The sequence below is a fragment of the Streptomyces sp. NPDC088254 genome (assembly GCF_044740925.1).
Classification (GTDB): Bacteria; Actinomycetota; Actinomycetes; order Streptomycetales; family Streptomycetaceae; genus Streptomyces.
In genome coordinates this window covers 281,699-339,369 of sequence record NZ_JBIURQ010000003.1, presented here as the reverse complement: position 1 = coordinate 339,369, position 57,671 = coordinate 281,699, and the positions used below count along the sequence as shown (strand labels likewise).

The window sequence follows — 57,671 nt, the reverse complement described above, 5'->3', positions numbered from 1 at the left end:
GCGTGGCCGCCGACCTCGCTGCCGTGCTGTTCCAGCGTGGTGAGCTTCGCGGCGTCGATCTTCGTCTTGACCTCGGACTGGGCCACCGCGTCGTCGACGGCGGGCTGGAGGTTCTTGAGGTACAGGAGCGCGTCGGCCTCTTCGACCTGGACTCGCTGCCGGGTGCTGAGCTCCAGGTCGTGCGGTTCCTGGCCGGGCCCGGTGAGGCTGCTGACGTGGACGTGGCCGCCGCCTATGCGCTCGGCGAGGAAGGCCATCGGGTAGAACGACGCGACGACGTCGAACTTGTCCGTGTTGCCCGCCGCGGCGCTCTGGCCGGAGCAGGCGGTGAGGGTGGTGAGGCCGAGGGCGGTGACCGCCGCGACCGCGGTGCCCGGTATGAGGCGTCGTACGTTCATGACAGTCATTTTCAACAATGATGGAAACCGTTGTCAACAAGCGATTCGTCACGGTCTGAGCAGTGGACCGATTTGATTGAGGGGCAGGCACCGCCGGTACGCTGAAGCATTCGCTGGAAGCATCTCGCTTCGCCCGCCCGTCTCCCGACCACCACCCCTCATCGAGGCGCTACGCGCCGCACCCGTCAGTATTCGTCGTCGTTATGAAGAGAGCACCGTGGCCGCCGACAAGATCGACACCATCGTCAGCCTGAGCAAGCGCCGTGGCTTCGTATTCCCTTGTAGTGAGATCTACGGCGGCCAGCGCGCCGCCTGGGACTACGGACCGCTGGGTGTCGAGCTCAAGGAGAACCTGAAGCGCCAGTGGTGGCGCTACATGGTGACGTCGCGCGAGGACGTGGTCGGCCTCGACTCGTCCGTCATCCTGGCCCCCGAGGTCTGGGTCGCGTCGGGCCACGTCGCCACCTTCACCGACCCCCTCACCGAGTGCACCTCCTGCCACAAGCGGTTCCGCGCGGACCACCTGGAGGAGGCCTACGAGGCCAAGCACAACCGCCTCCCGGAGAACGGACTGGCGGACCTGAACTGCCCCAACTGCGGCAACAAGGGCACCTTCACCGAGCCCAAGCAGTTCTCGGGCCTGCTCTCCACCCACCTCGGCCCCACGCAGGACTCCGGCTCCGTCGCCTACCTGCGCCCCGAGACCGCCCAGGGCATCTTCACCAACTTCGCCCAGGTGCAGACCACTTCGCGCCGCAAGCCGCCGTTCGGCATCGCGCAGATGGGCAAGTCCTTCCGCAACGAGATCACGCCCGGCAACTTCATCTTCCGCACCCGCGAGTTCGAGCAGATGGAGATGGAGTTCTTCGTCAAGCCGGGCGAGGACGAGCAGTGGCAGGAGTACTGGATGGAGCAGCGCTGGAACTGGTACACCGGTCTGGGCCTGCGCGAGGAGAACATGCGGTGGTACGAGCACCCGAAGGAGAAGCTCTCCCACTACTCCAAGCGCACCGCTGACATCGAGTACCGCTTCCAGTTCGGCGGCAACGAGTGGGGCGAGCTCGAGGGCGTCGCCAACCGCACCGACTACGACCTCGGCGCCCACTCGAAGGCCTCCGGCCAGGACCTCTCCTACTTCGACCAGGAGGCCCAGGAGCGCTGGACGCCGTACGTCATCGAGCCGGCGGCCGGCGTCGGCCGCGCGATGCTGGCGTTCCTGCTGGACGCCTACGTCGAGGACGAGGCCCCCAACGCCAAGGGCAAGCTGGAGAAGCGCACGGTGCTGCGCCTGGACCACCGCCTCGCCCCGGTGAAGGTCGCGGTGCTCCCGCTCTCCCGCAACCCGGAGCTGTCCCCGAAGGCCAAGGGCCTCGCCCAGGCGCTGCGCCAGAACTGGAACATCGAGTTCGACGACGCCGGCGCGATCGGCCGCCGCTACCGCCGCCAGGACGAGATCGGCACGCCGTACTGCGTCACCGTCGACTTCGACACCCTCGAGGACAACGCGGTGACGGTGCGCGAGCGTGACTCCATGAAGCAGGAGCGCGTGTCGCTGGACCAGATCGAGGGCTACCTCGCGAGCCGTCTGGTCGGCTGCTGACGCGTATCGCCTCTGACCGGGCTGCGAAGGCCCCGGTTCCGGAACGTTCTGTTTCGGAACCGGGGCCTTCGGTCATTCGGGGCATGTCCGGCGCGGGGCCGAGGTGTCGGCGTGGAGGTTTGATGACAGATGACAAATATTGAAATCTGTCAGCTGTCATGTCAGGCTGGATCCCATGACCCTTGAGACCCGCACCCTCGGAACGACCGGCCCCCGCGTCTTTGCCCTCGGCCTCGGCTGCATGGGCATGTCGGCGCTGTACGGCGACGCGGACCGCACCGAGTCGATCGCCACCGTCCACGCCGCCCTGGAGGCCGGCGTGACCCTGCTCGACACCGGCGACTTCTACGGCATGGGCCACAACGAACTGCTCATCGGCGAGGCCCTGCGCACCGCGCCCGTCGCTCGCCGTGAACAGGCTCTGATCAGCGTGAAGTTCGGCGCGCTGCGCGGCCCGGACGGCGCCTGGTCCGGCTACGACGGCCGCCCGGCCGCCGTGCGCAACTTCGCCGCCTACTCCCTCCAGCGCCTCGGCGTCGACCACATCGACGTCTACCGCATCGCCCGCCTGGACCCGGACGTCCCCATCGAGGAGACCGTCGGCGCCATCGCCGAACTCGTCGAGAAGGGGTACGTCCGCCACATCGGCCTGAGCGAGGTCGGCGCCGAGACGATCCGCAGGGCCGCCGCCACCGCCCCGATCGCCGACCTCCAGATCGAGTACGGCCTGATCACCCGCGGCATCGAACGGGAGATCCTCCCCACCCTCCGCGAGCTCGGCATCTCCGTCACCGCTTACGGAGTGCTGTCCCGGGGTCTGATCTCCGGGCATTTCTCGGCCGACCGGCAGCTCGCCGCGAACGACTTCCGCGCCCACGCGCCCCGCTTCCAGGGCGACAACCTCCGGCACAACCTGACCCTGGTGGAGTCGCTGCGGAAGATCGCCGAGCAGAAGGGCGTCTCCGTCGCCCAGATCGCCATCGCCTGGGTCCTGGCCCAGGGCGAGGACATCGTCCCGCTGATCGGCGCCCGCACCCGGGAGCGGCTGACGGAGTCGCTGGGCGCGCTGGACGTCGTCCTCGACGCGGACGACCTCGCGGCGATCGAGGCGGCCGTGCCGGCCGACGCGGCCGCCGGCGAGCGGTACGCGCCGGCCGCGATGGCGCACCTCGACAGCGAACGCTGATCCGCGCTCCCGGTACGGTCGGAGCATGGCACCGCAGACCTCCGAGACCCTGACCGCCGAGCGCATCCTCGAAGCCACCGAGGAGGTGCTGCGCCGCCACGGCCCGGCCAAGGCCACCGTGGTGGACGTGGCCCGCGCGCTCGGCGTCAGCCACGGCAGCGTCTACCGCCACTTCCGCACCAAGGCGGCGCTGCGCGAGGCGGTGACCAAGCGCTGGCTGGACCGCGCCTCGCAGGACCTCGCCGGCATCGCCGCCGACGAGGGGCGCGACCCGCAGACCCGGCTGCGCGTCTGGCTGGCGACCCTCTTCGAGGCCAAGCGCCGCAAGGCGGGGGACGATCCCGAACTGTTCGCCACCTACCAGGTGCTGACCGGCGAGGCCGGCGCGGTGGTCGGCGAGCACCTGGCCGAGCTGACCGGACAGCTCACCCGGATCATCGAGGCGGGCGTCGCCGCCGGCGTCTTCACCGCCACCGACCCCGCGGCCGAGGCCCGCACCGTCTTCCACGCCACCGCCCGCTTCCACGACCCCGGCTACGCCAAGGTCTGGCAACGCCCGGAAGCCGACGCGGACTTCACCGCCCTGGTGGACCTCCTGCTGAGAGCCCTCCGAGCAGCCTGAGCCCCCAGCACCCTCCGCTCACCGCACCCCGCGCGGCAGGCGCAGGCTCAGCAGCCCGGTCAGGACGATCGCGGCAAGCTGGACGGCCAACGTCACCAGCGTCGCGTCCCGCATCCCCCATCCCGGGGCAAGGGAGAGGAACAGCGTGCCCAGCGTGGCCACGCCCAGGGCCAGCGAGGCCTGCTGCGTCGTCACCATGACACCGCTGCCGACGCCCGCGCGGTCCGGCGGCACCTCGGACATCACGATCCGCATCACCACCGGCAACTGCAGCGCCTGCCCCGCACCCGCCACCGCCGTGCCCGGCAGCAGCGCCAGGAACCCCGGCTCCGGCCAGCCCTGCCACACCGCCGCCATGATCAGGCCCACGCCGGCGAACTGCGCCACCGCACCCGCCGTCACCACGCGGGCGCCGAAGCGGGCCACCAGCCGGGGCCCGGCGAGCGAGGCCGCGAAGAACGCCACCGCCATCGGCGCGAGCGACAGCCCGGCCCGCACCGGTCCCAGCCCGGCCCCCTCCTGGAGGGCAACCGCCAGGACGAACATGAACCCGCTGAACCCGATCGCGAGCGGCGCCATGATCATCAGCCCTCGGCGCAGCGTGGTGAGCGCGAACAGGCTCGGCGGCACCAGCGGCGTACGGCCGAGCCGGTCCGCCCGGCGCTCCACCGCGACGAAGGCCGCCGCCGCGAGCGGGGACGCGGCCAGCGACAGCCACGTCCACAGCGGCCAGCCCGCCGCCCGGCCCTCGGTGAGCGGGGCCAGCAACGTCAGCAGGGTCACGGCCAGCAGCACCGTGCCGGGGCCGTCCACCGGCTCCGGCCGCCGCGAGCGGGTCTCCGGGACGCTGCGCACGGCCAGCGCCAGGCCGACGGCCACGACGGGCACGTTCACCAGGAAGACCGAGCGCCAGCCGACGCCGGCGATGTCGGCGGCGACCAGGACGCCGCCCAGGATCTGGCCCGCCACCATCGACAGGCCGGCGGTCGCGCCGTACAGGCTCATCGCCCGGGCCCGGCGCGGGCCCTCGGTGGCCGCCTGGATGGTGGCCAGCACCTGCGGCACCATCGCGGCGGCCGCCGCGCCCTGCGCGACCCGCGCGGCGACCAGCCCCCAGGCGCCGGGCGCGAGTCCGCAGGCCAGCGAGGTCAGACCGAAGGCGGCCATGCCGGCCAGGAAGAGCCGGCGCCGCCCGAACAGGTCGCCGAGCCGCCCGCCGAGGACGAGCAGGACGGCGTACGCCACCCCGTAGCCGGCGACGACGAGTTCGAGGACGGACTCGCTCGCGGAAAGGTCGGCGGCGAGCGAGGGGAGGGCGACGTTGACGATGAAGAAGTCGATGAGGGGCAGTGCCGCGCCCAGCAGGACGGTGAGGAGTCCCAGCGGGCCCAGCGCACGGGAATCCGCGGCCGGGGCCGACCGTGGCGCGGCCGAAGGCGTCGTGGTCAGAGTGTCAGTCACGGGGCCGAGCCTGCTCCCGACCCCCAAAGGGGTACCAGAGTCTCCTTATCCTGGTAGCAGCGCCACCTGGAACCAGGATCCGCGGGGCGGCAGGCTGGAGGCATGACGACGATGGTCCAGGACGCGGCCGGACGCACGGAGGGCGGCGCGGAGATCCGCCGCCACGAGCTCGCGGCCTTCCTGCGCAGCCGCCGCGAGCGGATCACCCCGGAAGAGGTCGGCCTGCCGCGCGGCGCCCGCCGGCGCACGCCCGGTCTGCGGCGCGAGGAGGTGGCCCAGCTCTCCGCGGTCGGGGTCACCTGGTACACGTGGCTCGAACAGGCCCGGGACATCCAGGTCTCCGTACAGGTCCTGGACGCCCTGGCCCGCACCCTGATGCTCGACGCGAGCGAACGCGCCCACCTCTTCCAGCTGGCCGCCGCCACCGATCCGGCGCCCACCGCGGCCTGCGAAGGTGTCAGCGACGCCCTGCGCGAGACGCTGCGCCAGTTCGAACCCCTCCCGGCCTGCGTCCAGAACAGCCGCTACGACATCCTCGCCTACAACCGCACCTACGCCCGTCTCATGGGCGACCTCGACGCGATCCCGCCCGAGGACCGCAACTGCATGCTCCTCGTCCACACCCACCCCGACTGGCGCGCGTCCGTCGTCCGCCTGGAGGAGACGATGCGGCTGATGGCCGCCAAGCTGCGTGCCGCGATGGCCGGCCACCTCACCGAGCCGGCCTGGAAGATGCTGGTCAAGCGGCTCCAGACGGAGTCACCGGAGTTCCGCGAGAACTGGGAGCGCTACGAGGTCGTCAGCGCCCGCAGCCGGACCAAGTACTTCGTCAACCACCACGTGGGCCCGCTCACCCTGCACCACGTCGATCTCTGGCTCCGGCCGGAACAGGGCGCGCGGATGGTGACCTACACGCCGGTGGACGAGGAGTCGAGGAGGCGGCTGGAGCTGCTGCACGAGATCGCCTGCCGCGAGGCGCCCGCCGTGCCGGCGGCGTGAGCGCCGGGCCGGGCCGGTCCGCTCAGCGCGAACCCGGGGCGCCCACCGCCTCCTTGATCTCCTCGGCGTCCAACTGCGCCGCGGCCCGTTCGGCGGTGCCGCGGGCCCAGGGGCCCGTGGTGGCCGCGCCGACGGTGAGGACGGCGAGGCCGCAGGCGGTCAGGACCCACCATCCCGGCGTCGCGGCGGACACGAACGCCTCCCGGTACGAGGAACTCCCGACGCCCGCCGCCAGCAGCGCGCCGACCACCGCGACGCCGAGGGTCTGCCCCAGCTGACGGCTGGTGGAGGCGACGGCGGCGGCGACGCCCGCCTGGGCGCGGGGCATGCCGGACACCGCCGTGTTGGTGATCGGCGCGTTGACGAATCCGAAGCCGATGCCGAACAGGGCGTACCCGAGGAACAGTGTGCCGTCGGAGGTCTCCGCGTCGAACGCGGCGAACAGCACCGCGCTCGCCGTCATCGCCGCCCCGGCGACGAGCAGCGGCAGCCGCGGTCCCGTACTGCCGACGAGCCGCCCGGACAGCGGCGCGCACAGGAACGTGGGCAGCGCCATCGGCAGCATCCACAGACCGGCGTGCAGGGCGTCCAGACCGCGCACGTTCTGCAGGTAGAGCGTTGACAGGAACAGGAAGCCGCCGAGCGCGGCGAAGGCGCTGACCGCTATCACCGTGGCCCCGGTGAAGGGCGCCGACCGGAAGAACCGCAGGTCGATGAGGGGCTCCTCGCGCCGCGGCTCGTAGCGCAGCAGCCCGGCCAGGGCGGCCAGCGCGACCGCCCCGAAGGGCAGGCTGGTGGCGGCCCCGGCCGTCGGCGCCTCGATGATCGCGTACGTCAGCGAGCCGAAGAGGGTGATGACCAGCAACTGGCCGACCGGGTCGGGGCGGCGGGCCTTGGGGGCCCGGGACTCCGGGACGAACCGGAGGGTGAGCAGCAGGGCGGCGAGGCCGACCGGCAGGTTGAGCCAGAAGATGGAGCGCCAGCCGACGGACTCCACCAGCACCCCGCCCACCAGCGGGCCCGCCGCCATCGAGATGCCGACGACAGCGCCCCACGCGCCGATCGCGCGGGCGCGCTCGCGAGGGTCGGTGAAGGTGTTGGTGATGATCGACATGGCGACCGGGTTGAGCATCGACCCGCCGACGGCCTGCACCATCCGCGCCGCGATCAACAGCTCCAGGTTCGGCGCGAGGGAACAGAGCAGGGACCCGGCCGAGAACAGCACCAGGCCCGCCAGGAACACCTTCCGGCGGCCGATCCGGTCCGCGGTCGAACCCGCGAGCATCAGCAGCGCGGCCAGGACCAGTGTGTAGGCGTCGATGGTCCACTGCAGACCGGCGGTGGAGGCGTGCAGGTCGCGCTGCACGGCGGGCAGCGCCACATTGAGGACGGTGTTGTCCAGGCTCACGATCAGCAGGCTCATGCAGCAGATCGCGAGGACGAGCAGACGTCGGCGGTGGCTGAGCTCGGGCATGCATGCATAGTACGCCTAACTAATGAATATCGTCGTCCCGCCATGCGGTGGGTGAGAATGGGGGGATGCCCACGACCGCGCCCACCAAGAACACGACGCTGCAGATCGGCCCGCACACCGTCCGGACCCCCGTCGTGCTGGCCCCGATGGCCGGCATCACCAACGCCCCCTTCCGCACCCTGTGCAGGCACTTCGCCGAAGGCGCGGGCTTCGGGGACGAAGGCTCGGCCGGCGGCGGAGGCTCCACCGGAGACGAGAGCCCCACCGGAGGCGAGGGCTTCGCCGGAGGCGAGGCGAAGGGCGGCGACGGCGGCCTCAAGGGCCTGTTCGTGAGCGAGATGATCACCACCCGCGCGCTGGTCGAACGCAACGAGAAGACCATGCAGCTGATCCACTTCGACGCGACCGAGAAGCCGCGCTCGATCCAGCTGTACGGCGTCGACCCCGCGACCGTCGGCAAGGCCGTCCGCATGATCGCGGAGGAGGGCCTCGCCGACCACATCGACCTCAACTTCGGCTGCCCCGTCCCCAAGGTGACCAGGAAGGGCGGCGGCTCGGCCCTGCCGTACAAGCGCCACCTGCTGCGCGCCATCCTGCGCGAGGCGGTCAGCGGCGCCGGGGACCTCCCGGTGACGATGAAGATGCGCAAGGGCATCGACGACGACCACATCACCTACCTCGACGCCGGCCGCATCGCCGTCGAGGAGGGCGTCACCGCCATCGCCCTGCACGGCCGCACGGCCGCCCAGCACTACGGCGGCACCGCCGACTGGGAGGCCATCGCCCGGCTGAAGGAACACGTCCCGGAGATCCCCGTCCTCGGCAACGGCGACATCTGGTCCGCCGAGGACGCGCTGCGGATGGTGCGGGAGACCGGCTGCGACGGCGTCGTCGTCGGGCGCGGCTGCCTGGGCCGGCCGTGGCTGTTCGCGGACCTCGTCGCCGCCTTCGAGGGCCGGACCGAGGACATCGCGCGCCCCTCCCTGCGCGAGGTCGCCGACGTCATGCTCCGGCACGCCGGCCTGCTCGGCGAGTGGATCGGCGACGAGTCCAAGGGCGTGGTCGACTTCCGCAAGCACGTCGCCTGGTACCTCAAGGGCTTCGCCGTCGGCTCCGAGATGCGGCGGCGGCTCGCGATCACCTCCTCTCTGGCCGAACTGCGCGCCGGACTCGACGAACTGGACCTCGACCAGCCCTGGCCCGCCGGCGCCGACGGGCCCCGCGGCCGGACCTCCGGCAACAACCGGGTGGTGCTGCCGGACGGCTGGCTCAAGGACCCCTACGACTGCGCCGGCGTCGGCGAGGACGCGGAACTGGACACGTCCGGGGGCTGACCGGCCGGGCCGCGGCCGCTCACTTCGTCGGATGCGGCGTCGAGCCGTACGCCGTCAGGAAGCGGTCGCGGAACGAGTCCATCCTCCACACCGGGGCGTCGGGTGCGGGCTTCAGCCCGTCCGTCCACTTCCAGCCGGCGATCTTGTCGAGCACCTTCGGGTCCTTCGCCACGATCGACACCGGCACGTCCCGCACGGACGTGTTCCCGCTGACCCGGGTGATCGGCTGGTGGTCGCCGAGGAAGACCAGCACGGTGTCGTCGGTGCCGTAGCGCTCCAGCCACTGGGTCAGCGCGGTCACCGAGTACTCCACCGACTTGCCGTACGCCACACGCGACTTGCCGGAGTCGTTGATGATCTCGGAGGCCTTCTGGCCCTTCTTCTCGATGCTGTCGAAGACCGAACCGTCGCCGAGGTCCTTCCAGTCGACCATCTCCGGCACCGGGGCCCACGGCTGGTGGCTGGAGGTCAGGATGATCTCCGCCATCAGCGGCTTGGCGCGGTCCTTGCCGTGCTCCAGACGCTGGAACGACTCCAGGGCGTACTGGTCGGGCATGGTCGACCAGCTGAACGCCGGCCCCTGGTACCCCATGCGGAAGGCGTTGTAGACCTTGTCCAGGCCGTAGTACCGCTGCTCCGGCCAGGCCTTCTGCACACCCGGCATGATCCCGACCGTGTCCCAGGCGCCGGTCTTGCCGAACGCCTTGGTCAGGCTCAGATGGTCGCTGTTCATCACCGTGCGGTAGCGCTGCTGGTTGTCGATCCACAGCCCCGACATCGTGGTGGAGTGCCCGAGCCAGCTGCCGCCGCCGAACGTCGAGGACGTCAGCCAGCCGCTCCTGGCGCGGTAACCGGCCTTCGTCAGCGCCTGCTGGCCGGCCTCGAGGGCCCGGTCCACACCGGGTGAGATCTCCGGGTCCGTCAGCGCGACCCGGCCGTAGCTCTCGATGAACGTGAAGATCACGTCCTTGCCGCGCAGGTCGGGCAGCAGTTGCGCGGGGGGCGTGTTCCCGAAGGCGTCGACGCGGGTCTCCTTCTCGAAGGCCGCCTCGTCCCGCAGGGTCTTGCGCACCTCCCTGGCCTTGTCGGTCAGGGCGGTCGCGGCCCGGTCCTGGGCGATCGGCTCGCCCGTGTACTGCAGCCCGAGGGCCGAGCAGGTCATCCACACCGTGCCCGCGGCCAGCGTGGCCCGGGTCGCGGTCTGCCGGTGGTCCGCCAGCAGGTTGCCCAGCCGCACCACGGCCAGCGCCATGGAGGCGAACAGCCCCACGACCAGCAGCACCACGCCGACGGCCGCGCCGACGGCGACCGCCTCGCCCATCGAGTCGGCGACGTAGGACTGGGCGTCGTCCAGCAGGCCCCAGTCCAGGATCGGGTTGAAGGTGCGGCCGAGGTACTCGGCGTAGCCCATGTCCAGCAGGTTCAGCACGGTCAGCGCCCCGAGGATCGCCCCGCCGGCGGCGGCGACCGCCACCCGGGCCTTGCGCGGCAGCGCCAGCAGCAGGGCCGCCGCGATGATCGCCTCGCCGGGCAGCCGCAGGAACTGGTCCGTACGGAGCATCTGGAGCTGGTTCGGCAGCAGCAGGGCGCCGAGCACGAGCACGGCGGACAGGATCGTCGCCGTCCAGCGCAGCGCCCGCGCGGCGCGCGGATGTCGGCTCCGCCAGGAACGCCAGTGCGCGAGACGGGCCCGGAAGGAGGCCGGGTGGGGCTTGCGGGAGGCGTTCTCGGCGTCTTCGGCGCTCGCTGAAGCCTCGGGGGTTTCGGCGGGGTCGGGGGTCCCGGTGGGCTCGTCGCTCGCCGGCGTTTCGGCGTCTTGCAGGTTCTCGGGTTTTCCGGGCTCGGTGTCCTGCGAAGGTTCCCCGGGCTCGGTGTCCTGCGAAGGTTCGGGGTTCCCGGCGTCAGGCGAGGTCTCGGAGGTCCCGGCGGTCTCGGCGTTCTCAGGCTTCTCAGTGGTCCCGGGCTTCTCACTGATCCCGGGATTCTCAGTGGTCGTCTCGGGGTCCTCGGGTTCCTTCGGGTCGGGCAGGTGGCGAGAGCGTGTGGAGGCGGGCACCCGAGAGGTCCTTCCGTACGAAGCCGGGTGGAGCGGCGGACCCGACAGGGGGCCATGGGATCCGCCACCTTTCGTACGGCTTGCTCCAGGCCGGTGTTCACCCCGCACGGCCAGCGGCGGGCAAACACCGTGCAAACGCCCCGCCAAGTCCCTCCGTGCCCCGTCCACCGCCGTGATCAGCGCCGACGGGTCCGCCGCCGAGCATGATTCCCGTGCGCACGCGACTTCGGGGCGTCGTCCGGATGGTGAAATCCGCCCGGCCATGGCAGCGTGATTCTCGCCACCCTTGATAGGTGCAGCGCTCAGATGAGCGGATCATGAGCGGATGCACTTCCTCAAGGGCTGGCACTGAGTGCCACCCTCTGATCGTTCATCGATCGAAATCAAGCGTGGCGCAAGCCGCTCAGATGAGCGTTTTGCGGGACTCGTCGAGAGGCTTGCGTTCAAGAAGTGAAAACATTGGCTGCTCAACGCTTGCCCAGCTTTGACTTTCGATCCCGTGGCGGGCGACCGGTTACGGGCGCATGACGCGCAAGTGGACGTACCCAGAAGCCTTCGATCTGGGTATGTTCCTCGCCGTCAGGGCAGCCACCGCGTCCTCGAGGAGTCGAGACCCGTGTCGGAAAACAAAGATCTCCCGGTAGCCGATCAGGCCGCGACCGTTGAGAGCGTGAAGTTCGTCTACGACTTCACCGAGGGCAACAAGGACCTCAAGGACCTCCTCGGTGGCAAGGGCGCGAACCTCGCCGAGATGACCAACCTGGGCCTGCCGGTCCCGCCCGGGTTCACCATCACCACCGAGGCCTGCAAGGTCTACCTCGACAGCGGCGAAGAGCCGGTGGCACTGCGTGACGAGGTCAGCGCCCACCTCGACGCCCTCGAGGGCAAGATGGGCAAGAAGCTCGGCCAGGCCGACGACCCGCTCCTCGTCTCCGTCCGCTCGGGCGCCAAGTTCTCCATGCCCGGCATGATGGACACCGTCCTGAACATCGGCCTCTCCGACAAGTCGGTCCAGGGCCTGGCCAAGCAGGCCGGCGACGACCGCTTCGCCTGGGACTCCTACCGCCGGCTCATCCAGATGTTCGGCAAGACCGTCCTCGGCGTCGACGGCGAGCTGTTCGAGGACGCGCTGGAGGCGGCGAAGGCGGCCAAGAAGGTCACCGTCGACACCGAGCTGGAGGCGGCCGACCTCAAGAAGCTCGTCACCAAGTTCAAGAAGATCGTCAAGACCGAGGCCGGCCGGGACTTCCCCCAGGACCCTCGCGAGCAGATGGACCTCGCCATCAAGGCCGTCTTCGACTCGTGGAACGGCGACCGCGCCAAGCTGTACCGGCGCCAGGAGCGCATCCCGCACGACCTCGGCACGGCCGTCAACGTCTGCTCCATGGTCTTCGGCAACCTCGGCCCCGACTCCGGCACCGGCGTCGCCTTCACCCGCGACCCCGCCTCCGGCCACCAGGGCGTCTACGGCGACTACCTGCAGAACGCCCAGGGCGAGGACGTCGTCGCCGGCATCCGCAACACGGTCCCGCTCGCGGAGCTGGAGTCGATCGACAAGAAGTCGTACGACCAGCTGATGCAGATCATGGAGACCCTGGAGAACCACTACAAGGATCTCTGCGACATCGAGTTCACCATCGAGCGCGGCCAGCTGTGGATGCTCCAGACCCGCGTCGGCAAGCGCACCGCGGGCGCGGCCTTCCGCATCGCGACGCAGCTCGTGGACCAGGGGCTCATCGACGAGGCGGAGGCGCTCCAGCGTGTCAACGGGGCCCAGCTCGCCCAGCTGATGTTCCCCCGCTTCGACGAGAACGCGAAGATCGCGCAGGTCGGCCGGGGCATCGCCGCCTCACCGGGCGCGGCGGTCGGCAAGGCGGTCTTCGACTCGTACACCGCCGTCAAGTGGTCCCGCTCGGGCGAGAAGGTCATCCTGGTCCGCCGTGAGACCAACCCCGACGACCTCGACGGCATGATCGCGGCGGAGGGCATCCTCACCTCCCGCGGCGGCAAGACCTCCCACGCGGCCGTCGTCGCGCGCGGCATGGGCAAGACCTGTGTCTGCGGCGCGGAGGAGCTCGAGGTCGACACCAAGCGCCGCCGGATGACCGTGCCGGGCGGCCACGTGGTGGAGGAGGGCGACGTCATCTCCATCGACGGCTCCTCCGGCAAGGTCTACCTGGGCGAGGTCCCGGTGGTCCCCTCCCCGGTCGTGGAGTACTTCGAGGGCCGTATGCACGCCGGCGCCCAGGACGCCGACGAACTGGTCGAGGCGGTCCACCGGATCATGGCCTTCGCCGACCGCAAGCGGCGCCTGAGGGTCCGCGCCAACGCCGACAACGCCGAGGACGCGCTGCGCGCCCGCCGCTTCGGCGCCCAGGGCATCGGCCTGTGCCGCACGGAGCACATGTTCCTCGGCGACCGCCGTGAGCTGGTCGAGCGGCTGATCCTGGCCGACACGGAGGCCGAGCGCGAGGAGTCCCTGAAGGCGCTGCTCCCGTTGCAGAAGAAGGACTTCGTCGAGCTCTTCTCGGCGATGGACGGCCTCCCGGTGACGATCCGCCTCCTGGACCCGCCGCTGCACGAGTTCCTCCCCGACATCACCGAGCTGTCGGTCCGCGTGGCCCTGGCGGAGTCCCGTCAGGAGCCCCACGAGAACGAGCTGCGCCTGCTCCAGGCCGTCCACCGTCTGCACGAGCAGAACCCGATGCTGGGTCTGCGCGGCGTACGGCTCGGCCTGGTCATCCCCGGCCTGTTCACGATGCAGGTCCGCGCCATCGCCGAGGCGGCGGCCGAGCGCCGCAACGCCAAGGGCGACCCGCGCGCCGAGATCATGATCCCGCTCGTCGGCACGGTCCAGGAGCTGGAGATCGTGCGGGAGGAGGCCGACCAGGTCATCGCCGAGGTGCAGGAGGCCACGGGCACCGAGCTGAAGCTCGCGATCGGCACGATGATCGAGCTGCCGCGCGCCGCGCTCACGGCGGGTCAGATCGCCGAGGCGGCGGAGTTCTTCTCCTTCGGCACGAACGACCTCACCCAGACGGTGTGGGGCTTCTCCCGCGACGACGTGGAGGCTTCGTTCTTCACGGCCTACCTGGAGAAGGGCATCTTCGGCGTCTCCCCGTTCGAGACGATCGACAAGGACGGCGTGGGCTCGCTGGTCAAGCTGGCGGCGGAGGCGGGCCGTGCGACCCGCCCCGACCTCAAGCTCGGCGTCTGCGGCGAGCACGGCGGCGACCCGGAGTCGGTGCACTTCTTCCACGAGGTCGGTCTGGACTACGTCTCCTGCTCCCCGTTCCGCATCCCGGTGGCCCGCCTGGAAGCGGGCCGGGCGGCCACGCAGTCCACGGGCAGCGATCACCGCTGACCCCGCCGGGGCCCTCAGGATCCTGAGGGCCCCCGCCAGACCCCGGAGCCGCTGCGGTCCCCGACCCTCAGCACCGATCGCGGCGGCTCCGGCACGCAAGAGGAGGGCGACACCCTGTGCGGGGGTGTCGCCCTCTTGTGCATCATCTGCGGCGACTGTCGAGCAGTGCCGCTGACCAGGGCAAATGGTGTTTGCCGGCGTTGGTTGTCGTTGAACCCGCGCGGAGTCGTTGTGCCCTCGGTGTGCCCTCGATACGTCGCCGGGTGCCTGCGTTGCAGAACCTGGAGGGGCCTCGCCAGGTGCTGCAGATGCGGGGCTCGCAGTGCGGCCCCCGCATCCGCGATGAACTGCTTGTAGTGGTCAGCTAGCGCTTGCTCGGCAGCCTCGTACTGAGCCACTGAAAGAGTCGCCGATTGCCCATGGCGAGTGTTTGCGTGCTCCAACCGTTCCGGCTGTCCCAGCGATCAAAGCCGCGAATCCTTGGTCCATCGAGACAGGATGGCACCGGAGAGAGGTCTGTTCGTCTTGATCAGAGCGTGATCCAAAATCGTTCGCGGGCGTTCATGCCCGCCCAACCTCGTAGGGCGTGGACGGCGGTGAACGGCTCCAGGCAGGCATGACCAAAGCCGCTGAACGGGGCGTGAGGCACCTGGGCGGGGCCGTGCCCCGGCACCGCGTGGCGCGCTGGCCCGGGGCGGGCGGGCATCGGGCAGGGGCACGCCACACCGCGCCGAATCGGAACCTGACGCACTGGTCACGCGCGCCGACCGACTTGTGCAGAACGTCAAAGTGCGACCCGCGGGTTTGTACACATACGGCTCATGACGGGGCTCCGGGAGAATCCCCTACTCTGACCTCATACGTCAGGCACTCCGGAACTCACGGGCGACTGACGGCAGTTGGGAAGCCCCCGGACCGTGAAAAACGGCGTGTCAGGATGCCTGCACGGCGGCTGTCCGGCCCCTTACGTCCCACGGTCCGACGCCACGACGCAGCACATCGGTCGCGCCTGCCTGCCCGGAATCATCACCGGACGCCGGCGGGCAGGCCCCGATCCTCGGAAGGCCCGGCAATGACACTGCACATGGACGGCACAGCAGTCCTGATCCTGCTGGTCGCGACGACGGCGGCGGTGGCCGTGTACCGCCTCAGGGACCAGGCTGTGACGGGCGGCGGCCCGCATACACGCGATCTCGTGGGCGCGATCTGCGTCTGGGGGACGGTGGTCGCCGCGTTGGTGGCCCTGTTCGCGTTCTCACCCCCGGCGTCCACGGGCGGCGACTCACAGGCGCCGACGCAGACCGCGTCCTCCACCCCGTGAGCTCCGCGGGCCCGCTCGCCGGGGAACCACTGGCTCGTGCGCGGCGGTGGCACCAGGGGCGGCCGCCCGTCAGCATGTCCGCCGTCCCCCGCGGCGTGTGCGCGTGCGGGGGGCCTCGCGGGCGTCAGGCGTCAGCGGACCGAGCCGGTCGGCAGTCCCGGAGGAGCCGATACGGGCTCTTGTGTTGAGTGGGGCGGGCTTCGGGGGCTGCTACTCGCAGGCCGAGCCGTCGCCGTCGCGGTCGAGGTGGCGGTCGTAGCCGGGGTCGCCCGGGTGCAGCGGGGTGGCGCCGGCGGCCCGGGCCTCGGTGCAGTTGGCGTAGTACACGTCGGCGCCGCCGGAACCTCCGGAGCCCCCGGAGGCGCCCTGGTCGTCGGACGTCGTGTCGTCGTTCGCCGGGGCCGGTGCGGTGACCGTCCTGGTGACCTGCACCTTCACCGTCGCCGTGGCCGTCACGGTCGTAGCGGGGCGTGGCGCCGCCTCGGCCGTCGCCGTGGCCGTCGTGGTGACGGTCACCGTCGGGCGGGGCTCGGCCGAAAGGGGCTTGGCGTCGGAGGCGGCCTTTCCGTCGTCGCCGGCGCCGATGCCGACGCCGACGAACAGGGCCAGCGCCAGGGCCGGCAGGACGAAGCGCTTGCGGGCCCACTTGGGCGGGACGGGAGCAGCGGTGGCGTACGGGTTGGTCATGGTGTCGTCCCCCCAGGGCTGGTGCTTGAAGGGACGACGGTAAGCCGTGATCCATCGAGGTGGAGCAGATGTGGCCTAGTTGTGATGATTGTGTGAACCGGCGGGATGTGCGGGCCCCGTCGGGATCACGAACGGAACGGGCCCCGCACCTCGTAGGTGATGCCGCCCGACGAACTGCCCGAGGTGCCGCGCTGGCTGGAGAAGTAGAGGCGGGTGCCGTCGGGGGAGAAGGCCGGGCCGGTGATCTCCGAGAGGGATTGGCCGTCGACCCGGAGGAAGGGGGCGACGACGTCGTCCGGGGTGATGACGCAGATCTCCATGTTGCCGCCGTCCTCCGCCACGAACAGGTCGCCGGACGCGGTGCCGGTGACGTTGTCCACGCCCGTGAGCGGGGGTGTGCCGCTTGTCACCAGGGAGTCGTCGTAGGCGAGTTCGATGGTCTGGGCGGCGGCGTCGTACTGCCAGACGCGGTTGTCGCCCTTCGTGGTGAACCAGCAGGTGCCGTCGGCGTAGTAGCAGCCCTCGCCGCCGTTGAAGCGCTTGGCGCCGGACACCTGGTTGCGGGTGGCGGTGGCGCCGGTGGGGTCGGGGACCCGGGACCAGCGGACCGGGCCGCTGGTCGCGCTGCCCGCCACCAGCACTTCCAGCGTCCCGGCGGACAGGTCGCCCCAGGTCGTCGGGCGGAAGCGGTAGAAGCAGCCGTCGGGAACGTCCTCCGTCAGGTAGATCACCTGGCGCACTGGGTCGGCGGCCGCCGCCTCGTGTTTGAAGCGGCCCATCGCGTCCCGCCGCACCGCCGCCTTCACACCCCACGGATCGGTCTCGTAGACGTACCCCCGGTCGACCTCCTCGCAGGACAGCCAGGTGTTCCAAGGCGTCTTACCGCCCGCGCAGTTGGTGCGGGTGCCGGACAGCACGCGGTACGCCGAGGTGACCGTCCCCGTCGAGGAGAACCGCACCGCGCTCGCGCCGCCCGACGGGTTGATCTCCGAGTTGGACACATAGATCCAGCCGGTCCCGTCGGCGTAACACGCGCCACCGTCAGGGGCGTTGTGCCAGGTGTACGAGGTGCCGGGCACCGTCTGCCCGGAACGGGCGATCACCCGGCTGGTGAAGCCGGCCGGGAGGCGGATGCCGCTCGCGTCCGGAGCGCCGAGCGCCCCGTACGGTCCGGCGCCGGGCTGGGCGGGCGCGGCGTACGCGGCGCCGCGCCACAGGGTTCCGCCGAGCGCGGCGGAGGTTCCGCCGAGCACGGCCGCACGCAGGAGGGTACGACGTTCCACGTCAGCTCCAGGAGTGTCGACACCGGCCCGCCACCGGCCGGCGGCGGGGTCGTGCGGTGAGAGAGGCTAGGAGCGCAGGGTAGCTATGTCGTGGACATGGCGTAATGGGGAGGTGTCGGGATGCGGGCGCACGGGCGGGCGCGCCTACGCTGGGGGCATCAGCGGAAGGAGATCTTCATGTCTGTCGCCTGGAGCACGCGCGACATCCCCGATCAGTCCGGCCGCACGGCGGTCGTCACCGGCGCCAACAGCGGGATCGGGTACGTCACGGCGCGGGAGCTGGCCCGACGGGGCGCGCACGTGGTGCTGGCCTGCCGCAGCGAGTCACGCGGGCGGGAGGCTGTCGAGCGACTGGCCGTTGAAGTGCCGGGCGCCGACGTCGAGTTGCGGCCGCTCGATCTCGGAGACCTCGCCTCCGTGCGGGAGTTCGCGGCCCGTCTTCCCCAGGCGAGGCTCGAACTGCTCGTCAACAACGCCGGTGTGATGGCGCTGCCCTACAGCACCACCGCCGACGGCTTCGAGACGCAGTTCGGCGTCAACCACCTCGGCCACTTCGCCCTCACCGGGCTGCTCCTGCCCACGCTGCTCGACTCGCCCGGCGCGCGCGTGGTGACCGTCTCCAGCATGGCCCACGTGCTCGGCAACATCGACCCGAACGACCTCAACAGCGAGCGCCGGTACCGCCGTTGGATCGCCTACGGCCGCTCCAAGACCGCCAACCTGCTCTTCACCCACGAACTGGCCCGACGGCTCGACGCGTCCGGCGCCGATGTGACCGCGGCGGCCGCGCACCCCGGGTACGCGGCGACCAACCTCCAGACCGCCGGGGTCCGCGCCGAGGGGCGCCGGCGCGCCGAACGGCTGGTGGAGGCCGGCAACCGCGTCTTCGCCCAGTCCGCCGAGGAGGGCGCTCTGCCCACCCTGTACGCCGCGACCGCGCCCGGCGTGCGCCCCGACTCCTTCACCGGCCCGTCCCGCGCGATGTGGCGCGGGGCGCCCGGCCCGTCATGGCGGGCCCCCTGGACTCTGGAGGACCGGGCGGGCGAACGGCTGTGGACGGAGTCGGAGCGGCTCACGGGGGTGCGGTTCGAGGGGCTCAAGGCGTAGCCCACGCCCCTGTGCCGGACTCAGTTCTGCGCGTACCCCGGGGCGTATTCCTGTGCGTACCGCTCCGCGAAGTCCTCCGGCATGGGCCGGGTGTCCAGGTAGAACCACTCGGCCGTGGGGCCGGGGGCGGCGGCCGGAGCGTCGGCGTGGGCACGGGGCGGCTCGGGGAAGGTCTCCGACCCGTGCCGGGCGGGCCTCCCGGGGGCGGAGGTCGGGCGGCGGGGGAGACGGCCCGCTGCTGTGGAGCCGGCCGGGCGCCGGTCCGTCGCCGGCTTCGCCGGCTGCGCGGTGGCCTCCTCCGTGCTCTGCGGCTTCGCCGGGCCCGGCATCAGCAGTTCCACCCGCAGGCCCTTGCCGCGCTGCTGGGCGGTGTACTCCTCCACCTGGCTGCGGCAGGCGTGGTCGAGGTGGGTCACGCCGGTCAGGTCGAGCCTGATCCTGGGCTTGCCCGACTCGGCAGCGGCCTCCAGGGCCTCGATGACCTGGGGCAGGCGCAGGAACGTCGCGTTCCCCGCCATCACCACCTTCGCGGTGTCGTCCTCCACGTGCTGCCGGATCACCGTCTGCGACATCCGCACCGCCGCCAGCACGATCCCCGCCGCGAGACCGAACAGGACGCCCTCCAGCAGCGCGGTCGCCACGATGACCAGCGTGGTGAGCGTCATCACCGTGAACTCGCCGCGGTCCTGCTTCCACATCTTCGGGAACTCCGCGGGCGCGAACAGCTTCCAGCCGCTGTGGATGAGCACGCCCGCGAGGACCGAGACCGGGATCAGCGCCAGCACCTGGGGGAGCAGCAGGGCGAAGGCGAGCAGCCACAGGCCGTGCAGGGTGCGGGAGAGGCGCGTCTTGGCGCCCGCCTGGACGTTGGCCGAACTGCGGGCCACCACCGCCGTGATGGGCAGCGCGCCGAGAAGCCCGGCGACCGTGTTGCCGGCGCCCTGCGCGATCAGTTCGGGGTTGTAGCGGGTGCGCGGTCCGTCGTGCATACGGTCCACGGCGGCCGCGGTGAACAGCGACTCGGCGGACGCGATCACGGTGAAGGTCAGGATCGCGGTGATGATGCCGGCGTCCGCGAGACCCGCGAACTGCCCTGCGCCGGGCACGTCGACGGCGGCGAGCAGATTGCCCACCTGGAGGGTCTTCACCTCCACGCCGGGCAGCGCGGCGATCGCGATGCCGACGCCCACGGCGACCAGTGCGGCCGGGATCTTGTTGACCGGGGCGGGCGCCTTCTTCCACAGGAAGCTCAGGACGACCGTGGCGATGCCGAGGCCGGCCGCGATCATCGTCTGCGGGTCGCCGAAGGTGTCCGCGAGCAGGCCGGGGATGCCGGCCATGTTCTCGATCGGCGTGCCGGGGGCTTTCGCGTCGGCCGCCGGGTACGCCTGGCTGAACATCAGCGGCAGGCCGATGCCGGCGAGCATGCCCTGGACGACGGCCAGGGAGATCGCCTGGAAGAACCGGCCGAACCTGACCACTCCGAGGACGATCTGCAGCAGCCCGGAGAAGAACACGATCACGCCGAGCATGGCCACGCCGTGCTCCAGCACCGTCTCCGAGACCAGCGCGGCGAGACCGGCGGCCGGGCCGCTGACCTGGAGGGTGCTGCCGCGGGCCATGCCCACCACCAGGCCGCCGATGACACCCGAGATGATGCCCAGCTCGGCGGGGACCCCGGAGGCCACGGCCACGCCGATGCACAGCGGGAGCGCGACCAGGAAGACGACGAGGGACGCGGTGATCTCGGTGGCCAGGTCGCCCTTCGGGGCGGCGGAGGACTCGCCGGCGGCGGACTCCCCGCCGCCGGAGACTTTCCCGCGCACGAAGGCGAACGCCTTCCCGAGGGAGGGTCGTTCGTCGGCGGGCGGCGCGCTCGACGGGCCCGGGGTGAACAGGTCGCTGCGGTCGAAGGGGTCGCTGCCGTCCGGCGCGGGAAAGGCCCGGTCGAAGTCTGCGGCCCGGTCGAAGTCGGCCGCGCGGTCGAAGTCGGCGGCGCGATCGAAGGAGGCCGCCTCGTCGTAGGCGTCAGACGTGCCGTACCCGGCCGACGCTCCGTGGCCGACCGGCGCGCCGTACCCGGCCGGTGGTCCTGCCGGTCGTGGCGGCGCGTCGGGGAACCCGCCGGCCGCCCCGAAGTCGCGCCCCGCGTACGGGGTTTCCGCCTCCGGGGACCCCGCACCACCGCCCCGGCCCCAGCCGTGCCGTGCGTGTGCGCCGCTCATGCCGCGTGCACCCGGAACAGGCCGTCGTCGTCCAGCTCGTGCACCTGACCGGTGTCCACCTCGTAGTACCAGCCGTGCAGTCGCAGCCGTCCCTCGTCGAGCCGTCGCCGGGCCGCCGGGTAACCGCGCAGCACCGCGAGCTGGTTGACGACGTTCTGCCGGACGACGTCGGGCAGCGAGGGGGTGGCCGCCGCACCGTCCAGGACGGACGCCAGCCGGGGGCGGGCCAGTTGCAGCCAGGCGTCCACGCCGGGCAGGGCGGAGAGGTCGTCGCCCGACTTGAGCGCGCCCATCGCACCGCAGTGGGAGTGACCGCACACGACGACGTCCTGAACGCCGAGCACCTCCAGTGCGTACTCGATGGTGGCGGCCTCGCCCGAGGCGCCCGGCCGGCCGTGTGGCGGGACGATATTGCCCGCGTTGCGCAGCTCGAATATCTCTCCGGGGCGCGCTCCGGTGATGAGCGCGGGTATCACCCGTGAGTCCGAGCAGGTGATGAACAATGCCTCGGGATATTGGCCTTCGGCCAGCCTCCGGTATTCGCCGCTTTCGAAGTCGACCCGTCGCTTGAACGAGCGCGCGCGGTCCAGCAATGCCTTCACGGTTCCTCCCGGTGGGGTGTGTCCGGCCAGGTGAGGCCTGGTCGGAGGGACGAGGCCGACCAGGCCTGACTCACCGTAGAGGGGTGATCGCCAGGCGAAGGTTAGAGGAACACTAAATCGCCGACAGGGTCGGGACATATTTTGTCCGATGCTGAGCCGCTGATCACACAGGGCTGGAATCGATCGACGTATTCCTGACCGTTCTTGTAGCGTGACGGGTCCACGGAACACGCGAAATCGGTTCACGGGAGAGACGGAAACGCATGGGCGTACGAGTCCTGCTCATCGAGGACGACCAGACGATCGCCGAACCGCTCGTCGAGGGTCTCGGGAACTTCGGGCTGACGGTGCACCATGTGCGCACCGGAGGCGAGGGGTTGAGAGGGCCGTACGGCGATGTCGTGCTGCTGGACCTGGGGTTGCCGGACATCGACGGCATCGACGTCTGCCGCGGCATCCGGCAGGTCTCGGACGTCCCCGTCATCATCCTCAGCGCGCGGGGGGAGGAGGCCGACCGGGTGCTGGGTCTGGAGCTGGGGGCCGACGACTATCTGGCGAAGCCGTTCAGCATGCGGGAGCTGGTGGCCCGGGTGCGGGCGGTGACACGGCGGACCCAACGCGGGGCGGCCACGCCCGAGTCCGGGGGAGCGGAGTTCGGGGGAGCGGAACCCCCCGCGGGCGTCACCGGCGCGGGCGGACGGGCCCCGTTCGGTGGCGAGCCCTTCGGCGGCGAACCGTTCACCGGCGAGCCTTTCGGCGGCACGGACTTCACCGCCCCCGCGCCCCGAACCCAGGCCCCCGCGCCCCGGACCCACGCCCATACCCCCCACCCCGCCCCGCCCCCCGCGTACGCCCCCAGCGTGCACACCGCCCACACCCCCGCCCCCTACGACCCGGTGCCCGCGCCCGTAGAGGTCGCCGACGGAGAGGTCGGGCCCCTTGTCGTCGACCGGCGGACGCGGCAGGTGTGGGTGGGAGAGGGCGCCGTGGCGCTCACGCCCAAGGAGTTCGAACTCCTCGCGCTGCTCACCGAGGACCCGGGGGCGGTCTACTCCCGGCAGCAGATCCTCGACCGCGTCTGGGACCCGCACTACGAGGGCCCGACGAAGACCCTCGACGTCCACGTCGCCACCCTGCGAAGGAAGTTGGGCAACCCGGCGTGGATCCAGACGCTGCGCGGGGTGGGCTTCCGGCTGGCGGTGCAGTCGGCCCCGCCCGGTGCGCGTCCGCCGGCGCACGAACCGCCCGCCTACGGCGAACCGCACCCCTCGCAGCAGTGGTCGGCGGCCTCTCGATGACCCGGCGGCTGCTGTTCAGCTACCTCACGCTCGCCGTGCTGCTCCTGGCCTGTCTGGAGATCCCGCTGGGGTTCGTGTACTCGCGGGGCGAGCGTGAGCGGGTGACCGGCCAGGCCAAGGACGAGGCGGACTCGGTGTCGGCGTTCGCCTCGCTGTCCATCGCCGAGGGCCGCGCCGCGCAGGACCTTCCCGGGCGGGCCGCGCACTGCGCCGAGCGGATCGGCGGCAAGGTGCTGATCGTCGACGGGTCGGGCGGTCTGCTGGCCAGTTCGCATCCGCTGACCGCCGACGAGGAGCGCAGGCTCGCCTCCTGGCCCGGCATCGCCGCCGCGCTGCGGGGGACGGCCACGGCGGACGTGCGCACCTCCACCATCGGCGGGGTCGAGTACCTGGCGGTGGCCACCCCGGTGGCGCAGGGCGGCGAGCTGCAGGGCGCCGTCCGGATCACCGTGCCGACCCGCACGGTGCACGAACGGGTGCACCACGTCTGGCTGTTGCTGGCGCTCGGCGGACTCGCGGCGCTCGTCGCCGTCGCCGTCGTGGGCTTCGCCATCGCCCGCTGGACCGGCCGGCCCATCCGTGAACTGGAGCGGGCCACCAACGAGTTGGCGACCGGCGGTACGGCCGTGCCGGTGGCGATCACCAAGGGGCCGCCGGAGGTGCGCAGTCTCGCCGCGACCTTCAACCGCACCGCCGCCCGGCTGGAACACCTCCTGGCCTCCCAGCGCGCCTTCGCGGGGGAGGCCTCGCACCAGCTGAAGACGCCGCTCGCGGCGCTGCGGCTGCGGCTGGAGAACCTCGAGAACGACATCGCCCTCAACGCCCGGAGCAGCCTCGACGCCGCGCTGACCGAGACCGACCGGCTGGCCCGGATGGTGGAGGGGCTGCTCGCGATGGCCCGGCTCGACGAGAGCGCCGCCGAACGGGAACGGGTGGACCTCGGCCGGGTGTGCGAGGAACGCCGGCGCGCCTGGGCCGCGCTGTACGAGCGGCACGGGGTGTGGCTGACGCTGGCGGGCGATTACCGGGGCGAGGTGACGGCCGTCCCCGGGGCGGTGGAGCAGATCCTCGACAACCTGCTCTCCAACGCCCTGCGGGTGTCGCCCCCCGGCACCGCGGTCACGATCGACCCGCGCCGCCACACACCCCCCGAGCGCCGCTTCCCGCACCGCGCGAACGGTCCCGCCTGGATCGATCTGCACGTCATGGACGAGGGTCCCGGCATGACCGAGGAGCAGCGCCGCCGCGCCTTCGACCGCTTCTGGCGCGCCCCCGACGCCCCCAAGGGCGGTACGGGCCTGGGTCTGGCGCTGGTGCAGCGGCTCGCCCACGCGAGCGGCGGGGAGGCGGTGCTGCGCCGCGCCCCGAGCGGCGGTCTGGACGCGCTGATCCGCCTTCCGGCGGTGGCGGGACGCGGCGGGCCGGAAGCGGGCGCGCCCCGCCCGGCCAGACCGTTGCAGGAGGCGGCGGCCCCGGGGCGGCACTGAGGCGACCTAGAGGCGGAGGACGGCGGCGTGGTGACCGCCATGGGTCCTCGCCCCCGCCGCCCCTACCTCCCCCACTCTCGACTTCGCTCGAGCAGGGGGACCCCCATCGTCCCCGGGGCTGCCGCCCCCGGGCCCCCGCTTCGGCCCTGAACGGGCTTCGTCCTCAGACGCCGGACAGGCTGGTTGTGCTCGCCCGCGTTTCCGGTCCCCGGGGCTGCCGCCCCCGGGCCCCCGCTTCGGCCCTGAACGGGCTTCGTCCTCAGACGCCGGACAGGCTGGGACTGGCCGCCCGCACCTCGTACGTCGTCACGCGGACCGTCTCGTCGTCCAGGCACTGGCCCGACAGCAGGTCGAAGCGCTGCTTCAGCAGCGGGGAGGCCACGTAGGGGCGGCCCTGGTGGGTGCCCGTCAGGCCGCGGGAGAGGACCCCCGCGCCGCTGAAGGGGTCGCGGTTGTCGATCGCGTACAGGGCTCCGCCGCGGTCGCGGAACAGGGCGACCTGGCTGCCGTCCGGCAGCAGGGCGGCCACGCCCCGGCCGGGCAGCAGCACGTCGAGGTCGCAGACCGTGAACCAGCTCTCGGGGTCCTCGTCGTGCCCTCCCCACCGCAGCTGGATCTTGAGGTCGGTCGTCTCGGGTGCCAGGGTCATCGCTGGGCGCTCCCTTCCAGGGGACGGTGGCCGATGGTCAGCAGCGGCAGGTCGGGCTTGATCTGCTCGCGCTCGGGGACGAAGCCGACGACCGGGTCGGGGGTGTCCGGCGCGTTCACGAAGGACACGAACCGGGCCAGCTTCTCCGGATCGTTGATGGTGGTCGCCCACTCGTCGGCGTAGTGCGCCACGTGGGCCGTCATCAGGGATTCCAGCTCCTCGCAGATGCCGAGGGAGTCCTCCACGACGACGTCCCGCACATGGTCCAGGCCGCCGGGGATGCGCTCCAGCCAGGTCGAGGTGCGCTCCAGGCGGTCGGCGGTGCGGATGTAGAACATCAGGAACCGGTCGATGAGGCGCACCAGTTCGGCGTCGGACAGGTCCTGGGCCAGCAGGTCGGCGTGGCGCGGGGTGGCGCCGCCGTTGCCGCCGACGTACAGGTTCCAGCCGTTGGAGGTGGCGATGACGCCGAAGTCCTTCGACTGGGCCTCGGCGCACTCGCGGGCGCAGCCCGAGACGGCCGACTTCAGCTTGTGCGGGGAGCGCAGGCCCCGGTAGCGCAGCTCCAGGTCGATCGCCATGCGGACGGAGTCCTGGACGCCGTAGCGACACCAGGTCTGGCCCACGCAGGACTTCACGGTGCGCAGCGACTTGCCGTAGGCGTGCCCGGACTCGAAGCCGGCGTCGACCAGCCGGGTCCAGATCAGCGGCAGTTGCTCGACGCGCGCGCCGAACATGTCGATGCGCTGACCGCCGGTGATCTTCGTGTAGAGGCCGAAGTCGCGGGCGATCTCGCCGATCACGATCAGGCCCTCGGGGGTGATCTCGCCGCCGGGGATGCGCGGCACGACCGAGTAGGAGCCGTTCTTCTGCAGGTTGGCGAGGAAGTGGTCGTTGGTCTCCTGCAGCGCGGCCTGCTCGCCGTCGAGGACGTAGCCGCTCGCGCCGATCGTCGGGGCGAGGGAGGCGATGATCGACGCGATGGCGGGCTTGCACACGTCGCAGCCGTCACCGCCGCGGGCGCCGTCGCGGCCGTAGCGGTCCAGCAGGTCCTGGTAGGTGTTGATGCGCAGGGCGAGGACGATCTCGTACAGCTCCTCGCGGGTCTGCCCGAAGCAGCCGCACAGGCCCTTGTCGACCTCGACGCCGCTCGCCTCCAGCTCGGCGGTGACGAGCTGCCCGAGCACCTTGACGCAACTGCCGCAGCCGGTGCCGGCCTTGGTGCACTTCTTGACCTCGGGCACGGTGGTGCAGCTGTGCTCGGTGACCGCGCCGCGGATCGCGCCCTTGGTGACGTTGTGGCAGGAGCAGACGACCGCCTCGTCCGGCAGTGCGGACGGGCCGAGCTGGGCGCCGCCGCCCGCGTCCGCCGGCAGGACCAGTGACTCGGGGGCCACCGGCGGCACGGAGCCCGTCAGCGCCCGCAGGGTGCCGTAGGCGTCCGCGTCGCCGACGAGGATGCCGCCGAGCAGGGTGCCGTCGCGGGCGATGACCAGCTTCTTGTACAGGCCGGAGCGGGAGTCGGAGTAGACGACGTCGAGGCAGTCCTCGGCGGTGCCGTGCGCGTCGCCGAAGGAGGCCACGTCCACGCCGAGCAGCTTCAGCTTGGTGGACAGGTCGGCGCCGACGAAGGACGCCTCGTCCGAGGCGATGGTCGCCGCCGCCGTCTCGGCCTGCTCGTAGCCGGGGGCCACCAGGCCGTACACCCGGCCGTCGGAGGCCAGCGCGCACTCGCCGATCGCGAAGACGTGCGGGTCGTTCACCGTGCGGCACTGCTCGTCGACGGTGATGCCGCCGCGCTCGCCGACCGTCAGTCCGCAGTCGCGGGCGAGCTGGTCGCGGGGGCGGACACCGGCGCTGAACACCACCATGTCGGTGGCGAGTTCGGAGCCGTCGGACAGCTTCATGCCGGTGACGGCGCCGGATTCGTCGACGACGATCTCCTGGGTGCCCACGCCGGTGTGGACGCTCAGGCCCATGTCCTCGATGGTGCGCAGGAGCGCCGCGCCGCCGCCGTCGTCGACCTGCACCGGCATCAGGCGCGGCGCGAACTCCACGATGTGGGAGATGAGTCCGAGTCCCTTGAGGGCTCCGGCCGCCTCCAGGCCGAGCAGGCCGCCGCCGACGACCGCGCCGACCGTCGCCTTCCGCTTCGCGTACTCCTCGATCGCGAGGAGGTCGTCGATGGTGCGGTAGACGAAGCAGCCCTCGGCGTCCTTGTTCGGCACCGGCGGCACGAACGGGTAGGAGCCGGTGGCCAGGACGAGCACGTCGTAGTCGAAGACCTGCCCGGACCGCGCGGTGACCTTGCGGTCGTCGCGGTCGACGGCCACCGCCGGGTCGCCGACGTGCAGTTCGATGCCGTGCGCGGCGATGAACTCCATGTCGGTCATGGAGAGTTCCTCGGGGCTCTTGCCCGAGAAGTACGAGGTGAGGGCCACGCGGTCGTACGCCGGGCGGGGCTCCTCGCAGAGCACGACCACGCGGTGCGTGGCGGTCAGGCCGCGCTCGGCGAGCGCTTCGAGGAAGCGCTGGCCGACCATGCCGTGGCCGACGAGCACGATCGTGGGGTTCGCCCCCGGGGTGGCCGTCATCAGAAGCCTCCATCGTTGGTGAGCAGGTGGAGCAGGGGGCCGTCGTCCGGGAGCGGCTCCGCTCCCTCCCAGGCGCGGGCGAGCGCGCCGACGGTGCCGAGTTCGCCGACGAGCACGCCGCCGACCAGGCGGTCGTCGCGGACGACGACCTTGCGGTAGGTGCCGCGGGTGGCGTCGGCGAGCTGCACGACGTCGTCGCCGGGGCGCGGCTGCGTCTCGCCGAACGCGGCGAGGTCGAAGGGGCCGTGCCCGGAGAGGGTGAGCCGGGTCAGGGAACGGGTGCCGGTGTAGCGGGAGTCGGCGTCTCCGGCCAGCAACGCGGCGAGCGCGTCGGCCTGTTCGTACGCGGGAGCCGCCAGCCCGTACACGGTCCCGTCGTGTTGCGCGCAGTCCCCTATCGCGTGGATGTGCGGGTCCGAGGTGCGCAGTTCGTCGTCGACGAGGATGCCCTTGCCGACGTCGATGCCCGCGTCCCTTGCCAGGCCGGTGCGCGGGGAGACCCCGCAGGCCAGCACCACCAGGTCGGCGTCGAGGGCGTATCCGTCGGCCAACTCGACCGAGCGGACGGCGCCGCCGACGCAGCGGACGTCCCGCACCCGGCACTCCGTGTGGATCTCCACGCCGAGGCCGGCGAGGTGGGTTCGCACCAGGGCGGAGGCCGCCGGGTCGAGCTGGCGCTCCATGAGCCGCTCGGCCTGTTGTGCGAGGACGACCTGCGCGCCGCGCAGCGCGAGGGCGCGGGCGGCGGAGACGCCGAGCAGCCCACCGCCGATGACGACGGCCCGCACGCCCGGCCGGACCGCCTCGGACAGGCCCAGGCAGTCGTCCATGGTCCGGAAGGCGTGGACGCCCGCGGGCAGGACGTGGTCGGGCGTGAACAGGCCGCGCAGCGAGGGCAGTACGGGGTTGGATCCGGTGGCCAGGACCAGCGTGCCGTAGGCGATCCGGGAGCCGTCCGCGCAGATGACGGCCCGCTGGTCGCGGTCGATGCCGGTCACCCGGGCGCGGACGGTCCGGGCGGGCGCGGGCGTTGCGATCACCTCGGGGGCGTACCGGCCGGCCAGCACCTCGGCGAGCAGGACCCGGTTGTACGGGGCGTGCTCCTCGTCGCCGACGAGCAGTGCGGGCGTGCCCAGCTCGCCGAGCCGGCGGGCGAGTCGTACGCCCGCGAGGCCGGCGCCGATCACCACCACACGCGAATTCGAGGTCATGCCGTCGAGCGTGCGCTGCTGAGGTTTCCCGACCGCATCACGGTTGTTTCCCGCGGGGAACGCTGCCCTCAGCGGGGCGGTGCGGTGGGTGTGAGGGTTCCCGGGACCGGCGAACAGCCTCTGTGAGACCGGCTCAGGTCACCGGCGGGTGCCGGTGAGGTGGGCGAAGACGACCACGTTGCCCCGGTAGCCGGTCGAGCGGGAGTAGCCGCCGCCGCAGGTGATCACCCTCAGCTCGGGGCGGGGGGCGGCGCCGTACACCTTGCGGTCGGGGAAGGCGCTCGCCTCGTACACCTCGACCGCGTCGACCGTGAACACCGCGACGGCGCCGTCGCGCCGGTCCACCTCGATGGCGGCGCCCTTCTTCAGGGCGCCCAGGTCGTAGAAGACGGCGGGGCCGTCGGCGTTGTCCACGTGGCCGGCGACGATCGCGGTGCCCGTCTCGCCGGGGGTGACACCGGCCTCGTACCAGCCGGCGAGGTTCTCGCGTGCGGGGTCCGGCACGTCGAGGCTGCCGGACTCGGTCAGGCCCAGCCCCGTCAGGGGGGCGTCCACGTGGATGGAGGGTATGCGGACGCGGTCGGGCGGGGACGCCGGCAGCGCGGGCGCGGCGCGGACGTCGGCGCCGCCGGGGCGGGCCTCGGCCGCGGACGGCTGGGGCGGGGCGGGGCGGTCGGCCGCGCCGATCAGCAGCCACACGCCCGAGCAGAGCGCGACCCCGGTGACGACGGCTATCGCGGTGTTCGCGACCCCGCGGGGCCTGGGCCTTCTGCGCATCCGGCGATCCCCTCTCGGTGATGGGCCCCATGCCCCCTCCGGGCCGCGAGGGGCGTCGGGCCCGGAGGGGGAGGGACATGCGGTACCGGCGGACGGACAGCGGAGGGTGTCCGTCAGATCCCGTCGCCTCTCGCCCGGCGATGCAGGAGCCAGGTACCGCCCGCGGCGGCGACGGCGAGAGCCGCCACGCCGGCCGCGGTCTGCACGGGGTCGGGGCCCAGGGCGCCGCCGACCCCCGTCTTCACACTTCCGCGCGGATACACCTGCTCCCGCGCCGGACTCAGCGTCACCACCAGGTCCCCGGTGACCTTGTGCCCGTCGGAGGCGCACTCCGCGACGATCTCGTACGTTCCCGGATGCGCGCTCGGCGGCACCCGGAACCGGCCGACCGCGGCGCCGCCGTCCGTGCCGGGCGCCAGCGTGAACCGGCCGGCGCCGACCGCGCCCGCGTCGCCCGCCGCCGCGCCGCGGCCGCCGCAGGCCGCCGTGGTCACGGTGACGTCGCCGCCGGGCACGGCGGTGGCGGGGGCCACCACCAGCCGGCCGCCGCCCGCGCCGTACGCCGGCGCGGCGACCGCGCCCGCGGCGGCGAGGGCGAGCGTTCCACCGGTCAGCAGACGGGCGGCCGTTCGTCGCATCGGTGCTCCTCGGACTCGTCCAGGACCACGGCCCGCGGCACCCCCATGTGCCGCTGCGTCGGTCGCGCCCTGCTGTACCGAGCAAAGGGCCGGCGCCGCGAGCGCGCTTCCTGAGAACGCGTCAGAAAGAGGGTGAACGGGTGTCAGGCGGACGCCACGGGGCCCCTCTGCAGCGGTGTTTCACCAGGTCACCGCCGTCCGGCGGCCATCGCCGGGAAAACCCCGGGAGAAGCGTGTGAACGGGTGACCGCACGGCCCCGCTCGACTCCGGCTCAGCCCTCTTCGCCCCTCGCGCCCCGCCCGCGCCAGTCCCCGCTCTCGATGCGGCCGCCGCGTGTCCGCAGTCGCGCCGCCACGGGGGGCGCGGCCAGGTACAGCCAGGCCCGGACCCGGCGTCCGTCGCCGCTGAGGACCACCTCGCGGGCCACCCGCTCGTAGAGGTTGCGCGGATCGCCCGGCCGGTACTCCTCCAGCCGGTCCAGCTCGGCGAGCAGGGACCTGTACGCCTCCGGCAGGGCGGTGACGAGGTCGCCGGTCACGACGCCGCCGGGTTCCTCCACGACGTACGGGTAGCCCGGCCCGTCGTACAGCACGGCGTCGCCGAGGCGGGCCGGCTCCTCGCGGCGGGTGCGGCCGCGCAGGAAGAGCGCGTGGTTGGGCTCGCCGGGGCGGAGGGTGCCGTAGACGAAGAACGGAAGCTCCGGCGCGGGCCCTGTGCTCACGGCGGTCGTGGTGGTCACGGAACCGATTCTCTCCCCTCACCGCACCCGCACGCGGTGCTATGGACATGACATGTCAGGGCCTCTTGAATCTCAGGACGACCTCAGCGCCACCCCCACGCGCCGCACGGCGCAGCACGCCTTCCCGAACGCGCCCTTTTTCGCGTGCGTTCCCGAGGACACCGAGGAGACAGATGAGTCGGATACGGCAGCACGCCCGAGGCTCCCGACTGGCCACGGCCGGCATCGCCGCCACCACGGCCGCCCTCTTGGCCGCCGTACTCACCCCGGCCGCCGACGCGGCCGACCGGCCCACCCGGGCCGTCGCACTGGACAACGCGGCCACCGCGCTCGCCGATCACGCGGCGAGCCTGGGGCTGACCGAGGCCCAGGGCGCCGCCGTCCGCGACGTGATCGTCGACAAGGACGGCGTCCAGCACATCCGCTACGACCGCACCTACCGTCAACTCCCGGTGCTGGGCGGCGACTTCGTGGTCCACCTGGCCCCCGACGGCGCCTACCGCGGAGCGGACCGCGCCACCCGCGCCGAGATCGCGCTGCCGGGCGTCATCCCCACGCTGACCGCCCCGAAGGCCGCCGACACCGCCGCGAACGCCCTGCGGGCCCGCCACCTCGGCCAGCCGCTGAAGAAGGTGACCGCGAAGCCGAGACTGGTCGTCGACGCGCTGCACGGCGCACCGAAGCTCGCCTGGCAGACGAACGTCGCCGCCCTGGACGCCCGGGGCAACCCGGTCGCCCGCGCCGTTCTCACCGACGCCCGCACCGGCGCCCAGATCGACGCCTGGGACACCCTGGAGACCGCGACCGGCGACGGCAAGTCCCTCTACGGCGGCACGGTCCCGCTGGAGACCACCGCCTCGGGCTCGGCGTACCAGCTCAAGGACCCCACCCGGGGCAACACCTACACCGGCGACGCGGCCGACAAGACCGACCTGTGCATCTTCGGCATCTGCATCAGCCGCGCCCCCGCCACCCTCTTCAACGACACCGACAACCACTGGGGCACCGGCGCGAGCGCCGACCGCGCCACGGCCGCCGTGGACGCCCAGTACGGCACCGACGTGACCTGGGACTACTACAAGAACGTCCACGGCCGCAACGGCATCGCCGGCGACGGCAAGGGCTCCTACAACCGCGTCCACTACGGCACCCGGTACAACAACGCCTTCTGGGACGACAGCTGCTTCTGCATGACCTACGGCGACGGTGACGGCACCCAGCTCGGCCCGTTGGTCTCCCTGGACGTGGCCGGCCACGAGATGTCCCACGGCGTGACCTCCAAGACGGCCAACCTGACCTACTCGGGCGAGTCCGGCGGCCTCAACGAGGCGACCTCCGACATCTTCGGCGCCCTCGTGGAGTTCCACGCGGGCAACTCCTCCGACGTCGGCGACTACCTGATCGGCGAGAAGATCGTCCGCTCCGGCTTCGGCCGGGACGCCCTGCGCTACATGGACAAGCCCAGCAAGGACGGCAGCTCCGCCGACTACTGGAGCAGCTCGGTCGGCGGCCTCGACGTCCACTACTCGTCCGGCGTCGCCAACCACTTCGCCTACCTCCTCGCGGAGGGCAGCGGCGCCAAGACCGTCAACGGCGTCAGCTACAACTCCCCGACGTCCAACGGCTCCACGGTGACGGGCATCGGCCGGGACAAGCTCGGCAAGATCTGGTACCGCGCCCTGACCGTCTACATGACCTCCTCCACCAACTACGCGGGGGCGCGGACGGCGACCCTGAACGCCGCCCGTGACCTCTACGGCGCCGGCAGCACGGAGGACAAGGCGGTGGCGGCCGCCTGGAGCGCCGTGAACGTGAACTGACCGCGTCCGAAAGGCACTTCGGTGCGGAAACCGCTTCCCCGGATCCAGTCGACCCGTTAGGCTCCCCCGGCGCGCGCGAGAGGTGCGCGCCGGGGGAGTCAGGGGACACAGGATGACCAGGGGGTACCGGCGGTAATGGCGGACGTTTCGGGAAGACCGGAGGGCTCCGGGGGCCCGTCGAACGCGTGGGGTCAGGTCATCGCGGCGTTCGTGGTGGTGGGGGCGCTCGGCGGCGGCCTGTGGGTGATGCAGCAGTCGTCCTCGGAGAGCAGCGCGAGCACGCTCACCTGCTCGACGTCGACGCCGTCCGCGTCGGCCACCGCCTCCGCGCCCGCCGCCGGCAAGAAGAAGGTCGACCACCTCACCGGGAACCAGCTCTGCCGGGTGCTGAACCGCCCGGACCTGCCGGCGCTGCTCGGCACCCCGGGGGAGAAGCCCACCTCGCTCGGCAGCGCCGACGACGGCATCTCGCTCGGCGACGGGCCGAGCCCCGAGGCGAAGGTCGGGCTGAGCACGTACACCGTGCAACTGTCGGCGTCCTACGACGACTACCCCGTGTCCGGGATGGCCGGCCTGCTCGGCGGCGGCGCCCGGGAGCAGACCGTCCTCGGGCGTCCGGCGGTCCTCTACTCGAACCGGACCATGGCGTTCAAGATCCGCGGCGACAAGAGCGAGAGCGCCCCCAGCCATGTGGCCCGCTGTCTGGTGGTCGCCCGGGATCCCAGGGACGGCGGCGGCTCCTACGAGGTGGCCATCTGGCGCGAAGACTCCGGGACGCCCGACGACGCGGCGCTCCTGCGCGTCGCGCAGACGGTGCTCCCCACGATCCCCGGCTGGCAGTCCGTCCTCTGACGGCTCGCCCGCGACGCTTTCCGCGCGGAAACAGCCGGAAGGCCGGCCCCCTGACGGGGTGCCGGCCTTTCGCGCGTGGGAAGCCGTGGCGGCGGGGCGTGCGGTTCAGGCGGCCAGTTCGGCATCCTGAGGCGTGTCCTGCGTCTGCGGCGCCGGCTTCTTGTCGCGCATCACCAGCGTCGCCAGGACCGCGGCCGCCAGCACGCCCACCGCGCTGACGGTGAAGGTCGTGGTCATCGAGGAGGTGAACGCCTCGCGGGCGGCCTGCGCCAGGCTCGCGTCGTCGCCCGCCGTCGCCAGGGCGCCGACGATGGAGTGGCGGGCCTGCTCGGGGGCGTCGGCCGGCATCCCGGCCCGGTAGCCGTGGGTGAGCAGCGAGCCCAGGATGGCGATGCCGAGGGCGGTGCCGGCCTGCTGGACGGTGTCGTTGAGGGCCGAGCCGACGCCCGCCTTGTCCTCGGGGATGGTGCCCATCAGGGCGGCGACGGCCGCGGGCATCGCCAGTCCGGCGCCGAGGCCGAGCAGGGCGAGGCCTACCGCGGGGACCGTGAAGCCGCCGTCCGCCTCGACGGTCGTCAGCAGGGCGAACGAGGCCGCCATCACCAGCATGCCGGCGAGGATCACGAAGCGGTCGCCGATCTTCGCGGCGAGCTTGACTCCGCCGCCGTTGCCGATGAGCGCGGTGACGGCGAGGGGCAGGAAGGCGAGGCCGGCCTTGAGGGCGGAGTAGCCGAGGACGAACTGCAGGTACTGGGTGAGGACGAGCAGCAGGCCGCCGTTGCCGATCTGCACCAGGGTCAGCGAGAGGGAACCACCGCTGAAGTTGCGCTGCTTGAACAGGACCAGCGGGACCATGGGGGAGGGAGTGACGTTCTCCCAGATCACGAAGCCCGCGAGCAGGACGACCGCGGCCGCGAAGGTGGCGCCGCCCCAGCCGGTGAATGCGCCGTGCTGCGGGATCTCGATGATCCACCAGACCAGCGCGGTCATGCCCGCCGCCGACAGCACCGCGCCCAGCGGGTCCGCCTTCCGGTACGGGCCCTTCGACTCCGGCATGAGGGTGACGCCGGCGACGACGGCCAGGGCGACGACGGGGACGTTGATCAGGAAGATCGACTGCCAGGAGAAGTGGTCGATCAGCAGTCCGCCGAGCACCGGGCTGCCGACCAGGCCGAGCATCGACACCGAGCCCCAGGCCGCCATGGCCTTGCCGCGCTCCTCCTCGTCGAAGACGGTGATGAGGATGGACAGCGTGGACGGCATGATCAGCGCTCCGCCGACGCCCATCGCGACTCGGGAGGCGATCACCTCTCCGGGGGTGGTGCAGAAGGTCGCCGCCAGCGAGGCGGCTCCGAAGAGCAGCAGCCCGACCAGCATCACCTTCCGGCGGCCGAACCGGTCGCCCAGGCTGCCTGAGGTCAGCAGCAGACCCACGAAGACCAGGATGTAGGAGTCCAGGATCCACTGGGTGTCCTGGGCGCTCGCTCCGAGCTCCCCCGTCATCGACGGCACCGCCACGGTCAGCGCCATGCTGTCGATGACCAGCACCAGCGTGCTGAGGCAGAGCACGACGAGGATCCACCAGCGGCGTGGATTGCGGGTTTCCATGGGGCTTCCCTTCGCTCCCTGACCGGCGCTGCGAACGCCGTTCCTTCGATGCGCACACTGTACGCAGAACGGAACGATGTGCGCAAGGCTTGATTTCTGTACGCTGCATGCGAACGTTGTGCGCAGGAGCTGTCCGCGGGAGTGTGCGCCGCAGGGCGCGCGCAGTCCCCTCCGCGTCAGGACTCCTCAGGCCGGCGTAACCGTGAACGAGCACAAGGAGCCGATGCCGTGGCCGCCAAGGCGAACCCGAACCCCATCCCGTCCGTCTGGGCCCGGCAGCGCCGGGAGCCCGAACAGCCCGCGCTCAGCCGGGACGCGATCGTGCGGGAGGCGATCGCGATGCTGGACTCCGACGGTGTGGAGGCCCTGAGCATGCGCAAGCTCGGCGCCCGCCTGAACGCCGGCGCGACCTCCCTCTACCGGCACGTCGCCACCAAGGACGAGCTGATGGAGCTGGCCGTGGACGCGGTCGCCGCCGAGATCCACGTACCGCCCGCCGGGTCCGACTGGCGCGCCGCGGTCACCGGGGCGGCGTCCTCGTTCCGGGCCACCGCCCTGCGCCACCCCTGGCTCTCCTCGGTCCTCGGCCAGGCGGGCCTGGCCTATCTGGGCCCCAACCTCATGGCGTACTCGGAGCGCCTCGCCGCTCTCTTCGCCGACGCGGGCTTCCCCGAGCCGAGCGGCGCGATCGACACCGTCCTGTCGTACGTCATCGGGATGAGCACCACCGAGGGCGCCTGGCTGATCACGGTCGCCCGCTCCGGGCAGACCGAGGCCGAGTTCATCGCCCGCCTCATGCCGGCCGCCCAGGAAGCGGCCGCGGGACACGACCACCTCGCCGCCTCCTACGCCGACGCCGGGCCCGCCACCGCCGACCCGGCCGCCCTGCGCGACGCCAAGTTCGCCTACGGCCTGGAGGTCGTCCTCGACGGACTCGCGCTGCGGCTGCCCCGCTGAGGGTTGCTCACGAGGTCACGGCCTCCAGCCGCACCGCGCACACCTTGAACTCCGGCATCCGCGAGGTCGGGTCCAGCGCCGGGTTGGTGAGCGTGTTGGCGCGGCCCTCGCCCGGCCAGTGGAAGGGCATGAAGACGGTGTCGGGCCGGATGCCGGTGGTGATCCTGGCCGGCGCCACTGCCCGGCCCCGCCGGGAGACCACGGCGACCGGGTCGCCCTCGGCCGCCCCGAGCCGCGCCGCCAGCCGGGGGTGCAGCTCGACGAACGGGCCGGGCGCGGCGGCGTTCAGCTCGTCCACGCGGCGGGTCTGGGCCCCGGACTGGTACTGCGCCAGGACCCGCCCGGTGGTCAGCAGCACCGGGTACTCGGCGTCGGGCTCCTCCGCCGCCGCCCGGTGCGACACCGGCACGAACCGGGCCCGCCCGTCGGGGGTGGCGAACCGGTCGAGGAACAGGCGGGGCGTGCCGGGGTGCACGGGCGGCGCGTCGGAAGTGCCCGCGTCCGCCGGGCACGGCCAGAACACGCCGTCCTCCTCCGCCAGCCGCCGGTAGGTGATCCCGGAGTAGTCCGCCGGGCCGCCCGCGCTCGCCCGGCGCAGTTCCTCGAAGACCTCCTCGGGGTCGGTCGGGAAGCCCTTCTCGACCCCGAGCCGCGCCGCCAGTCCGTGCATGACCTCGAGGTCGCTGCGCACGCCCTCCGGCGGGCTGACCGCCTGCCGCCGCAGCAGCACCCTGCCCTCCAGGCTGGTCGTGGTGCCGCTCTCCTCCGCCCACTGGGTGACGGGCAGCACCACGTCGGCGAGGGCGGCCGTCTCCGACAGCACCACGTCGCAGACGGCGAGGAAGTCGAGCGACTTCAGCCGCTCCTCGACGTGCGCGGCGCGCGGTGCGGACACCACCGGGTTCGACCCCATCAGCAGCAGCGACCGCACGTCCCGCCCCAGGGCGTCCAGGAGTTCGTACGCGCTGCGTCCCGGCCCGGGCAGCGAGGCGGGGTCCACGCCCCACACGCCGGCCACGTGCCGCCGCGCCGCCGGGTCGTCCAGCTTGCGGTAGCCGGGCAACTGGTCGGCCTTCTGGCCGTGTTCGCGCCCGCCCTGCCCGTTGCCCTGCCCGGTCAGGCAGCCGTACCCGGACAGCGGGCGCCCGGCCCGGCCCGTGGCCAGGCACAGGTTGATCCACGCGCCGACCGTGTCGGTGCCCTTGGCCTGCTGCTCGGGGCCGCGGGCGGTGAGCACCATCGCCGCCTCCTGCTCGCAGAACAGCCGTACGGCTTCCCGGAGTTGCGGAACGGACACCCCCGTGATCCGTTCCACGTACTCCGGCCAGTGGGCCATCGCTGCGGCCCGCGCGTCCTCCCAGCCGGACGTCCGCTCGCGGACGAAACCCTCGTCGACCCGCCCCTCGGCGACGACGAGGTGCAACAGCCCGAGCGCGAGCGCCAGATCGGTCCCCGGCCGGGGCGCCAGATGCAGGTCGGCCTGTTCGGCGGTCCTGGTGCGGCGCGGGTCGACGACGATCAACGTGCCGCCGTTGTCCCGCAGTTCACGGAAGAACCGCAGCGCCGGCGGCATGGTCTCGGCGAGGTTGGACCCGACGAGGATCACGCACCCGGTCCGCGGGACGTCCTCCAGCGGGAACGGCAGCCCGCGGTCCAGGCCGAAGGCCTTGATCCCGCCGGCCGCCGCGGAGGACATGCAGAAACGCCCGTTGTAGTCGATCTGCGAGGTGCCGAGCACGACCCGCGCGAACTTGCCGAGGGCGTAGGCCTTCTCGTTGGTCAGCCCGCCCCCGCCGAACACCCCGAGCGCGTCCGGACCGTGCTCCGTGCGGATCCTGCCCAGCTCGCCGGCGATCAGGTCGAGCGCCTCGTCCCAGCCGGCGGGCGCCAGCTCGCCGTTCCGGCGCACCAGCGGGGTGGTCAGCCGCACCCGGGACGACAGGAGCGCCGGCGCCGTACGGCCCTTGCCGCACAGCGCGCCCCGGTTCACCGGGAAGGCGGTCCGCTCTGTCACCTCGACGCCCCCCGTGGGCAGGGGCGACAGGGCCATCCCGCACTGCAGGGCGCAGTACGGGCAGTGGGTGGGCGTCGAGGCGGTCTCCATACACCCCAGCGTGCGTCGGCCGTGTTACGCGTCGTGCGGCGTCCTGTTACGGCGGTGTGGTGGTGCCCTCCCCGGCGCCGGCCGCCCGGCGTGAGGCGTGGCCCGGCCCACCTGTGGGTTGCCGCCATACACCTCCGGAGTTGCCCCTGTTGCGGAAGTCGACACAAGTGGCTCATTTCGTAGCAGAATTGGCCGGTAGAACCTAGTTGAGGATTGAACCGACGCCACTACAGTCGTTCGGCGCAAGGCACTCGCACGGCTTTCGACACCACGGGCATGCCGCCGTCCCCCGGCCATGTCACCGACTCTCGAAGCAGCCTGGAGGTCCGCCCCATGCCTCTGCGTCACCTCACCCCCCACGACCGGCGGCTCTTCCGCCGTTACGGCCACGGCCCCGTCGTCCCCGTCCCCGACCCGCTGATCCACCGCGCCGTCGAACGGCACGCCCGCACCGCGCCCCACGCCGTCGCCGCCGAACATCAAGGCGTGCTCCTCACCTACGGCGAGCTGAACCGCCGGGCCGATGCCCTCGCCGCCCGCCTCGTCCGCGAGGGCGTCCGCCCCGGCGACCACGTCGGCCTCTTCGTGCGCCGCTCCCTGCCGATGCTGGTCGGCCTGCTCGGCGTCCTGAAGGCGGGCGCCGCCTACGTCCCCCAGGACATCGGCCTCGCGCCCGCCGCCCAGCTCGCCCACGTGGTCCGCGCCGCCGCCCTCCGGATCGTCCTCACCCGGGCCGAACACGCCCAGCGGGTGCCGAGGGGCCCGCGGGTGATCGCCCTCGACGAGCCGCTGCCGTACGAATCCGCCGGCCCGCTCCCGGCCCCCTCGCCCGACGCCGGCTGCTACGTCCTGTTCACCTCCGGCACCACCGGCCGCCCCAACGGAGTGAAGGTCACCCACCGCAACGTCGCCAACATCCTGCTCACCGAACCCGGCGCCCTCGGTATCCGCCCCGGCGACCGTGTGGCCCAACTCCTCAACGTGGCCTTCGACATGGCCGCCTGGGAGATCCTCGGCTGCCTCGCCCACGGCGCCACCCTCGTCGTCCGCGGCGAGGACATCCCCGCCGCCGCCCGCACCGCCACCGTCCTGATCGCCACCCCGACCGTGCTGTCCGGCATCGACCCCGCGGCCTGCCCCCGGGTGCGCGCGGTGGCCGTCGCCGGGGAGCCCTGCCCCCGCCCGCTCGCGGACGCGTGGGCGCGCAGGGCGGCCTTCCACAACTGCTGCGGCCCGACGGAGACGACCATCGTCAACACGATGAGCCGCCACGACCCCTGTGCGCCGCTCCTGACGATCGGCCGCCCCACACCCAACAACACCGTGTACGTCCTGGACGCCGACCGCCGGCCCCTGCCCATCGGCGAGACCGGCGAGATGTGGGCGGGCGGCGACTGCGTCTCGGCCGGCTACCTCGGCGACGACGCGCTCAACGCCGAGCGCTACGCCCCCGACCCCTTCCTCGGCGGCGGCCGCCGGATGTTCCGCACCCGCGATCTCGGCCGCTGGACCCCCGACGGACAGCTCGAACACCTCGGCCGCACCGACGACCAGGTCAAGGTGCGCGGCTTCCGCGTCGAACTCGACTCCGTCTCCGCCGTCCTGGAGCGGCTGCCCGGCTGCGCCCGCGCGGTGACGCTCAAGCGCGACGACCGCAGCCTGGTCTCCTTCGTCAGCCCGGCCGGCGTCGACCCCGACGCGGCCCGCCGCGCGGTCGCCGAGGCGCTGCCCTACTACTGCGTGCCCGAAAATGTCATGCCCCTGCCATTCCTGCCGGAGACGGACCGGGGGAAGATCGACAAGCAGTCGCTGCTGCGGCTGGCCCGGGAGCGCACGGCGGTGACCCGATGACCACCGCCCACGACCGCCGCCCGACGACCGCCGCGTCCGGCGCCACCGCCGCGTCCGGCTCGCCCGGGGGCACTGCGGAGGAAGCCGTCGCGCTCCCCCCGCTCACGTCCCGGGCGCGCCGCCTCCTCAAACACCCCCGCCTGATGCACCACAACCGCCTGGCGGCCCTGGTCCTCCTCGTCAACGCCGCCTTCGCGTGGGCCGCCTGGCCGCTCACCGACCGCACCCTCGCCCACGCGGCCCTCGCCGACCTCGCGCTCGCCGTCCTGGTCCGCCAGCAGTACGTCGTCAACCTGTTCTTCCGGCTGGCGACCGCCGCCCCCACGACCTGGCCGCTGCGGCTGCGCTGGACCCTCGGCAAGGTCTACCACTTCGGCGGACTGCACGTCGGCGGGGCGCTCGCCGGGACGGTCTGGTTCCTCGCCCTGACCGTCAGAACCGGCGCGGACGGCTCCCGGCGGCCCGAGACGTACGTCGGCTGGACGCTGGTCGCCCTCCTCGCCGTCATCGTCGCCACCGCCCTGCCGCCCTTCCGCTCCCGCCACCACGACCACTTCGAGAAGATCCACCGCTTCGGCGGCTGGAGCGCCCTCGCCCTCTTCTGGACCCACACCCTGCTGACCGACGCCGGCCCGGTGCCGGTGACCGTCCTCGCGCTCGTCACCTTCAGCATCGCCCTGCCCTGGCTGCGGCTGCGCAAGGTCGACGTCCGGGTCGAACGCCCCTCAGCCCATGTGGCGCTGGCCCGCTTCGACTACGGCGAGACCCCCTTCGCCGGCTCCTCCACCGCCATCAGCCGCAGCCCGTGGACGGAGTGGCACTCCTTCGCCAACGTCCCGGAGCCCGGCCGGACCGGCTTCCGGCTCACCGTCTCCCGCGCCGGCGACTGGACCGGCGCCTTCATCGACGACCTGCCCTCCCGCGTCTGGGTCAAGGGCATCACCACCGCCGGGGTCGCCAACATCGAGGTCCTCTTCAAAAGGGTCGTCTACGTGGCGACCGGCAGCGGCATCGGCCCCTGCCTGCCCCACCTGCTCGCCGCGGAGGTCCCCTCCCGCCTGGTCTGGGCGACCCGCGACCCCCGCACCACCTACGGCGACGCCCTCGTCGAGGAGATCCTCGCCGTCCAGCCGGACGCCGTCGTCTGGGACACCTCCCGGCACGGCAAACCCGACATGGTGCGCCTCGCCTACGCCGCCTACCGGGATTTCGGCGCGGAGGCCGTGATCTGCATCTCCAACAAGAAGCTGACCTGGCAGGTCGTGCACGGCCTGGAACGGCGGGGCATCCCCGCGTACGGCGCGATCTGGGACTCGTAGACCCACAGGAGGTCGACATGAATCACCTCAAGCTCGAACGCCACGGCGCGGTCGTGACCGTCCGGCTGCACCGCCCGCACGTCCGCAACGCGCTCAGCGGCGACCTGCTCGCCGAACTCCTCGACGCCCTGAGCCCGTTGGAGCGGGACCCCGGCGTCGGATGCCTCGTCGTCACCGGCTCCGAGCAGGCCTTCGCGGCCGGCGCCGACATCAGGGAGATGGCCGGCAGGACGGCCGTGGAGATGGCGGCGGAGGACTATTTCGCCGCCTGGGAGGAGTTCGCCGACCTGCGCCTCCCGAAGATCGCGGCCGTGAACGGCGTGGCACTGGGCGGCGGCTGCGAACTGGCGATGATGTGCGACCTGGTGATCGCGGGGGAGTCCGCGGTGTTCGGCCAGCCGGAGATCAAGCTCGGGGTCATCCCGGGCATCGGCGGCACCCAGCGCCTGACCCGGCTCGTCGGCCGTGCCAAGGCGATGGACCTGATCCTCACCGGCCGCACCATGAGCGCCCGCGAGGCGGGGGACTGCGGGCTCGTCTCGCGGGTCGTGCCGGACGACCGGGTCCTGCCCGAGGCCCTCGAAGTGGCCCGGACCGTCGCCTCGTACGGCCGCGCGGCGGTGCGCGCCGCCCGCGAGTGCGTCGACCGGGCCCTGGAGAGCGGCCTGCGCGACGGCATCCGATTCGAACGCCGCTCCTTCCACGCCCTGTTCGCGACGGAGGACCAGAAGGAGGGCATGACCGCGTTCCTGGAGAAGCGGGCGCCGGCCTTCCGGGGGAGGTGACGAACGGCGGGACGCGGCGTCGGCGGGCGTCGGCGCACGTGTGCGGCGGGTAAGGCCCCGCCGCCGCTGCCGTCCCGCCCGGGACCGCCCGGCTACCCCGCCGAGGCCAGGGCCCGCGCCACTCCCGGTTCCCGCGGGCCGAGGAACCGGGGGTCCGGTTCGAACAGGGCGTCCAGCGCCGCCTTGCCCGCCGCGAAGATCTCCCGGGTGCCGCCGTAGTACCAGGTGACGTCGTGCTCGTCGCTCACGCCGATGCCGTACGACGCCACGCCCGCCTCCCGGCACAGCGCGACCGCCCGCCGGATGTGGAAACCCTGGCTGATGAGGACGGCCCTGTCCACGCCGAAGATCTTCTTGGCGCGCACACAGGAGTCCCAGGTGTCGAAGCCGGCGTAGTCGCTGACGATCCGGGCGTCCGGGACGCCGTGCCGCGTCAGATACGTCCGCATCGCGTCGGGCTCGTCGTAGTCCTCCCGGCTGTTGTCGCCGGTGACGAGGACGACCTTCACCCGCCCGTCCCGGTACAGCTCGGCCGCCGCGTCCAGCCGGCGCGCGAGGTACGGCGAGGGCCCGCCGCGCCACAGGCCCGCACCGAACACGACCGCGACGTCGGTGCGCGGCGCGTCGGCCGTCGTGCGCAGCCGGTCCGCCGTCGACACGTACAGCCAGGTCGACGGCAGCAGCCCGAGGACGCACGCCGCCATCACGCCCTGCACCAGCCGCCGTCGGCCCGCACGAGTGCGCGGCAGCCTCGGCCGACGGAACCTCATCCCTGCCCCCGTCCCCGATCCCGGACCCGGCGCCCGGCGATCGCCCCTCACCTGGGAGGACGCGCCCCGCCCCGCTCCGGTTCACTCCGCCCGCAGCCCTCGCGCTTCCTCACACCGCCCCCGCCCCCGCCGTGAAGCGCCGGAAAACACCCGTGACGGTCACGCAACGGAAACGCAATCCCGCACCGCGAGGATCGGTCCATGAACCGGATCAGCTCCCAGTCCGCCGCCCGGATCGGCCTCGTGCGGCCTGCGCCCCGGCCGGGGACGGACGGCCGCCGCCGGCCCGGCCCGCCCGCGCTCGTCGCCGTCGCCCACGGCAGCCGGGACCCGCGTGCCCTGAGCACCGTGCACGCGCTCCTCGACCGCGTGCGCGCCCTGCGCCCGGAGCTGCCCGTCCACCTCGGGCACATCGAACTGAACGAGCCCCTGCTGACCGACACCCTCGCCCGGCTCGACGCGACGGACACCGCCGACGCCGTCCTCGTCCCCCTGCTGCTCAGCCGCGGCTACCACGTCAAGCGCGACATCCCCGAGACGGCCGCGGCCGCTCGCGTACGCACGCGCGTGGCCGCGCCGCTCGGCCCGCACCCCCTCCTCGTGGATGCCCTCCACGCCCGCCTCACCGAGGCCGGCTGGCGCGCCCCGACGTCCGACGCCGAGCGCCGCACGAGCGCCGTGGTCCTCGCCGCGGCCGGCTCCCGCGACCCCGAGGCGGCCGTCGACACCGGCCGCACCGCCCGGCTGCTGTCCGCCCGCCTCGGCGTCCCCGTCGTCCCCGCCTACGCCACCACGTCGGCCCCCACCGTCCCCCTGGCGGTAGAGGCCCTGACCGCCCGGGGCCGCCACCGCGTCGCCGTCGCCTCCTACTTCACGGCCCCCGGCCGCTTCGCCACGGAGTCCGCCGCGGCCGCCCCCGGCCCGGCCGCGGCCCCCCTCGGCCCTCACGAGGCGATGGCCCGCCTCGTCCTGCACCGCTACGACCAGGCGACCGCCGCCCCGGCCCGCACCACCCCCCACCTGGCCTCCGCCTGAGACCAGCGCCCGCCCCACACCCCCCGGCCGTCACCGGCTGCCTCTACTGTTCAGGGCATGGAAGGCACCGCAGGCACCACGCCCCCCACCTCGCCCGGCCCCTACGACCCCACGTCAGTGGCCCGCTGGGCGGCCGAGCCCGACAAACGCCCGGGCCGCACGGCCTTCCAGCGAGACCGCGCCCGCATCCTGCACTCCTCCGCGCTGCGCAGGCTCGCCGGCAAGACGCAGGTCGTCACCCCCGGGGCCGCCGACAGCCCCGCCTGGGACGCCACACCGCGCACCCGCCTCACCCACTCCCTGGAGTGCGCCCAGGTCGGCCGTGAACTCGGCGCCGCCCTCGGCTGCGACCCCGACCTCGTCGAAGCGGCCTGCCTCTCCCACGACCTCGGGCACCCCCCGTTCGGCCACAACGGCGAACAGGCCCTGAACGACTACGCCCACGACTGCGGCGGCTTCGAGGGCAACGCCCAGTCCCTGCGGCTCCTCACCCGCATCGAGCCCAAACGGTTCACCGCCGAGGGCTCCGTCGGCCTCAACCTCACCCGTGCCACCCTCGACGCCGCCACCAAGTACCCCTGGCCGCGCGGCGCCCACCCCACCGACCCGGCCTCCCCGAAGTTCGGCGTGTACGAGGACGACCGGCCCGTGTTCGACTGGGTCCGCGAGCACGCCCCCGGCACCCGCACCTGCTTCGAGGCCCAGGTCATGGACTGGTCCGACGACGTCGCCTACTCGGTGCACGACGTCGAGGACGGCCTGCACGCCGGCCACGTCGACCCCGCCAGCCTGCACGCCGAACCGGAACGCCAGGAGGTCTTCCGCGTCGCGGTGGGCCGCTACGTCCCCGCCGGCACCGACCCGGCCGAACTCGCCGCCGCCCTCGACCGGCTCCAGGCCCAGGAGTGGTGGCCGCACGGCTACGACGGCACCGCCGTCGCCCAGGCCCGACTCAAGGACGCCACCAGCCAGCTCATCGGCCGCTTCTGCCTCGCCGCCGAGACCGCCACCCGCGCGCGCCACGGCCACGGGCGCCTCACCCGCTACGGGGCCGAACTCGTCGTACCGCACGAGACCCGGCTGGAGTGCGCGGTCCTCAAGGCCGTCGCCGACCGGTACGTGATGCAGCGCGCCGAACAGGAACTGCTCCGCGCCGACCAGCGCGTCGTCATCACCGAGCTCGCCGAGGCGCTCACCGCCCGCGCCCCCGACGACCTCGACCCCCAGTTCCGCGCCCTGTTCGAGCAGGCGCCCGACGACCGCGCCCGCAAGCGGGTGATCGTCGACCAGGTCGCCTCCCTCACCGACGCCTCCGCCCGCTCCTTGCACGCGCGGCTCACCACCCGCACCTGAAAACGCCGGATCTGACTCGTAAGTGACCCAACGTGGCCTGATCGGGCCACTCCCTCTTCCCCCCTCACCCGCCGTGCGGGAGGCTCGTGTGGCGGAACGAGCAGTTTTCACTGGAGGGCCACCCCCCGGACCCCCGTAGGAGGCATCACGTGGTCGACGCGGATCAGACATTCGTCATCGTCGGAGGAGGCCTGGCCGGCGCCAAGGCGGCCGAGACGCTCCGGACGGAGGGCTTCACCGGCCGGGTGATACTGATCTGCGACGAACGGGACCACCCCTACGAGCGGCCACCGCTGTCCAAGGGCTACCTCCTCGGCAAGGAACCCCGCGAGAGCGTCTTCGTGCACGAGCCCGCCTGGTACGCGCAGAACGACGTCGAGCTCCACCTCGGCCAGACCGTCGACGCCGTCGACCGCGCCGCCAAGACCGTCCGCTTCGGCGACGACGGCACCCTCGTCCACTACGACAAGCTGCTCCTGGCCACCGGTGCCGAACCGCGCCGCCTGGACATCCCCGGCACCGACCTCGCCGGCGTCCACCATCTGCGCCGCATCGCCCACGCCGAACGCCTCAAGGGCGTCCTCGCCGCCCTCGGCCGCGACAACGGCCACATCGTGATCGCCGGCGCGGGCTGGATCGGCCTGGAGATCGCGGCGGCGGCCCGCGAGTACGGCGCCGAGGTCACCGTCGTGGAGCCGGAACCGACCCCGCTGCACGGCGTCCTCGGCCCCGAGCTCGGCAACGTCTTCGCCGAGCTGCACCGCGACCACGGGGTCCGCTTCCGCTTCGGCGTCCGGCTGACCGAGATCGTCGGCCAGGACGGCATGGTCCTCGCGGCCCGCACCGACGACGGCGAGGAGCACCCCGCGCACGACGTGCTCGCCGCGATCGGAGCCGCCCCCCGCACCGCGCTCGCCGAGGCGGCCGGCCTGCGGCTCGCCGACCGGGCCCACGGGGGCGGCGTCGCCGTGGACGCGAGCCTGCGCACCTCCGACCCCGACATCTTCGCCGCCGGCGACGTCGCGTCCTTCCCGCTCGGCCTCTTCGACACCACGCTGCGCGTGGAGCACTGGGCCAACGCCCTCAACGGCGGCCCGGTCGCCGCCCGCGCGATGCTCGGCCAGGACGTCGCCTACGACCGCGTGCCCTACTTCTTCACCGACCAGTACGACCTGGGCATGGAGTACAGCGGCTGGGCGCCGCCGGGAACGTACGACGAGGTGGTCATCCGCGGGGACGCGGGCAAGCGCGAGTTCATCGCGTTCTGGCTCCGCGAGGGGCGGGTGCTGGCCGGGATGAACGTCAACGTGTGGGACGTCACAGAGGCGATCCAGAAACTGATCCGCTCGGGTGCCCGCGTCGACGCGGACGCGCTGGCCGACCCCCACGTCCCGCTGGACGGCCTCGCGCCCTGACCGCCGCAGCGGCGGCGCGCCCGATGAGCGACCGTCCCGGCCCCGTAGAATTCACGCGTGGCTGGGCGGATCAATGATGAGGACGTGAAGGCGGTACGGGACGCGGTCCCGATCGACGCCGTCGTGTCCGAGTACCTCCAGCTGCGCAACGCGGGCGGCGGCAACCTCAAAGGGCTGTGCCCGTTCCACGACGAGAAGTCGCCGTCCTTCCAGGTCAGCCCCAGCAAGGGGCTCTTCCACTGCTTCGGCTGCCAGGAGGGCGGCGACACCATCACGTTCGTGATGAAGGTCGACCACCTCACCTTCTCCGAGGCCGTCGAGCGCCTCGCCGCCCAGGCCGGCGTCACCCTGCGCTACGAGGAGGGCGGCTACAACCCCTCCCACCAGCGCGGCGAACGCATCCGCCTGGTCGAGGCCCACAAGATCGCCGCCGACTGGTACGCGGAGCAGCTCGCCCTCAGTCCCGAGGCCGACACCGGCCGGATCTTCCTCGCCGAGCGCGGCTTCGACCAGGCCGCCGCCGTCCACTTCGGCGTCGGCTACAGCCCCCAGGGCTGGGACCACCTCACCCGCTTCCTGCGCGGCAAGGGCTTCAGCGACAAGGAGCTGATCCTCTCCGGCCTCGCCCAGGAGGGCCGCCGCGGCCCCATCGACCGCTTCCGGGGCCGGCTGATGTGGCCCATCCGCGACATCGGGGGCGACGTCGTCGGCTTCGGCGCCCGCAAGCTCTACGAGGCGGACAACGGGCCCAAGTACCTCAACACGCCCGACACGGCGATCTACAGGAAGTCCCAGGTGCTCTACGGCATCGACCTCGCGAAGAAGGACATCGCCAAGTCCTCCCGCGCCGTCGTCGTCGAGGGCTACACCGACGTCATGGCCTGCCACCTCGCCGGGGTGACCACGGCCATCGCGACCTGCGGCACCGCCTTCGGCGGCGAGCACATCAAGATCCTGCGCCGGCTGCTCATGGACAACGGCTCCGCCCGCGTCATCTTCACCTTCGACGGCGACGCCGCCGGCCAGAAGGCCGCCCTGCGGGCCTTCGAGGACGACCAGAAGTTCGCCGCCGAGACCTACATCGCCATCGCCCCCGACGGCATGGACCCCTGCGACCTGCGCCTGACCAAGGGCGACGACGCCGTCGCCGACCTGGTCGAACCCCGCACCCCCCTCTTCGAGTTCGCGCTGCGCCAGATCGTCGTCCGCTACGACCTCGACACCCCCGCCGGCCGGGCCGCCGCCCTCGACGAGGCCGCGCCCGTCGTCGCCCGCATCAAGAACAGCGGCGCCCAGCACGAGGTCGCCGTGCAGCTCGCCGGCATGCTCGGCATCCTGGACACCCAGTTCGTGGTCAAACGCGTCGCACAGCTGGCCCGTTGGGCCCGCGAGCGCGGCGGCAAGGGCGGTCCCGCGCCGGCCGGCCGCGGCCCCCAGCGGTACGAGGCCGCCCCCCGCCCCGCCGTGACCGGCCCCGCCCTCACCCTGCGCAACCCCGTCTACGCCACCGAACGCGAACTCCTCAAACTCGCCCTCCAGCGCCCCGAGTTGGTCTCCCCGGCCTTCGACGCCTACGGCGTGGACGAGTTCACCGCCGCCCCCTACGCCGCCGTGCGCCAGGCCATTGCGGACGCGGGCGGCGCCGAGTACGGCACCCAGGACCCGCAGGACTACCTGGTCCGCGTCCGCGAGGCCGCCCCCGACGACGCCGTCCGCGCGATGGTCACCGAACTCGCGGTGGAGGCGATCATGCGCAAGACGGTGGACGAGGTGTACGCCGGCGCCCAGCTGGTCACCGTCCGCCGCCGGGCCGTGGAGCGGCGCGTGCGCGACGTCCAGTCCCAGCTGGCCCGGCTGGCCGCCGGCGGCGATCCGGCCCAACTGGCCGCCGTGCAGAACGAACTGTGGATCCTTCAGCAATACGACCAGTCGCTGCGCGAACACGGCGCAGCGGCGCTCTGATCCTCGCGGGACGCAAAAAGTCCTCGCACGCCCCTCGTGGCGGCGATGTGTCGTACCCCACACTGGGTTGCGGTGCCTGAGTCCTCGGAGCGCGGCCGGTCCGTCCCCCCACGGGTCCCACACCCCGCGGTTCCGCTCACCGCGTACGGGACGGACAGCGGCGAGGCCGCCGACTCCGCCCCCGAAGCCGCTGTCGCGCATTCCGGCAGCGAAAATCCTGGAGGTCGCCCCCGTGCAGACCCAGACCCTCACCCACACCGGGACGCGCACCGACGCGTCCACCGACGGCACGGAACCGGAAGCCGAGACGGACGGCCTGGCGGCCCTGGAGGCCCCCGAGGACGGCACAGCCCCTGAGGACAGCGAGGGCACCGAGGCCGCCGCCCCCGAGGCCGCGCCCGAACCCGCCGAGGCGCCCGCCCCCCGCGCCGTGGACAGCGCCGGCCCCTCCTCCGACCTGTTCCGCCAGTACCTCCGTGAGATCGGCAGGATCCCGCTGCTCACCGCCGCCGAGGAGGTCGAGCTCGCCCGCCGCGTCGAAGCCGGCCTGTTCGCCGAGGAGAAGCTGACCGGCACCCCCGACCTGGACAGCGACCTCGCGCTCGACCTCGACCGGCTCGTCGTCATGGGCCGGATGGCCAAGCGCCGCCTGATCGAGGCGAACCTGCGGCTCGTGGTGTCGGTGGCGAAACGGTACGTCGGCCGTGGCCTGACCATGCTCGACCTCGTCCAGGAGGGCAACCTGGGCCTGATCCGGGCGGTCGAGAAGTTCGACTACGCGCGCGGCTACAAGTTCTCCACGTACGCCACCTGGTGGATCCGGCAGGCCATGTCCCGGGCCCTCGCGGACCAGGCCCGCACCATACGGGTGCCCGTGCACGTGGTGGAACTGATCAACCGGGTCGTGCGGGTGCAGCGGCGCATGCTGCAGGAGCGGGGGTACGAACCGACCGCCGACGAGGTCGCCGCCCACCTCGACCTCGCGCCGGAGCGGGTCGGCGAGGTGCTGCGGCTGGCCCAGGAGCCGGTGTCGCTGCACGCGCCGGTGGGCGAGGAGGACGACGTGGCCCTCGGCGACCTCATCGAGGACGGGGACGCGGCGAGCCCCGTGGAGTCGGCGGCGTTCCTGCTGCTGCGGCAGCACCTGGAGGCGGTGCTGTCCACGCTCGGCGAGCGTGAGCGCAAGGTCGTCCAGCTCCGCTACGGTCTCGCCGACGGCCGCCCGCGCACCCTGGAGGAGATCGGCGGGATCTTCGGCGTCACCCGGGAGCGGATACGCCAGATCGAGTCCAAGACCCTAGGCAAGCTCCGTGACCACGCCTACGCCGACCAACTCCGCGGCTACCTGGACTGACCCCCCGGGGGCTGCCGCCCCGGACCCCCGCTGCCGGCCCGCCGGGGGCCGCCGCCCACAGCCCCCCGGGTGTCGACCCTCTGGGGGCTGCCGCCCCGGACCCCCGGTGTCGACCCGCTGGGGGCTGCCGCCCCCAGACCCCCGCTGCCGGCCCTGAACGGGCCTCGTCCTCAAACTCCCCCAGAGGGGGGACCGCCGGACGGGCTGAAACTCCCCGCACCTCTTCACCAGCCGACCGGAGCCGATCCCGCCCGCCGCCACCCCCACCGAGCCGGGCCGGCCCACCCCTCCCGACCGAGCCGGGCCGGCAAACGCCTCCCGACCGAGCCGGGTTCGCCCACCCCCTTCCCGACCGAGTCGGGTGGTGGGTGGGCACAGGTCGGGGGGCTGGGGGCGGAGCCCCCAGGGTGCGGACAAGCCGGGTCAGTCCACCTCCGCCACCGCCTGCGCGAACTGAGCCTCGTACAGTCGCGCGTACGCCCCACCGGATGCGAGCAGCTCGGTGTGCGAACCCTGTTCCACGATCGAGCCGTTCTCCATCACGAGGATCGTGTCCGCGTCCCGGATCGTGGACAGCCGGTGCGCGATCACGAACGCCGTCCGCCCGTGCGCCAGCTTCGCCATCGCCTTCTGGATCAGCACCTCCGTACGGGTGTCCACCGAGGACGTCGCCTCGTCGAGCACGAGGATCACCGGGTCCGACAGGAACGCCCGAGCGATGGTGATCAGCTGCTTCTCACCCGCGCTGACCCCGCTCCCCTCGTCGTCGATGACGGTGTCGTACCCGTCGGGCAGCGTCCGCACGAACCGGTCCGCGTGGGCCGCCCGCGCCGCCTCCTCGATCTCGCCCCGGGTGACCTCCCGGGACGCCCCGTAGGCGATGTTCTCCGCGATGGTCCCGCCGAACAGCCAGGTGTCCTGCAGCACCATGCCGATCCCGGCCCGCAGCTCGTCCCGCGACATCGCGGCGATGTCGACGCCGTCGAGGGTGATGCGCCCGCCGGAGACGTCGTAGAACCGCATGAGCAGGTTGACCAGCGTGGTCTTGCCCGCACCCGTCGGGCCGACGATCGCGACCGTGTGCCCGGGCTCGACGACCAGCGACAGATCCTCGATCAGCGGCTTCTCGGGGTCGTACCGGAAGGACACGCCCTCCAGCGCCACCCGCCCCCGCAGCTCCTCGGGCCGCACGCCCGCCACCGGGTCCGGCGACTGCTCCTCGGCGTCGAGCAGTTCGAAGACCCGCTCGGCGGAGGCGACGCCCGACTGCACGAGGTTCGCCATCGACGCGACCTGCGTCAGCGGCATCGAGAACTGGCGCGAGTACTGGATGAAGGCCTGCACATCGCCGATGGACAGCGCGCCCGACGCCACGCGCAGCCCGCCGACCACCGCGACCAGCACATAGTTGATGTTCGACACGAAGAACATCAGCGGCTGCATGACCCCGCTGTTGAACTGCGCCCGGAATCCCGCCTCGTACAGCGCGTCGTTCTGCTCGGCGAACTGCCGCGCCGACTCCTCCTGACGGCCGAACACCTTCACCAGGGTGTGCCCGGTGTACATCTCCTCGATGTGGGCGTTCAGCTTGCCCGTGGAGCGCCACTGCTGCACGAAGTGCGGCTGCGACCGCTTGCCGACCCGCGCCGCGACGACCGCCGACAGCGGCACGGTGACCAGCGCGACCAGCGCGAGGATCCACGACACCCAGAACATCATCGCCAGCACGCCGATGATGGTGAGCAGCGAGTTGATGAGCTGGCCCATCGACTGCTGGAGGGTCTGCCCGATGTTGTCGATGTCGTTCGTCGCCCGGGACAGCACCTCACCGCGCTGCCGCTTGTCGAAGTACGACAGCGGCAGCCGCGACAGCTTCGTCTGCACGTCCTCGCGCATCCGGAACATCGTGCGGTTGACGGCCGCGTTGACCAGCCGCGTCGCCACCGCCATCAGCAGGCCGGCGACGAGGAACACCCCGAGCGCGAACAGCAGGACCCGGCCGACCGCGTCGAAGTCGATGCCCTGGCCGGGGGTGAAGTCGGTGCTGCGGAGCATGTCGGCGACCGCGCCGTCACCGCGCTGCCGCATCGAGTCCAGGACCTGCTCCTTGTCGGCCCCCGCCGGCATCCGCCGCCCGACGATGCCCGCGAAGACCAGGTCGGTGGCCTTGCCGAGGATCTTCGGCCCGACCACGTTCAGGCCCACGCTCAGCACGACACAGGACAGCATCGCGTAGAGGGTGAGCCGTTCGGCCTTGAACCGGCCGAGGAGCCGCCGTCCGGACACCTTGAAGTCCAGCGAGCGGTTCTCCGGCCCCTGCCCCGCCATCATGCGCCCCATGGGCCCGGCCATCAGGCAGCCTCCGCTTCCGTCAGCTGGGAGAGCACGATCTCCCGGTAGGTCTCGTTGTCCGCCATCAGCTCGGCGTGCGTACCCGCCCCGACGACCCGGCCCTCGTCCAGGACGACGATCCGGTCGGCGTCCCTGATCGTCGCCACCCGCTGGGCGACGATCACCACGGTCGCCTCGGCGGTCTCCCGGCCGAGCGCCGCCCGCAGCGCCGCGTCCGTGGCGTAGTCGAGGGCGGAGAAGGAGTCGTCGAAGAGGTAGATCTCCGGCCGCTGCACGAGCGTGCGCGCGATCGCGAGCCGCTGCCGCTGGCCGCCGGAGACGTTGGTGCCGCCCTGCGCGATGGGCGAGTCCAGCCCGCTGTCCAGCCCCCGCACGAACCCCGCGGCCTGCGCCACCTCCAGCGCGTGCCACAGCTCCTCGTCGGTGGCGTCCGGGTTGCCGTAGCGCAGGTTGCTCGCGACGGTCCCCGCGAAGAGGTACGGCCGCTGCGGCACGAGCCCCACGGTCCGCGCGAGCAACTCCGGATCGATGTCGGCGACGGGCACCCCGTCGACGAGGACCTCGCCGTCGGTGGCGTCGAACAGCCGCGGGACCAGCCCGAGCAGCGTCGACTTGCCGCTGCCGGTCGAGCCGATCACGGCCGTCACCTCGCCCGGCCGGGCCACCAGGTCGACCGCCTTGAGCACCGGCTCCTCGGCGCCCGGGTAGCGGAAGCCGGCGGCGCGCAGCTCCAGATGGCCGTGCCGGCGCAGCTCGCGCACCGGCGACGACGGCGGCACGACGCTCGACTCGGTGCCCAGGACCTCCTGGATGCGCTCGGCGCACACCTCCGCGCGCGGCACCATCATGAACATGAACGTGGCCATCATCACGGACATGACGATCTGCATGAGGTAGGCCAGGAACGCCGTCAGGTCGCCGATCTGCATCCCGCCGCTGTCGATGCGGTGCGCGCCGAACCACACCACGGCGATCGACGACAGGTTGACGGTGGTCATGACCACCGGGAACATCAGCGCGAGCAGGTTGCCGGTGCGCAGCGAGATGTCGGTGAGGTCGGTGTTGGCCTTCCGGAAGCGCTGCTCCTCGTACTCGTCGCGGACGAAGGCGCGGATGACGCGGTTGCCGGTGATCTGCTCGCGCAGCACCCGGTTCACCGTGTCCAGCCGCTCCTGCATGGACCGGAACAGCGGCCGCAGCCGCCGTACGATCAGCGTCACGCAGACGCCCAGCGTGGGCACCACGGCCACCAGCACCCCGGACAGCGGCACGTCCAGACCGAGCGCCATGACGATGCCGCCCACGCACATGATCGGCGCCGACACCATCAGTGTGAACGTCATCAGGGCGAGCATCTGGATCTGCTGGACGTCGTTCGTCGTCCGCGTGATCAGCGAGGGCGCGCCGAACTGGCCGACCTCGCGGGCGGAGAAGGCCTGCACCCGGTCGAAGACCCCGGCGCGCAGGTCCCGGCCGAGCGCGGAGGCGGTCCGCGCGCCGTAGTACACGGCGCCGATGTTGCACAGCACCTGCACCAGCGAGATGCCGATCATCAGCCCGCCGTAGGACAGGATCGCTCCGGTGTCCCCGTTGACGACGCCGTCGTCGATGATGTCGGCGTTGAGGGTGGGCAGGTAGAGGGTGGCGCAGGTCTGCAGGAACTGCAGCGCCACCAGCAGGGCGATGGGTTTCTTGTAGGGCCTGAGACAGGTCCGCAGAAGTCGTATGAGCACGCTACGTCTCTCGGAGTCGGCGAGGCGGGGCAGTTGGTTGCCCGTGGCCCCTATCGTCGGACACGCGACCGGCGTTACCTCAACTGAATATCGAGGCAACGCCGTGCTGTACGCCACCGCCGGCGGCTAGCGGAACGCCCCCGGGTGGGTCTGCTCGCGCACCGACACGTACTGCTGGCGCACGGCCTGGCCGACGGCGAGGTCGTCGCCCGGTTCCAGGACCTGGGCCGCCGCGCCGTTCCAGCGCGGCGGGTTGCGGGGGTCGAGGGTGCCCTGGGAGACGCCGAGCGCCCAGGCGGCCTGCCGGGCGGCACCGATCGCCGCGTAGTCGGCCGGCTGCGGTACGACGACCTGCGCCCCGAACAGCGCGGGCGCCGCCGCCTGCACGGCCGGCAGCTCGGCCGCCGCTCCCAGCAGGAACACCCGCCGCACCTCCACGCCCCGGCCGCGCAGCACGTCCAGCGCGTCCGCGAGCCCGCACAGCATGCCCTCGAAGGCGGCCCGCGCGAAGTGCTCCGGCTTCATCGACTCGCGCCGCAGGCCGGTCAGCGTGCCCGCCGTGTGCGGAAGGTTCGGCGTGCGCTCGCCCTCCAGATAGGGCAGCAGCACCAGCCCGTGCGATCCCGGCGTCGACTTCATCGCCAGCTCCGACAGGCTCTCCAGGTCCGGCACGCCGAGCAGTTCGACGGCCCCGCGCAGGGTCCGTACGGCGTTCAGGGTGGTGACGACGGGCAGGTGCATGCCCGTCGCGTCGGCGAGCGAGGTGATCATCCCGCTCGGGTCGACGAGGGCCTCGGGATGCACGGCCATCACCGAGCCGGACGCGCCCAGCGAGACGACGGCGTCGCCGAGGCCGATGCCGAGCCCGAACGCGGCGGCCATGGTCTCACCGGTGCCGACGGAGATCAGCAGGCCCTCCGGGGTGGTGCCGGCCGCGTCGGCCGGGCCGATCACCTCGGGCAGCATGGCCTGGTGCCCGAGCGCCAGCTCGACGAGGTCGGGCCGGTAGCCGCCGGTGGCGGCCGACCAGTAGCCGGTGCCGGAGGCGCCGCCCCGGTCGGTGGTCCGGCGCACGGGCCGCCCGAGCAGCTGCCACACCAGCCAGTCGTGGGCCTGCATCAGCATCGCGGAACGCAGGGCGGCGTCGGGCTCGTTCTTCGCCAGCCAGCGCAGCTTGGTGACGGGATGCGCGGCCTGCGGCACGGAACCCACGGCCTGTGCCCAGGCCTGGCGCCCGCCGAGCGCGTCGATCAGGTCGGCCGCCGCGACCTGCGCCCGCTTGTCACCGCCGACCATCGCGGGGCGCACGGTGTTGCCCTGCGAGTCCAGCGGCACGACCGCGTTCTGCTGCGCGGACACACCGATGGCCTGCACCCCTTCGAGGAGTCCGCCGCCGGCCGCCTCCCCGAGGGAGAGCAGCCAGGCCTGCGGATCGACGTCGGAGGGGCGGCCGCCACCCTCGGCGCCCTCCAGCGGATGCGGCGCGTACCCCTGCCGGAGCACGGCCCCGTTGTCCGCGTCGCAGACCACGATGCGAGTGAAATCGGGTGAACTGTCCAACCCGGCGACTATCCCCATGGCGAAAATTCTGCCGCACGGCGGGGGGTGACCGTGTCGGCTCGGGTGGTCCCGGGGTCGACCGGGTCTCTCGGGGTGGTGCGGGCGTCAGGTGTTGCTGGTGCCCCAGTCGTCGGAACCGTTGCTGTGCACGGACCGTTCGCGCAGCGAGCGCACCCGGTCGGCGACGGAGTCGGGCATCCGGTCACCGACCTTGTCGCTCACCACGTGGTAGGCGCGGCCCGCGAACTGGCGGCTCTGCTGGGCCGCCGTCTCCGCGGTGTTGCGCACGGCGGGGTTCTGCGCGATCTGCCGGGCGGACTTCTTGAGCTGTTCGTAGCGCTCGCGCCCGGCCCGCGTGCCCAGCACGTAGCCCAGGGCGAGTCCGACGACGAACGTGAGCCGGTAGCGCATGGCGGCCACCCTTCCCTCGTGTAGGTCTGCAAGGTGCGGCATCGGTGCCGGAAGGGAACCGATTGGCGGAGCACCCCCCTGCTTGCGCTAATGTATGTGTCGCAGCGAGCGCCCGCCCCCTGGCGAATACCCAGGTCGGCACGTTCGATGCGACGAGGCATTCCTCCGTAGCTCAATTGGCAGAGCAGCCGGCTGTTAACCGGCAGGTTACTGGTTCGAGTCCAGTCGGGGGAGCTCGGTCCTCCGTAGCTCAATTGGCAGAGCAGCCGGCTGTTAACCGGCAGGTTACTGGTTCGAGTCCAGTCGGGGGAGCATCGTGATCGAGGACCCTCAGGGGTCCTTTTTCATGTCGGCCCCGGCCTCGGCGCCGCCGGGAACCCCGCAGGTCGCGGCACGGCCCCCGAGGCCGCGTGCGACGGCGGACCAGCCGAAGCGTGAGATCGTATGAGCGGCTATGCTGCGGCAGACGGCGCGCACACATGTACGCGACACGCCGCTATGGGGCGGTAGCTCAGCCGGTTAGAGCAGCGGACTCATAATCCGCCGGCCGTGGGTTCGAGTCCCACCCGCCCCACCAGTGCAGTCCTCTGACCTGCGGAGACGTTCCTCGTGAGGTGTCGGAGCGCCAACTACCGTTCAACGGACTGAATCCGCTGCTCGGGACTTCGGAGCGGGGCGAGACTCTTGCTCCCTAGCCGAGCAGACGTCGCGCTGACCTGCGGCAATGCTGATGATCAGGACGTGTGCCTCATCAACGTCATGAGCCGGCAGCGTCTCCTCGGCTTCTTTTCGTGATGTTGGGGACGAGGGGTTTCGGTGAGGTTCGCTGACCACCGTCCGTGGGCTCACTGTCCGGTCGCCCGAGAGGCTTCCGTGCTGACCCGGTTCGGCCTCGCCTTGAAGGAGCCCGATCGCATCGACACCTCGGCGTGAGGGGCTCGTGCGCATCAGTGGTCCGCTCGCCCACTGCGCTTGTAGCTGCCCGCCCGAGAGTGCCCGCCGCGGTACCTGCTCTCCGGGCGGGCCCGACGCTGTCGCCCGGCAGGCGACCACTGACTGGTCGCGCCGCACGGGCGTCGCCAGGACAGCCATGCGGGACGGCACCGCTGGGATGCCAGGTGCACCTGGTGGTGTCCGGCGCCAGGTGGCCGCTGAGCGCGCGTCCTGGCGATGGCCGACGGAGCCAGGAAACAGCCCGAAGGGGGAAACTGCGCCCACAGCGTGGCCTTCGGCCACGCTTGCACACCACTTCTTGGGCCCCCTGGCCCGCGCCGAGGCGCTCACCGCCCTGCCCGCGCTCTTCGGCCCCTTCCCCCG

Annotated in this window: 43 protein-coding genes and 3 tRNA genes (2 of these 46 running past the window's edge); 25 read left to right on the top strand and 21 right to left on the bottom strand. The window is 72.4% G+C overall.

Annotated elements, in window-relative coordinates; translation table 11 throughout:
• Positions 1-398, bottom strand: partial view of a metal ABC transporter substrate-binding protein gene (locus tag ACIOC0_RS12025; RefSeq protein ID WP_402154883.1) — the start only. 559 nt of this gene lie to the left of the window's left edge; only the first 398 of its 957 coding nucleotides appear in the window; the start codon lies at positions 396-398; the stop codon falls past the left edge of the window.
• 217 nt (positions 399-615) lie between these two features.
• On the opposite strand from ACIOC0_RS12025, the gene ACIOC0_RS12020 reads away from it, so the two are divergent.
• From ACIOC0_RS12020 to ACIOC0_RS12010, 3 genes are all read left to right on the top strand, one after another.
• Complete coding sequence (locus ACIOC0_RS12020; protein ID WP_352245050.1) at positions 616-1,998, top strand: glycine--tRNA ligase; 1,383 nt, start codon at positions 616-618, stop codon at positions 1,996-1,998.
• Between the two features lie 175 nt (positions 1,999-2,173).
• Positions 2,174-3,184 carry an aldo/keto reductase gene (locus ACIOC0_RS12015; RefSeq protein ID WP_402154881.1) on the top strand — a complete coding sequence of 337 codons (1,011 nt, stop codon included), beginning with the start codon at positions 2,174-2,176 and terminating at the stop codon, positions 3,182-3,184.
• Between the two features lie 25 nt (positions 3,185-3,209).
• Positions 3,210-3,806, top strand: a complete 597-nt coding sequence (locus tag ACIOC0_RS12010; RefSeq protein ID WP_402154879.1) for a TetR family transcriptional regulator — start codon at positions 3,210-3,212, stop codon at positions 3,804-3,806.
• An 18-nt stretch (positions 3,807-3,824) separates the two neighbouring features.
• Here the strand turns inward: ACIOC0_RS12010 and ACIOC0_RS12005 are convergent, their stop codons facing one another.
• Positions 3,825-5,267, bottom strand: a complete 1,443-nt coding sequence (locus tag ACIOC0_RS12005) for an MFS transporter (protein WP_402154877.1) — start codon at positions 5,265-5,267, stop codon at positions 3,825-3,827.
• A 102-nt stretch (positions 5,268-5,369) separates the two neighbouring features.
• On the opposite strand from ACIOC0_RS12005, the gene ACIOC0_RS12000 reads away from it, so the two are divergent.
• Positions 5,370-6,266: a helix-turn-helix transcriptional regulator gene (locus ACIOC0_RS12000; RefSeq protein WP_402154875.1), complete on the top strand. Its 897-nt coding sequence runs from the start codon at positions 5,370-5,372 to the stop codon at positions 6,264-6,266.
• Positions 6,267-6,288: 22 nt separating this feature from the next.
• Here the strand turns inward: ACIOC0_RS12000 and ACIOC0_RS11995 are convergent, their stop codons facing one another.
• Positions 6,289-7,740, bottom strand: a complete 1,452-nt coding sequence (locus ACIOC0_RS11995) for an MFS transporter (RefSeq protein ID WP_402154873.1) — start codon at positions 7,738-7,740, stop codon at positions 6,289-6,291.
• A 65-nt stretch (positions 7,741-7,805) separates the two neighbouring features.
• On the opposite strand from ACIOC0_RS11995, the gene dusB reads away from it, so the two are divergent.
• Positions 7,806-9,074, top strand: a complete 1,269-nt coding sequence (gene dusB / locus ACIOC0_RS11990) for a tRNA dihydrouridine synthase DusB (protein ID WP_402154872.1) — start codon at positions 7,806-7,808, stop codon at positions 9,072-9,074.
• 19 nt (positions 9,075-9,093) lie between these two features.
• Here the strand turns inward: dusB and ACIOC0_RS11985 are convergent, their stop codons facing one another.
• Positions 9,094-11,130 (bottom strand): CDP-alcohol phosphatidyltransferase, encoded by a 2,037-nt coding sequence (locus ACIOC0_RS11985; protein WP_402154870.1) that lies wholly within the window; start codon positions 11,128-11,130, stop codon positions 9,094-9,096.
• A gap of 616 nt (positions 11,131-11,746) precedes the next feature.
• Between ACIOC0_RS11985 and ppdK the strand changes: the two genes are divergently transcribed.
• Both ppdK and ACIOC0_RS11975 read left to right on the top strand, forming a co-directional pair.
• Positions 11,747-14,494, top strand: coding sequence for a pyruvate, phosphate dikinase (gene ppdK / locus ACIOC0_RS11980; protein WP_402154868.1), 2,748 nt, complete (start codon positions 11,747-11,749; stop codon positions 14,492-14,494).
• Between the two features lie 1,084 nt (positions 14,495-15,578).
• The gene (locus ACIOC0_RS11975) at positions 15,579-15,815 is read left to right on the top strand and encodes a hypothetical protein (protein WP_402154865.1); all 237 of its coding nucleotides are present in this window, start codon (positions 15,579-15,581) and stop codon (positions 15,813-15,815) included.
• A gap of 210 nt (positions 15,816-16,025) precedes the next feature.
• Here the strand turns inward: ACIOC0_RS11975 and ACIOC0_RS11970 are convergent, their stop codons facing one another.
• Together ACIOC0_RS11970 and ACIOC0_RS11965 are read right to left on the bottom strand one after the other, a co-directional pair.
• The gene (locus ACIOC0_RS11970) at positions 16,026-16,502 is read right to left on the bottom strand and encodes an excalibur calcium-binding domain-containing protein (RefSeq protein WP_402154862.1); all 477 of its coding nucleotides are present in this window, start codon (positions 16,500-16,502) and stop codon (positions 16,026-16,028) included.
• A 125-nt stretch (positions 16,503-16,627) separates the two neighbouring features.
• Positions 16,628-17,785, bottom strand: a complete 1,158-nt coding sequence (locus ACIOC0_RS11965; RefSeq protein ID WP_402154860.1) for an alkaline phosphatase PhoX — start codon at positions 17,783-17,785, stop codon at positions 16,628-16,630.
• Between the two features lie 177 nt (positions 17,786-17,962).
• Between ACIOC0_RS11965 and ACIOC0_RS11960 the strand changes: the two genes are divergently transcribed.
• Positions 17,963-18,892, top strand: a complete 930-nt coding sequence (locus tag ACIOC0_RS11960) for an oxidoreductase (protein ID WP_402154858.1) — start codon at positions 17,963-17,965, stop codon at positions 18,890-18,892.
• Between the two features lie 20 nt (positions 18,893-18,912).
• On the opposite strand, the gene ACIOC0_RS11955 is transcribed toward ACIOC0_RS11960, so the two are convergent.
• Both ACIOC0_RS11955 and ACIOC0_RS11950 read right to left on the bottom strand, forming a co-directional pair.
• Positions 18,913-21,117: a SulP family inorganic anion transporter gene (locus ACIOC0_RS11955; RefSeq protein WP_402154856.1), complete on the bottom strand. Its 2,205-nt coding sequence runs from the start codon at positions 21,115-21,117 to the stop codon at positions 18,913-18,915.
• Positions 21,114-21,719 (bottom strand): carbonic anhydrase, encoded by a 606-nt coding sequence (locus ACIOC0_RS11950; RefSeq protein WP_402154854.1) that lies wholly within the window; start codon positions 21,717-21,719, stop codon positions 21,114-21,116. Before ACIOC0_RS11950 ends, ACIOC0_RS11955 begins: the two co-directional genes overlap by 4 nt.
• A 263-nt stretch (positions 21,720-21,982) precedes the next feature.
• On the opposite strand from ACIOC0_RS11950, the gene ACIOC0_RS11945 reads away from it, so the two are divergent.
• On the top strand, positions 21,983-23,017 hold the full coding sequence (locus ACIOC0_RS11945; protein WP_402154852.1) for a response regulator transcription factor: 1,035 nt from the start codon (positions 21,983-21,985) through the stop codon (positions 23,015-23,017).
• Positions 23,014-24,504, top strand: coding sequence for an ATP-binding protein (locus ACIOC0_RS11940; RefSeq protein WP_402155079.1), 1,491 nt, complete (start codon positions 23,014-23,016; stop codon positions 24,502-24,504). The genes ACIOC0_RS11945 and ACIOC0_RS11940 overlap by 4 nt, the downstream gene beginning before the upstream one ends.
• Positions 24,505-24,763: 259 nt before the next feature.
• Here the strand turns inward: ACIOC0_RS11940 and nirD are convergent, their stop codons facing one another.
• From nirD to ACIOC0_RS11910, 6 genes are all read right to left on the bottom strand, one after another.
• Positions 24,764-25,153 (bottom strand): nitrite reductase small subunit NirD, encoded by a 390-nt coding sequence (gene nirD / locus ACIOC0_RS11935; protein ID WP_402154849.1) that lies wholly within the window; start codon positions 25,151-25,153, stop codon positions 24,764-24,766.
• Positions 25,150-27,747: a nitrite reductase large subunit NirB gene (gene nirB / locus ACIOC0_RS11930; protein ID WP_402154846.1), complete on the bottom strand. Its 2,598-nt coding sequence runs from the start codon at positions 27,745-27,747 to the stop codon at positions 25,150-25,152. Before nirB ends, nirD begins: the two co-directional genes overlap by 4 nt.
• Entirely contained in the window at positions 27,747-28,958 is a 1,212-nt protein-coding gene (locus tag ACIOC0_RS11925) for an NAD(P)/FAD-dependent oxidoreductase (protein WP_402154844.1), read from the bottom strand. Before ACIOC0_RS11925 ends, nirB begins: the two co-directional genes overlap by 1 nt.
• Before the next feature lie 138 nt (positions 28,959-29,096).
• Positions 29,097-29,735, bottom strand: coding sequence for a class F sortase (locus ACIOC0_RS11920; protein WP_402154842.1), 639 nt, complete (start codon positions 29,733-29,735; stop codon positions 29,097-29,099).
• Positions 29,736-29,848: 113 nt separating this feature from the next.
• Positions 29,849-30,373: a hypothetical protein gene (locus tag ACIOC0_RS11915; protein WP_402154841.1), complete on the bottom strand. Its 525-nt coding sequence runs from the start codon at positions 30,371-30,373 to the stop codon at positions 29,849-29,851.
• Between the two features lie 272 nt (positions 30,374-30,645).
• Complete coding sequence (locus ACIOC0_RS11910) at positions 30,646-31,113, bottom strand: gamma-glutamylcyclotransferase family protein (protein ID WP_402154839.1); 468 nt, start codon at positions 31,111-31,113, stop codon at positions 30,646-30,648.
• A 173-nt stretch (positions 31,114-31,286) separates the two neighbouring features.
• Here ACIOC0_RS11910 and ACIOC0_RS11905 point away from each other — a divergent pair, with 173 nt between their 5' ends.
• The gene (locus tag ACIOC0_RS11905) at positions 31,287-32,933 is read left to right on the top strand and encodes a M4 family metallopeptidase (protein WP_402154837.1); all 1,647 of its coding nucleotides are present in this window, start codon (positions 31,287-31,289) and stop codon (positions 32,931-32,933) included.
• Between the two features lie 135 nt (positions 32,934-33,068).
• Complete coding sequence (locus tag ACIOC0_RS11900) at positions 33,069-33,785, top strand: DUF6215 domain-containing protein (RefSeq protein WP_402154835.1); 717 nt, start codon at positions 33,069-33,071, stop codon at positions 33,783-33,785.
• Positions 33,786-33,890: 105 nt separating this feature from the next.
• On the opposite strand, the gene ACIOC0_RS11895 is transcribed toward ACIOC0_RS11900, so the two are convergent.
• Complete coding sequence (locus tag ACIOC0_RS11895) at positions 33,891-35,393, bottom strand: MFS transporter (protein WP_402154833.1); 1,503 nt, start codon at positions 35,391-35,393, stop codon at positions 33,891-33,893.
• Between the two features lie 228 nt (positions 35,394-35,621).
• On the opposite strand from ACIOC0_RS11895, the gene ACIOC0_RS11890 reads away from it, so the two are divergent.
• Positions 35,622-36,350 carry a TetR/AcrR family transcriptional regulator gene (locus ACIOC0_RS11890; protein WP_402154831.1) on the top strand — a complete coding sequence of 243 codons (729 nt, stop codon included), beginning with the start codon at positions 35,622-35,624 and terminating at the stop codon, positions 36,348-36,350.
• A gap of 7 nt (positions 36,351-36,357) precedes the next feature.
• Here ACIOC0_RS11890 and ACIOC0_RS11885 read toward each other — a convergent pair whose 3' ends face one another.
• A complete protein-coding gene (locus tag ACIOC0_RS11885) occupies positions 36,358-38,454 on the bottom strand; it encodes a molybdopterin oxidoreductase family protein (protein ID WP_402154830.1) in 2,097 nt (698 codons plus the stop codon).
• A gap of 333 nt (positions 38,455-38,787) precedes the next feature.
• Here ACIOC0_RS11885 and ACIOC0_RS11880 point away from each other — a divergent pair, with 333 nt between their 5' ends.
• The 3 genes from ACIOC0_RS11880 to ACIOC0_RS11870 are packed head-to-tail and all read left to right on the top strand — an operon-like array spanning position 38,788 to position 42,409.
• Positions 38,788-40,305: an amino acid adenylation domain-containing protein gene (locus ACIOC0_RS11880; RefSeq protein ID WP_402154828.1), complete on the top strand. Its 1,518-nt coding sequence runs from the start codon at positions 38,788-38,790 to the stop codon at positions 40,303-40,305.
• Complete coding sequence (locus ACIOC0_RS11875) at positions 40,302-41,624, top strand: hypothetical protein (protein WP_402154826.1); 1,323 nt, start codon at positions 40,302-40,304, stop codon at positions 41,622-41,624. The genes ACIOC0_RS11880 and ACIOC0_RS11875 overlap by 4 nt, the downstream gene beginning before the upstream one ends.
• 17 nt (positions 41,625-41,641) lie before the next feature.
• Positions 41,642-42,409 carry an enoyl-CoA hydratase-related protein gene (locus ACIOC0_RS11870; RefSeq protein ID WP_402154824.1) on the top strand — a complete coding sequence of 256 codons (768 nt, stop codon included), beginning with the start codon at positions 41,642-41,644 and terminating at the stop codon, positions 42,407-42,409.
• 92 nt (positions 42,410-42,501) lie between these two features.
• Here ACIOC0_RS11870 and ACIOC0_RS11865 read toward each other — a convergent pair whose 3' ends face one another.
• Positions 42,502-43,179 carry a vancomycin high temperature exclusion protein gene (locus tag ACIOC0_RS11865; protein WP_130436895.1) on the bottom strand — a complete coding sequence of 226 codons (678 nt, stop codon included), beginning with the start codon at positions 43,177-43,179 and terminating at the stop codon, positions 42,502-42,504.
• 201 nt (positions 43,180-43,380) lie between these two features.
• On the opposite strand from ACIOC0_RS11865, the gene ACIOC0_RS11860 reads away from it, so the two are divergent.
• From ACIOC0_RS11860 to ACIOC0_RS11840, 5 genes are all read left to right on the top strand, one after another.
• Positions 43,381-44,214, top strand: coding sequence for a sirohydrochlorin chelatase (locus tag ACIOC0_RS11860; RefSeq protein WP_402154822.1), 834 nt, complete (start codon positions 43,381-43,383; stop codon positions 44,212-44,214).
• A 57-nt stretch (positions 44,215-44,271) separates the two neighbouring features.
• Positions 44,272-45,567: a deoxyguanosinetriphosphate triphosphohydrolase gene (locus ACIOC0_RS11855; protein ID WP_402154820.1), complete on the top strand. Its 1,296-nt coding sequence runs from the start codon at positions 44,272-44,274 to the stop codon at positions 45,565-45,567.
• A gap of 149 nt (positions 45,568-45,716) precedes the next feature.
• Entirely contained in the window at positions 45,717-46,982 is a 1,266-nt protein-coding gene (locus tag ACIOC0_RS11850) for an FAD-dependent oxidoreductase (RefSeq protein WP_356687498.1), read from the top strand.
• A gap of 57 nt (positions 46,983-47,039) precedes the next feature.
• Complete coding sequence (dnaG, locus tag ACIOC0_RS11845) at positions 47,040-48,944, top strand: DNA primase (RefSeq protein WP_402154818.1); 1,905 nt, start codon at positions 47,040-47,042, stop codon at positions 48,942-48,944.
• A 232-nt stretch (positions 48,945-49,176) separates the two neighbouring features.
• Entirely contained in the window at positions 49,177-50,298 is a 1,122-nt protein-coding gene (locus ACIOC0_RS11840) for an RNA polymerase sigma factor (RefSeq protein ID WP_402154816.1), read from the top strand.
• Positions 50,299-50,721: 423 nt separating this feature from the next.
• On the opposite strand, the gene ACIOC0_RS11835 is transcribed toward ACIOC0_RS11840, so the two are convergent.
• The 4 genes from ACIOC0_RS11835 to ACIOC0_RS11820 all read right to left on the bottom strand — a co-directional run bounded on the left by ACIOC0_RS11835 (position 50,722) and on the right by ACIOC0_RS11820 (position 56,354).
• Entirely contained in the window at positions 50,722-52,650 is a 1,929-nt protein-coding gene (locus ACIOC0_RS11835) for an ABC transporter ATP-binding protein (protein ID WP_402154814.1), read from the bottom strand.
• Positions 52,650-54,383, bottom strand: a complete 1,734-nt coding sequence (locus ACIOC0_RS11830; RefSeq protein ID WP_402154812.1) for an ABC transporter ATP-binding protein — start codon at positions 54,381-54,383, stop codon at positions 52,650-52,652. Before ACIOC0_RS11830 ends, ACIOC0_RS11835 begins: the two co-directional genes overlap by 1 nt.
• 126 nt (positions 54,384-54,509) lie before the next feature.
• Entirely contained in the window at positions 54,510-55,961 is a 1,452-nt protein-coding gene (locus tag ACIOC0_RS11825; RefSeq protein WP_402154810.1) for an FGGY family carbohydrate kinase, read from the bottom strand.
• Between the two features lie 87 nt (positions 55,962-56,048).
• Positions 56,049-56,354 carry a YtxH domain-containing protein gene (locus ACIOC0_RS11820; RefSeq protein ID WP_130436903.1) on the bottom strand — a complete coding sequence of 102 codons (306 nt, stop codon included), beginning with the start codon at positions 56,352-56,354 and terminating at the stop codon, positions 56,049-56,051.
• A 161-nt stretch (positions 56,355-56,515) separates the two neighbouring features.
• Between ACIOC0_RS11820 and ACIOC0_RS11815 the strand changes: the two genes are divergently transcribed.
• The 4 genes from ACIOC0_RS11815 to ACIOC0_RS11800 form a co-directional block, all read left to right on the top strand.
• Positions 56,516-56,588: transfer RNA gene (locus tag ACIOC0_RS11815), tRNA-Asn, on the top strand.
• Between the two features lie 5 nt (positions 56,589-56,593).
• Positions 56,594-56,666 (top strand) — tRNA-Asn (locus tag ACIOC0_RS11810).
• Between the two features lie 188 nt (positions 56,667-56,854).
• Positions 56,855-56,931: transfer RNA gene (locus tag ACIOC0_RS11805), tRNA-Ile, on the top strand.
• A 675-nt stretch (positions 56,932-57,606) separates the two neighbouring features.
• A protein-coding gene (locus ACIOC0_RS11800) for a hypothetical protein (protein ID WP_402154808.1) crosses the window boundary here: on the top strand, positions 57,607-57,671 show its 5' portion. The gene runs 133 nt beyond the window's last position; 65 of the gene's 198 nt are visible here — the first part of the coding sequence; it begins with the start codon at positions 57,607-57,609; its stop codon lies off the right edge, out of view.

Excerpts from the sequence above, each read along its gene's own strand:
- ACIOC0_RS12015 (WP_402154881.1), top strand. The coding sequence starts at position 2,174 with ATGACCCTTGAGACCCGCACCCTCGGAACGACCGGCCCCCGCGTCTTT.
- ACIOC0_RS12010 (WP_402154879.1), top strand. The coding sequence starts at position 3,210 with ATGGCACCGCAGACCTCCGAGACCCTGACCGCCGAGCGCATCCTCGAA.
- ACIOC0_RS12000 (WP_402154875.1), top strand. The coding sequence starts at position 5,370 with ATGACGACGATGGTCCAGGACGCGGCCGGACGCACGGAGGGCGGCGCG.
- ACIOC0_RS11995 (WP_402154873.1), bottom strand. The coding sequence starts at position 7,740 with ATGCCCGAGCTCAGCCACCGCCGACGTCTGCTCGTCCTCGCGATCTGC.
- dusB (WP_402154872.1), top strand. The coding sequence starts at position 7,806 with ATGCCCACGACCGCGCCCACCAAGAACACGACGCTGCAGATCGGCCCG.
- ACIOC0_RS11975 (WP_402154865.1), top strand. The coding sequence starts at position 15,579 with ATGGACGGCACAGCAGTCCTGATCCTGCTGGTCGCGACGACGGCGGCG.
- ACIOC0_RS11970 (WP_402154862.1), bottom strand. The coding sequence starts at position 16,502 with ATGACCAACCCGTACGCCACCGCTGCTCCCGTCCCGCCCAAGTGGGCC.
- ACIOC0_RS11960 (WP_402154858.1), top strand. The coding sequence starts at position 17,963 with ATGTCTGTCGCCTGGAGCACGCGCGACATCCCCGATCAGTCCGGCCGC.
- ACIOC0_RS11955 (WP_402154856.1), bottom strand. The coding sequence starts at position 21,117 with ATGAGCGGCGCACACGCACGGCACGGCTGGGGCCGGGGCGGTGGTGCG.
- ACIOC0_RS11945 (WP_402154852.1), top strand. The coding sequence starts at position 21,983 with ATGGGCGTACGAGTCCTGCTCATCGAGGACGACCAGACGATCGCCGAA.
- ACIOC0_RS11940 (WP_402155079.1), top strand. The coding sequence starts at position 23,014 with ATGACCCGGCGGCTGCTGTTCAGCTACCTCACGCTCGCCGTGCTGCTC.
- nirD (WP_402154849.1), bottom strand. The coding sequence starts at position 25,153 with ATGACCCTGGCACCCGAGACGACCGACCTCAAGATCCAGCTGCGGTGG.
- nirB (WP_402154846.1), bottom strand. The coding sequence starts at position 27,747 with ATGACGGCCACCCCGGGGGCGAACCCCACGATCGTGCTCGTCGGCCAC.
- ACIOC0_RS11925 (WP_402154844.1), bottom strand. The coding sequence starts at position 28,958 with ATGACCTCGAATTCGCGTGTGGTGGTGATCGGCGCCGGCCTCGCGGGC.
- ACIOC0_RS11920 (WP_402154842.1), bottom strand. The coding sequence starts at position 29,735 with ATGCGCAGAAGGCCCAGGCCCCGCGGGGTCGCGAACACCGCGATAGCC.
- ACIOC0_RS11915 (WP_402154841.1), bottom strand. The coding sequence starts at position 30,373 with ATGCGACGAACGGCCGCCCGTCTGCTGACCGGTGGAACGCTCGCCCTC.
- ACIOC0_RS11905 (WP_402154837.1), top strand. The coding sequence starts at position 31,287 with ATGAGTCGGATACGGCAGCACGCCCGAGGCTCCCGACTGGCCACGGCC.
- ACIOC0_RS11900 (WP_402154835.1), top strand. The coding sequence starts at position 33,069 with ATGGCGGACGTTTCGGGAAGACCGGAGGGCTCCGGGGGCCCGTCGAAC.
- ACIOC0_RS11895 (WP_402154833.1), bottom strand. The coding sequence starts at position 35,393 with ATGGAAACCCGCAATCCACGCCGCTGGTGGATCCTCGTCGTGCTCTGC.
- ACIOC0_RS11885 (WP_402154830.1), bottom strand. The coding sequence starts at position 38,454 with ATGGAGACCGCCTCGACGCCCACCCACTGCCCGTACTGCGCCCTGCAG.
- ACIOC0_RS11880 (WP_402154828.1), top strand. The coding sequence starts at position 38,788 with ATGCCTCTGCGTCACCTCACCCCCCACGACCGGCGGCTCTTCCGCCGT.
- ACIOC0_RS11875 (WP_402154826.1), top strand. The coding sequence starts at position 40,302 with ATGACCACCGCCCACGACCGCCGCCCGACGACCGCCGCGTCCGGCGCC.
- ACIOC0_RS11870 (WP_402154824.1), top strand. The coding sequence starts at position 41,642 with ATGAATCACCTCAAGCTCGAACGCCACGGCGCGGTCGTGACCGTCCGG.
- ACIOC0_RS11865 (WP_130436895.1), bottom strand. The coding sequence starts at position 43,179 with ATGAGGTTCCGTCGGCCGAGGCTGCCGCGCACTCGTGCGGGCCGACGG.
- ACIOC0_RS11860 (WP_402154822.1), top strand. The coding sequence starts at position 43,381 with ATGAACCGGATCAGCTCCCAGTCCGCCGCCCGGATCGGCCTCGTGCGG.
- ACIOC0_RS11855 (WP_402154820.1), top strand. The coding sequence starts at position 44,272 with ATGGAAGGCACCGCAGGCACCACGCCCCCCACCTCGCCCGGCCCCTAC.
- ACIOC0_RS11835 (WP_402154814.1), bottom strand. The coding sequence starts at position 52,650 with ATGGCCGGGCCCATGGGGCGCATGATGGCGGGGCAGGGGCCGGAGAAC.
- ACIOC0_RS11825 (WP_402154810.1), bottom strand. The coding sequence starts at position 55,961 with ATGGGGATAGTCGCCGGGTTGGACAGTTCACCCGATTTCACTCGCATC.
- ACIOC0_RS11820 (WP_130436903.1), bottom strand. The coding sequence starts at position 56,354 with ATGCGCTACCGGCTCACGTTCGTCGTCGGACTCGCCCTGGGCTACGTG.